A 57671-nucleotide genomic window follows, 5' to 3' on the forward strand; every position below is an offset into this window, starting at 1 on the left:
GATTAAATATAAGTTGGGTGTCTATTTAAAAATATCCAAACCTTATGGTAGTGAGGTGTTAAAGTGGGTGTCTAATTATAAAAAAGAAACCATTCTGATAGTAGCTAAGTTATGCAAGGCAGTAACGTAAATGTATTATCTATTGGTTTGATTACCAATTTTCCACACCAACAATTAAATGCATAGTTACACCCCAAAACAATGACAATAAAACATACGGGTGCAGAAGAAATATCAAAAAATGAAAATAAGGAAAAATTAATGCAAAAAGCCGCATTTGCGGTTGACATCAGTTTCCAAAACACTTAAAAATACTACTAACATTTTTTAAACAGCAGCCATCTAGTCGGCTGTGCATTTTTTAGAAGAAAATTAAAAAATAATGAATATTCGCCGTCACCTTTTAGTCGTCAACGTTCTCGTACTGGTCTTAGTTACAAGCCCAGCGGGAGGCTATTAAAAGGTGAAAGCACGCTTTTTAAAAAACCCCCGCCATATGCGGGGGTTTTTTTATGCATTTATGCTTGCACACACAGAGGAATGAGGATGAGTACAACTGAATATAATGGATCCGAACTAGTTGTTCGGGCACTTAAAGAATTGAATGTTAAGTATATTTTTGGCTACCCTGGCGGGTCTGTTCTTGATTTATATGACGCGTTATTTCAACAAGAAGATATTGAACATATCTTAGTACGTCACGAACAAGCCGCTACTCATATGGCTGATGGCTATGCCCGTGCTACCGGTGAAGTCGGTGTGGTGCTAGCAACGTCAGGCCCTGGGGCTACAAACTGTATTACTGGTATCGCGACTGCTTATATGGATTCTATCCCAATGGTGGTGTTATCTGGCCAAGTTCCTACTGGTTTAATTGGTGATGATGCATTCCAAGAAACTGATATTGTTGGTTGTTCTCGCCCTATCGTAAAGCACAGCTATAACTGTCGAAGCGCAAAAGATATTCCAACAATCTTAGCTAAAGCATTCTACTTAGCCAGCACAGGCCGCCCTGGTCCGGTTGTGGTTGAATTACCTAAAGATATGCTTAACCCTGAGTTAAAGTTCCCATTCGAATTTCCAAAAACAACTGAGCTTCGAACTTATAACCCGAACACTAAAGGCCACTCAAAACAAATTCGTAAAGCAGTGAACGCAATTTTAGAAGCTAAAAAACTGGTTATTTACTCAGGTGGCGGCATTATTCTATCAAATACCTCTGAGCAACTAACTCACTTGGTTGAATCATTAAACGCGCCAATCACTAACACCTTAATGGGTCTAGGTGGTATCAGCGGTACTCATCCTAACTTTATTGGTATGTTAGGTATGCATGGTAGCCTTGAGGCAAATAAAGCCATGGCAAATGCTGATGTTATTTTAGCTTTAGGCGCTCGATTCGATGATCGGGTAACAAATAACGTTAAAAAGTTCTGCCCTAATGCCACTATCGTTCATGTTGATGTTGACCCAACCTCAATTTCTAAAACAATTAAAGCGCACATCCCGGTTGTTGGCTGCTTGAAAACAGTGCTTGAGCAGTTACAAACGGCGATTGATAAGAGCCCTATTTCAATTGATCGTTCTGCACAAGAAGACTGGTGGCGTCAAATCATTAGCTGGCGTGAACAAAAATGCCTAAGCTACAGCACGGATGGCGATAAAATCAAACCACAAGCGGTTATCGAGGCAATTTACAAAGCAACCAATGGTGATGCTTACATTAGCTCTGATGTAGGTCAGCATCAAATGTTTGCAGCTCAGTATTATCCGTTTAAACACCCTCGCCAATGGATTAACTCTGGTGGCTTAGGCACCATGGGCTTTGGTTTACCTGCAGCAATGGGCGTTAAGCTTGCCTTCCCTGATAAAGAGTCTATCTGTGTGACGGGTGATGGTTCAATTCAGATGAACATTCAAGAGCTATCAACTTGCTTACAATACAATTTAGCTGTGAAAGTTGTGTCGTTGAATAACCGTTCACTGGGCATGGTACGTCAGTGGCAAGATATGATGTATTCAGGTCGTCACTCATCTTCTTACATGGAATCACTTCCCGATTTCGTGAAATTAGTAGAAAGCTATGGCCACGTAGGTATTCGCGTTGATCATATTGATGAGCTTCAGCCTGCTATTGAAAAAGCCATGTCTATTAACGACAGACTGGTATTTTTAGACATCTGTGTAGATGAAAAAGAACATGTTTACCCTATGCAAATCAAGCTAGGGGCAGTCGATGATATGTGGTTACGTAAAGGAGTAAAAGCATAATGCGCCGTATTTTATCAATCTTATTAGAAAACGAACCTGGCTCGTTATCGCGCATTGTAGGCTTATTTTCACAGCGCGCTTACAACATCGATAGCCTGACTGTTGGCACGACTGACGATCATTCTCTTTCGCGTATTACCATTACAACCATGGGTGATGATCGCATCGTTGAGCAAATCACTAAACAAGTGAACAAGCTTGTAGATGTTCTTAAAATTATTGACTTAACCGAAATGGCGCACATCGAGCGTGAGCTATTATTAGTGAAAGTTTTTGCCCAAGATGAAACCACTCGAGCAGCAGTAACGCGTGTTGCTGATGTATTCCAAGGTGCTATTTTAGATATGGGGCGCCACAGCTACACACTGCAGCTTGTCGCGAGCACAGAAAAAATTGAATCCTTCCTTGATACTTTGCGTCATGAATCAGACATTATTGAAGTTGTACGTTCAGGTGCGGTTGGTATTGGTCGTGGTGATAAAGCGTTAAAGGCATAAGCCTTTTTCGCTAGCGCGACAAAACTCCAGATACAAAAAAAGGGCTATAAGCCCTTTTTTCAATAATTAGTAAGTTACCCTATTAAGGATTAACTTGGTCTTTAAGACCTTTACCCGCTTTAAAGCTTGGGATAGTTGCTGCTGCGATTTGGATTTCTGCACCAGTTTGTGGGTTACGGCCAGTACGCGCTGCGCGCTCTTTTACTGAGAAAGTACCGAAACCAACTAATGCTACTGAGTTACCTTCTTTAAGAGAGTTAGTAACTGCGCCAGTGAATGCATCTAGTGCACGAGTTGCTGCCGCTTTTGAGATTTCTGCATCAGTAGCAATTTTTTCAACTAATTGAGCTTTATTCATTGTTAGATTCCTATTCGTTATTATTTTGCCTTCGCAAAACCTATCTTTATGCATTTTTGAGAAGTTAGCAACAGCAAATTGCTATTTTTACGTAATTTATTCAAAAATGACTACTATTTAACTATCAATCACAAGGTTAGTGACATCAGTATTAATAAAGACTTAATTTAACTACCATCACAAAAATTTATGATAGCCAAACCATCATTCAATTTTCTCGATAACCAAGGTAACTTCCCCGACCTCAAAGCCAAACTTATCAATAGCGGTACGGTTAATCAAGCGTGATTGTGTTACCAAGTACATCCAATCATCGAAATTTACCACTAAAGTACTATCATCGTACGGAAGCTCGACAGAATATGTCCAATGGAACACACTGCCATTGCTGTCACCTTTTGCTTCGCCAATCACATCTGATGCAGTCCCTGTGATACTGCCATCATCATTAATGGTGATATACCAAGTACGCGTTTGCTTTTCGCCGTCATCATAAACAAATTGCTCGTCAATCACTCCCTGATTGCCGTTCCAAGACGCTTGCATATCAACTACCAGCTTACGGGTTAATTCACCTTTGTGGTCTTGTACAACGCCGTAGGCTTTGAGCTCACCGCTAAAAAACTGCTTAAAGTCAAACTTCGGCTCTGTGCCCTGATAATAATCAACATCTGGTGCAGAGCAGCTGGTAATTAACAGTACCATAGCAAAAATAAAGAGTGCTTTGAGCTTAATCATGTTTCCCTCCAATAAGCTGTTTACGAAGTGATGGTTCAGACGTGTCGGCGCTTAACCAAATTGCTAAGAAGTTATCAGCGAATTTATTATCATCGATCTGACCTAGCTCTTTATCATTAAAGTAAAAAGTACCGACTCCTTGCTCGTTTGTTAGAAACGACAAAGAATCGTTTTTTTTGATATCAGGCCAAAGGGCTAATAATTGTTTATCGTAAGCACCTACCATGTCATTGAGCTTTAAATGTTGCCATTGCTCGTTGGTTGCTTTGACGATGTCTTTCGCATCGAAATCCCGCAAATAAGTGAGTGTAAGTTTGCTGGGGTGTTGGCCAAACTGATACGAACCCGATGGGGTCTCTAATTTAGCGTTATAAACATCCCAAAACAGATACTCCATTTTCGCTTGGCCCACCGTTTTAAAGCCATTTGCATACACGCCCGCAGAGAACAATAACGCAGCAAATAAACTTAAATTAAGTGACTGTTTCATCGAATAATCCTTAAAGTTGTGTTGTAAAACACTACGAAAAACCACCTAAAACTGATCATTTAGCCGCTAAAAATCGCTTATTAATAGCGATTATCGCCATAAACATACTTGCCCAACCCAAACCATAAACGAGCCAAAACTGCCAAAGAACGAGCTCAGTATTAAGCACTTCAAAGCGCATTCCAGCATAGTAACTAGCAGGAGCAAATAGCGCGCAAACACCCCAAGCGATATACCAAGGCAGCTTTTGTAGAAAGTGCATCGAAGTATTAATGGTTAAAAGTAGTGCAGCCCAAAGTACAGCAAGCCATAGAGGAAAAGGGCTTACTTTAAAGGCAAGTAAATTTAAGCTGCTGGCAAGCCATTCATATCCCAGTGCGAGAGGCAAACCACATAAGAGTAGCCAACTATCTTGCTGGCGTTGCTTTGATAGATAAATCATCAAAGCGACAACAGCTAAAGCGGGTATCAGAGAGTTGTGCTCAAGGAGTAAGGCCATAAACCAGACTCCTTGAAACAAAGCAAAATTAATAATCGAGCGCGATATCATCGCCAGAATGGCCAAAACGAGGTTTACGGGCAACTAAATGAACGGTACTGATAGCACGGGTTCTAAACGCACCTTCACAGTAAGCTAAATAAAATAACCATAAACGATAGAATCGCTGGTCAAATTTCACTTTGTCTATTTCAGGCCAGCTAGCCACAAAACGCTCACGCCAATCAGCCAAAGTTCTTGCATAGTGAACACCAATATCTTTTACACTATGCACAACCATGTCTGTTTGCTGCTTTATTTGCTTATTCATTTCATCTAAACAAGGCAAACACCCCCCCGGGAAGATGTACTGCTGGATGAAATCGGAATTTTTAAGGTAATGGCTGTAACGCTGATCAGCTATGGTGATTGCTTGAATAAGCATTGCACCACTGTCTTTTAATAAAGACTGACATTTTGCAAAAAAGCCAGGTAAATACTCATGACCGACAGCTTCAATCATTTCGATTGATACAAGCTTATCGTACTTGCCCTCTAAGAGGCGGTAATCCTGCTTTAATAACGTTATTTTATGCTCAAGGTTAAGCTCTTTGACCTTTTGTTCTACATAAGCATGTTGCTCATCAGAAATGGTGGTCGTTGTTACATGGCAATCAAAATGTGTTGCTGCATAAATCGCAAAGGCGCCCCACCCTGTGCCAATCTCAATCACCGAATCACCGGGTTGTAAATCAACCTGCTCACAAATCAATGCGAGTTTGTGCGCTTGGGCCTGTTCAAGGCTAGCTTGTTTTGACGGGTAAACAGCACATGAATACAACATTTCGTCACTTAAAAATGCACTGTATAAATCGTTGCCTAAATCATAGTGCGCCGCGATGTTCTTTTTCGAACCACTGGCAGAGTTTTTATTTTTAATGTGATTAACTCGGTGCGCAATGCCACTTAAGAAGGCGAATTTTTTCTCGAATGCATCTAGCTGATCTTGGTTAAGGGCAAATATTTCAATAAGTTTAGTGAGGTTGTCACAATCCCAATAGCCAAGAATATAAGCCTCTCCGGCACCCACACTGCCAGATAACGCAAATGACTTATACATAGCAGCATCATTTACCGTGACCGTTGCGTGTAAATCACTTGTAATGTCACCGAATTGCTCTTTTTGGTTACCCTCTTTTAGGGTAATGCAACCGACATTGATACTGTTGAATGCACCTATTACCAGTTTTTTATAAAGCTTTGTCATCCAGCCGGTCGTTTGGGCTTGTGTTAAATTTGATACTTTTTCCATCACATCACCTAGTTGAATTCTCTTGTTTGCCCGAGTGGCCAATAAATGGCACACGTTTGCAAAACAACTTCAAAGCATGAAGGTAAATACCTTTAAAAATACTTAACGTCATAGCCGGAAACTGTTTAAGCACGGCACTAACCTGCTCTTTCGTGAGAGGGTGCTTTTGCAAACGCAGGGTTGCATCAAACAAAAGAGTGTCGTCTTTTTTATTTTCAATATGAATCATGGTGTTATCAGAGTTCATTCTAATATGCCAATGATAGTTCATATCTAAGTTCATGAAAGGTGATACGGAGAAAACCTTTTTAAAGTTCACTTTTTTTTCAAGGGGTACGACATAATAATGACGCTCATTCCAAGGCGTATTGCTCACTTCAGCAAGCATGTGAGTGAACTCGCCATGACTAGTTTGGAAGAAGAAAAAGTTAACCGGGCTAAAATAAATTCCTAAACAGCGCACCTGTCCGAGCATAAAAACATGGGTAAATTCATCGTCAATGCCAAGCTCTTTAATTTTGTTAAGTGCACGCTGCTTGAGTGGCAACTGCATATCGGTTTGATAATTAAAATAGTCGCTCTGATTAAATTTAAGCGCCTTGAAACCACTTAAGCCAAGCCAAGGATGAACTCCATTAAGCTCATCAGGCTTAGCTAAATCGACCCACATCATATAAAGCGGGTATTTAAAGTGATGCTCTTTGACGGCAAAGCGCCTGTGGCGAACATCACCTACATAAATGGCGCTATTCAAACTCGACTCCGAGTTGCTTTGCCACATTTACAGCACTTCTTACACCATCTTCGTGGAAACCGTTGTACCAATAAGCACCGCAAAAATAGCTATTATTTTTACCGTCAATAAGAGACTTTTGCTGCTGAGCGGCAATCGACTGTTTATTAAATACCGGATGATGATAAGTAAACTCGCGTAAAATTTTATCTTTTTTAATGCCATCAAGATGGTTAAGCGTGACACAAAATTGCGTGTCGCTCTTAATCCCTTGCAAAATATTCATCTGATAAGTCACAACAGCAGCTTTGTCTGTGTTGTTATTTAACAGGTAATTCCAACTCGCCCATGCTGCTTTGCGTTTTGGTAGCAGTGTAGTATCAGTGTGTAGTACCACTGAATTAGCCGTATAAGGTATCGCTGAGAGAACACTTTTTTCGTCTTCGCTTGGGTCTAATAACAACTTTAAAGCTTGATCTGAATGACAAGCAAACACAACTTTATCGAATGATTCACTGTGGCCATCATCAAAATGAACATGCACATTGTCATCTTTTCGAGATACCGAGCTGATATTACTATTTAAACGAATTTTATCAGCAAAACCTTGGATCATAGGTTTAATGTATTCGCGAGAGCCTCCCGGAATAACATACCACTGCGGACGATTAGTGATGTCCAACAAACCATGGTTATAAAAGAACTTAACAAAAAACTCTACGCCAACTTGCGCCATCTCTTTAATGCTTGTTGACCAAATAGCAGCGCCCATCGGCAAGATATAATGAAAACGGAAAAACTCGTTAAAATCATGCTCGCCTAAAAACTCACCTAGAGTTTGATTTGCTTTGTAATTTTTTTCAGCATGTAATGATTTACACACATCATTAAAGCGAACAATGTCTTTTAAAAGTTTCCAGAATTTAGGGCGAAAGATATTGCGTTTTTGTGCGAACAAACTCCAAAAAGTATGACCGTTATATTCAAAGCCTGTTTGTTCGTTATGCACACTAAAGCTCATTTGGGTTTTCTGACGCTCAACGCCCAAGCGCTTAAGTAGTTTTTCAAAATATGGGTAAGTTCGGTCGTTAAAGACAATAAACCCTGTATCAACAGCGTACTCAACGCCATCAACTTTTACGTCTATGGTTGCAGTATGGCCACCTATGTAGTCGTTTTTCTCAAATACGGTTACATCGTAGTGTTTATGCAATAGGTGCGCACAGCTTAAACCCGCTATGCCAGATCCAATAACAGCCACTTTTTTCAACGTGATAATCCTTTTGCAAGCTTCAGCCAAAGTGGCGTAGGAAGCATTCTTAAAAATTTTAAAATGAAGGTAAAACGGTGCGGAAAGTGCACTTCTTTGCGCCTTTTCGCGACCCCTTTATAAATATAATTTGCCGCTTTTTCTGCACTCACCGCCATAGGCATAGGAAAGTCGTTTTTATCAGTCAGCGGCGTTTTAACAAAACCAGGGTGAACTAAAGTGACATCGATATCTTTTAAATCAACCGCTAAGCTATTAGCTAAATAACTTACACCGGCTTTAGACGCACCATATGCTTGGCTGCGCGGTAAGGGTAAATAAGTCACACTAGAGCTTACGAGCACCAGCTGACCACCGGGCTTTATTTTTGGTAATAGCGCCTCAAGGCAATAGCCCATACTGAGCAGATTGGTCGTGACTACCCGTTCAAACAAGCTACTGTCAAAATTGCGAGCATCATCAATGTACTCACAATTGCCAGCATTTAAAATAACCCGGTCAAATTGCGTATAAGCCACTGTGCTCGAACGAATATCTTGAAGGTCTGTTGCATCAAACTGGCAAGACTCAATATTTTGATGTTGGCTCAATTTAGCAAGCTTTTCTGAATTTCTACCGCATGCAATGACCTGTTCATTATTGTCTGCATAAAGCGTTGCTAATGACTCGCCAATACCTGAAGTTGCACCTGTAATTAATGTCGTCATTATGCACTCGCTCTTTTATCGATGTATTTCACAGCCGAGCCAAGCACGGGAATATGCCTGTAAAGCATAGCGCCTACGTCAAAATAGTCGCGATGATTAATTATTTTATCGCCAGCAAACTTTAAACGGCTATGGCCTGCAACCGAGATTGCTTGGCCTTTGTTAAGCTTTGGATGTCGATATTGCATAGTCCAATAGATAAACGCGATGTCGTCTTTGCCCTCGGTATTTTCAGTAACATAGCTGTCTTCAATAACAAATTCGCAAGAAAGTACATTGGCGTAAAGGTTTTTGAAGTATTCACGCAGTTCCCCAAGACCATTTACCGCATGCAAGGGATCTGCGAAATGAATATCTGTATGATAGATTTCATTCAGTAACTGTAAATTGTCTTTATTGAGTGTTTGATAAACATCAATAAACCTATCAAGGATCGCCTTGTCCATGTCACACCTTAAATGCGTTAAGCGCTCGCTCTCGTGCGGCTTTATGATCAACAATTGCTGGCCAATAACTGCTCGACTTACCCTGTTTCGCTAGATAATCATGCGGAAAATGGATTTGCTTAGCAGGTATTTTTTCCAGCTCTGGTAAATATTTACGGATAAATTCACCATCTGGATCAAACCGCTCGCTTTGGGTGATAGGGTTAAAAATTCGGAAATATGGCTGAGCATCACACCCTGTACTAGCAGCCCATTGCCAGCCACCGTTATTAGATGCAAGGTCGCCGTCTATTAGGTGGTGCATAAAAAAACGCTCGCCTTTACGCCAATCAATTAATAAATGCTTGGTTAAAAAGCTCGCAACCACCATGCGTAATCGGTTATGCATCCAGCCAGTTTGCAGAAGCTGCCTCATTGCAGCATCAACTAACGGGTAGCCTGTTTTACCTTCGCACCATGCTTTAAAGTCGCTGTCATCATCACGCCATTTCACAGCGTTGTATTTATCGTTAAAATTTTCGTACTTATTTAGGTTTGGATAAATCGCGATAAGGTGACGGTAAAACTCACGCCAAATCAATTCGTTAACCCAACAAAACAAGTTACTTTTACTGCTACGGAGTACATCAGGGTGACGCTGTTGGATCAGTGCCAATAATTGATGAACGCTGATAATGCCAAGGGCTAAATATGGGCTTAAACCCGAGGTGCCTTTAATGCTTGGGATATCTCGTTGGTCTTGATATGTTGCGAGTTTTTCTTCAATAAAGCGCGCGCAAACGTGGCTGAGTGTTTCATCATCAACAGGCCATTTTTCTGAGCTGCCGTCTGAGGCTAATAACTCACTTGGCTGCCACTCAATTGGCTCGAACATCTGTGGCGGCTCAGCAAAATAAAAGTGGGTGTCTTGATAAACTTTTAACCATGCATTTTTAAATGGCGTGAATACTTTAAACATTTCGCCGCTTTGATTTTTGATGCTTCCCGGTGGCGCAATCACATCGCCGTCGTATGCGTAAAAAGCAACCCCATAGCTGTCAGCGTGCTGTAAAAAGGCTTTATCTCGGTTTACCTCGTTAAGCTCATATTCGTTGTTAGCGTAGACATTTTTTACTTGATGCTGCTCGCAAAAGGACGCTAACTTTTCAACACAGCCTGCGTAATCAGCTGCATCAATAATATGTAATTCAATACCTTTGCTAGCTAAAAGCTCCCCTAAGAAGCTAAGCCTACGCTTTAATAAATCTAGCTGGATAGCAGCCACATCATGCTTTTGCCATTGCTTTTCAGTAATAAAAAATACCGCATTTCTGCAACCATTTTCGATTGCATGATACAAGGCGTCGTTATTAAAAAGGCGCAGATCGCGCCTAAACCAAAATAATGTATTCATTAAATTCCGTAGCGTAGTTTTAATTCGTTCGGATAGGGGTCAAGATACACTTGCTTAGCAAGATACTCGTTTGGATGCACTTTTAAATGATGCTTAATTAGCGTAAGTGGTACGTATAGTGGCACTAAGCCTTGGCGATATTCATCGATGGCATCACGTAGTTCTTGCTTTTCAATCTTAGAAAGCGATTTTTTAAAATAACCTTGCAAATGCATTAAGGTATTTGCGTTATTTTTACGTGAAGCTGGCTTTTTAAGGGCTGTCATTAACCCTAAAATATATTCATCAGCCAAAGTTTGGATATCTTCGCCATCAAAAGTGCCAAGCAAATTCCCCAGACTACGGTAAGCCTCGTAGTTGTGTGCCATCAATAAGTATTTATATTGGGCATGAAACTGAGTCAATCGATGAACTGTGAGGGGTTGCTCGCTTAATGTTTGCCAATGCTTGTAAGTATAAACACGCATTACAAAGTTTTCGCGAAGATGCATATCATTTAAACGACCGTTTTCTTCGCATGGCAACAATGGGTTATGTGCCATTATTTGCTCTGCAAAAAAGCCAACGCCTTCCGAGGTGTTACCTGTACCCGCTTCATTGTAGATTTTAATTCGTTCCATACCGCAACTAGGACTTTTCGCGCAAAATACAAAGCCACTTAATTCTGCCGTTTGTTCTGTGGCAACGCGTTTACCGTATTCTGTTAACTTAGGACCAACATCGCCAGTGCCATCTGGGCGGCACACTTTAATAGTATCGCCAACACGCACTTGGCGGATCGTTGGCCGAGGGATTGGCAACCCTACCGCTACTTCAGGACAAAACTTTTTATATTCAACATGGTTAGCCAACTCATCCATGCAAAAATTAGATTTTTTGTGCCCGCTGTCAAAGCGAACCTTGTCGCCTGCTAAGCAGGCGCTTAAACCAATTTTAATTGTCAATTGCTGCATATAAACTCTACTAATAGATAAGATTACCAATTGGGTTCAGTAATTTACTAATACCTTTATTGAAGTGTAGGGCACTACTTACAACTGTAAAGCACAAGCACCCTTCAATCGTTTTTGGTGTGTGATTGTGACGACCATCTAACATCATAAAGTCACCTGGTACATAGTGTCCGTCTTCATCACTAAACTCCCCATCTAATAATAAAGTGAGCTCAAAACCTGTATGTGTGTGCTCAGGAATTTCACCACCCGCATCAATATGAAGCAGACTTGCTCGTAACGCGCCATCATCTAAATCAATACGAGAACGGGCAAGTTTACCTATTTGCATAAACTTACTATGACCAATCCGGGTAAGCGCTCTAGGTAATGTGTAAGTTTTGTCTTTAACATCAACCGACACTTGTGCTTGCTCGTACACTTCATCAATAGTTTCATCAGCTGTGATCGCATCAAACATACTAGAATCAAACATGTCATCCATATCAATAGCGGATTCTGCAAATACAGTGTCTGCATTTTTGGCTTCAAGCGCAGCGAGCTCTTTTTGACACACAGGACACATTTCAACATGAATAGCGACTGCAACACTCAAAGTGGCAGGTAAATTACCTTCACTGAACTTGGCAAGTAATTCGTTGCTAGGATGGTGCTTAATCATGGTGATCTCCCATTTCATTGCGTAACTTCTGCAAGGCTAAGCGAAGACGTGACTTCACTGTGCCTACGGGAATATTTAAATGTTCAGCAAGCTGTTCTTGCGACATATCTTGGAAATATACACCGCGCACAACTTCACGTTGCGCAAGGGGTAACTTATCAAGGTATTGTTTGATCTGTTTATCTTCTAAATGGTCACTAAATTCATGCTGGCCTGGCTCGGCTTCATCAATCAATGGCCAGATATCTTCACTAATGCACTCTTCTTTACTGCTCTTCATTTTTCTAAGCATATCGAAAGAAGCATTACGCATCACGGTATACACCCAAGTTGTCGCAGCACCTTTCTCTTTGTGGTAAAGATGCGCTTTGCGCCATACAGAGGTAAGGGTTTCTTGAACTAATTCCATCGCTTGCGCTTCAGAGCCAAATTGTTTGATTCCAAAACGTTTTATTTTTGGCGAAAAATATTGGAACAGCACAGCAAACGCACGCTTATCACGGTGCGTTGCTACAGCAAATAAGGCATCAGCAAGCTCTTTGCTTGGTGTATCTGGCATGGCAGAAAATTGACCTGTGTTAGGTTTACAACCGGTTTGAAGTTGTTGACTTACCATCTTTGTGTCATCCAATTATTGTCGTAAAAACTTATACGCCAAAAAGTTGATGTGAGATCACATTAATCAGTAAATTCGTTGTTAATTAGAGTATGGAGGAAACTTAGCAAGTTTTCAAAATTAGATTTAAAGGCAAGTTGTTGTTTTTTAACTAATGAAATAGGCAAAATTTCGAGCCAGCGGGCAACAACCCAAGCAAGGTTATCAAATTGTGGGGTTTTATAAAGACCAGCTAAATCAGGCTGATTTGCAAACACAGCACGAAGCGTGTCGCTTAGTAAGGTGTTTTCGTCATTGATTGGTGTGTTTACATACCATGAAGGCGATGTAATTAGTTCGATGTCAGCATGGCGTAGTTGCTGCTTATCCTGATACGCGTTATGCATAGACACGGCATGTTCAGCATAAACATCAATTAGTAATTGGCCACTATCATCTTGATTGAAGTCGGTTATTTGCACTAAACAACCTATTTCGGGCAAGTTAAGATCTGTATCGTGTTGATAAGTGCACAGCACAAAGCCTGTATTATCTTGTACCGCTTCTTTGACCATCGTTAAGTAACGCTGCTCAAAAATTCTTAGCTTGGTGAACCCTTCAGGTAAAATAAAAACCGGTAAAGGAAAAATCGCACGCTTCATAAAGTCTACTATTCTAAAACCACATGCCTTTAATTACGTGCGTTTTTAATCCGCCGATCAATATTTCATGAAATCTTAATATCTACTTTGTACTCTAGAAGTTGAACCATTGCGCAACGTTACGAAATAATTCGATTGATGCATACGCACTGAGTAAACTCAAAACCGGTGCAACCATAAGTAAAAATAAGCTGATTTCACTACTCATTGTCTTGTTTCCTTACTGCTTGTTTGTTGCTTTAGGAGCTTGAGCAATTTTTAACTCTTCTTCTTTCGAAGCAATTGCATCTTCACTCATGTAAGTATCTAGTAACTTTTGAGCATCAAACTCAATGCTGTTCATTACGCTTTCTTTCAATTCAATGCTTGCTTGTTGAACATAGCTTTTAACAGATTGTGTAATGGTGTTGCTGATATCTAATTCAAAGTCAGTAGCGCTTGCTTGAGTTGACCCTAATACAAGTAACGCAGCAGTAGTTAATTTAAGTGAGTTATTCATAGTGGTATTCCTTGTCTCTTTAAGTAATTAGTCGTAATTACTTAATCAAAGGTTGTGCCACACTGAAAATATTTTTTAATTAATTGATTTCTAACGATTTAAATATAAGTTTGTTTTTTAACCTCATTCAGGACTGGTTAATATAACCAACGAATTTAAATTTTTTGACCAACATTTAGTGAAAAAATAAGCATTGCCAACTTCAGCGCACACTTGTACACTGAAACTGTTTTATTCACTCATTTTTAGTAGATAGATATGACAGAACAACTCCCTTATTCACACCAAGAAGAACAACTTAATGTGCTTACTCACGGCATGGGAGTCCTGTTTTCGGTATATGTACTGTGGGACTTAATTTCACAATCTAAAGTTGTGTCAGCTACGGTGAGCGCCATCGTGTATGGCTCAAGTCTACTGGTATTATTTTTAGCCTCGACCTTATATCACGCCAGTACCAGAGAGCGCATACGAGCCATTTATAAAAAATGTGACCACTGTGCGATTTACTTGCTTATTGCCGGTACCTACACGCCTTATTTAGTTATTTCGTTATCTGGGGCTTGGGCAATTGCCGCTTTGGTATTTATTTGGTCTTTAGCGCTGAGTGGGGTTGCGTATAAATTACTGGTCAAAAACACGAATAAAAAAGTCTCTCTCGCTACCTATTTATTGATGGGCTGGTTTGCATTAGCACTTGTTTACCCACTTTATTTGAACCTTGATTTAAGCGCTTTATGGTGGCTGCTAGCTGGCGGGATTGCGTACAGTTTAGGCACTGTGTTTTACAGCGCTAAAACCCGCCATTACAGCCATGCTATTTGGCATGTATTCGTGTTAGTTGGCTGTGTTTGTCATTACCTATCAATTAGCTTGTATGTTTATTAGTCCCACTGGTGCAGGCGCATATTAATTTTAGCTTTATTAAAAGTAACACCTTCACTTAGTAGTTTTTGTCGTTGCTCGAGGTGTTTATTGCTGCCTTCAGGAAACGATATTTTACCCTGACTATTAACCACCCGATGCCATGGAATGCTTGAGCCTTCGGGCATTACTTTTAATAACCGTCCCACTAACCTTGAGTTATTAGGGTATCCCGCAAGTTTTGCTACTTGCCCATAGCTGGCAACTTTCCCCTCAGGAATAGCACAAATAATGGTATAAATTAAATCTTCTTTAGTTGCCTGCTGCACGACTCGACTCCAAATACTGTTTACTGACTTCGCTAAAATCTTGCCAAATAGCTCTTGCAACAGGGCCATGATGAACCGAGTGCTGTCTAAATACACGAATTTCTGCACCAAACTGGTGTTCACGATCGATTATTTTAATTTGTTGTAATAAACCAGCGTCGATTTCTGCTTGGCAATGTTGCAAACTGATCATTGCCCAGCCCGCACCAGAGAGTAAAAACGACTTAACACTGGTTATATCGTCAATTTTCATTAATGCAGAGCCTAGCGTATAAGAAAGCCTATCGCTATCAAAGCTCAAGTCGCTTTCAAACATGGCTAAACACGGGTAATTTTGAATTTCTGAAAAGGTGATTGAACTTGGCACCACATCAGGCGCGCTGACAATACCTATATCAAATTTACCAATTGGCAAACTTTCGAGATCCCCTGTTGCATGAAACAAATCAAACCAAGGGCCAATTCCTAAATCAGCCTCATGGCTATTAACTTGCTCAAGAGATACAAAACGTTTACCTGAAGAAATACTAAACTCTGTACTGGCAAAACGTTTAAATGTACGACTGATCACTTGGTTATAGCTGTTTTGATGGCAAAGTTGCTCGTAGCATATTTTGTAATTGGCCTCATTACCTAATGCAAGCTCTTTAGCGAGTGAGCTTAACTCACTGTTTGCATTAAGCAATTGTCGGGCTTCTCGATAAAAAATTCGGCCTTTTTCAGTTAAGTGTAATCGATATTGACTACGGTCTAGCAGCTCAAAACCTAGCTCTGACTCCAGCTTCTTAATCGCTAGCGTGAGCGCAGGTTGAGTCTTATGCAATTTAAGTGCGGCTTGACTCAAACTAGAGCTTTGCACAATAGCATCTAGAATGATTAATTGATTTAAATTCATTAATGGCAAACTATATAAATAAAACTTATGCTGTTTCTAAAATTTAATAATTTTTATTTTATATCTTTGCAGCGTATCCTGCAGCAAATTTATGCTTTCTTATCTATGGAGAAGACAATGAGATTGGCACCCGCCGTGTTAATGAGCAGTATGTTTCTGTTACTTGCGGCATGTTCAGAGCAAGCACAACAAGGTGAAGCAGAGTCGGTAGTTCGCCCTGTAAAACTGTTTAATATTGGTAATAATTCGGAGCAGAGCATTCGCAGCTTTCCTGCTGAAGTGGTTGCTAACCAAGGATCTTACCTTGCCTTTCGAGTAAATGGTGAGTTACTTGAGTTCCCTGCTCTTGCGGGCCAACACGTTGAGAAAGACCAGCTTTTAGCCAAACTGGATCCTGAAGATTTTCAACTGCAATATGATGAGCGCAAAGCACGTTATGAACTTGCAGCGTCTCAACTTGAGCGTGTGCAAAAGCTATTTAACCGCTCAATTGCCAGCCAATCTGAGTTAGACCAAGCCCTTGCTAATAAACAAGTTGCTGAGTCTGCGCTTAAAATTGCCAAAACCAACCTAGATAATAGCGAATTACGCGCGCCGTTCGCGGGTACTGTGGCAAAGGTATTTGTGAAAAACTTTGAAAACATTCAAGCAAAACAAAACATCCTACGCCTTGAAACCCGCGACCTAATGGATGTGGTTATTCAAGTGCCTGAAAAACTCATTGCACGCATCGATAAAGACGTTCACTATCAACCTGATGTTGTATTTGATGGTTATCCAAACAAGTCATATCAATTAACCATTAAAGAGTTTGATACCCAAGCCGACCCAATTACTTTAACGTATAAAGTTGTGTTTTCATTACCTGTGCCAGAAGATTTTAATCTACTTGCCGGTATGACTGGCCGCGTTGATATAGACTTAAGCAAAATCACCAGTTCACAATCACCTTATACATTACTGCCTGTTGAGGCGGTATTCTCAGAGCCTACCAAGTCTGAAAACGACAACAGCTATGTGTGGCTTTACGACGAAAATACCGGTTTAGTGCACAAACAAGCTGTTGAAGTTGGCCAATTACATCGTGATGGCATTGAAGTACTATCAGGTATTAAAGAAGGCCAAATCGTTGTGGCTGCTGGTGTGCACTTTTTAGAAGAAGGCATGAAAGTGCGTCCATGGCAAAAAGAGCGAGGCTTATAATGAGCTTTGCTGCACTCGCTATTGAAAGAAAAGTCATTAGCTGGATGTTCGCGCTGTTTCTACTTATTGGTGGAACCGTCGCTTACTTTGGCTTAGGACAACTTGAAGACCCTGAATTCACCCTAAAAAAAGCCATGGTGATCACCCTTTATCCGGGCGCGTCACCACAGCAGGTTGAAGAAGAAGTCACCTTCCCTATTGAAAATGCAATTCAGCAGCTACCGTATGTTGATTACGTAACCAGTATTTCATCACCGGGTAAATCGCAAATTACCGTCGAGATGAAAAGCAATTATCGTAAACAAGACTTACGCCAAATATGGGACGAACTGCGTCGTAAAATCAATGATCAGGCATCGTCGATGCCCTCAGGTGTTTATCCAAGCAAGATTATGGATGACTTTGGTGATGTATACGGGGTGATGTATGCAGTCACTGGTGATGGTTATTCTTACGATGAGCTAAAAGATTACGTTGATTATTTAAAACGTGAGCTTGTTTTGGTTGATGGCGTTAGTAAAGTAACAGTGGGTGGTGAGCAACAAGCACAAGTTATGGTTGAGATTTCAACCCGTAAACTTGCCCAGTTAGGTATTTCGCCTAATCGTATTTATCAACTTTTACAAACTCAAAATAGCGTGTCGAACGCTGGTAAAGTGCGTGTTGGCGATGAATCAATTCGCTTACACCCAACCGGTGAATTTAAAGACGTAAAAGAGCTCGAAAACCTACTGATTTCTAAGCCTGGTGAAAATGAGCTTATTTACTTAGGTGACGTTGCCACCGTTTTTCGTGAGTATGCCGAAGTCCCTAACAATATTATTCGCTATAACCAGCAGCAAGCACTACTGGTAGGTGTGTCGTTTAGCACTGGCGTTAACGTTGTTGATGTAGGTGCAAATATTGATGCCCATTTAGCGTCACTAGAGTATCAACGACCACATGGTATGGAAATTAACAGCGTTTATAACCAACCAGAAGAGGTTGAGAAGTCAGTTAGTGGCTTTATTATCAGCCTACTTGAAGCTGTTGCCATCGTTATTATTGTACTTTTATTATTTATGGGCTTTAAAAGTGGCGTACTGATTGGTGTAATACTGCTACTGACCGTATTAGGTACCTTCATTTTCATGAAGTTGTTTGCCATTGATTTACAGCGGATTTCGCTTGGCGCCTTGATTATAGCTTTAGGGATGCTGGTAGATAATGCCATTGTAGTAACCGAAGGCATATTGATTAACCTAAAACGCGGACAAACAAAACTGCAAGCGGCGACTAACATTGTTAATCAAACCAAGTGGCCATTACTGGGGGCTACGGTTATTGCAATTACTGCCTTTGCGCCGATTGGCTTGAGTTCAGATGCCAGTGGTGAGTTTGCTGGCAGCTTGTTCTGGGTGTTGTTTATTTCCTTGTTACTAAGCTGGATCACAGCTATTACCTTAACGCCTTTTTTCGCTGATTTAATGTTTAAACAAGCCACTGAAAAACAGCCGCATCACGATGAAGACCCTTATCAAGGTGTTATTTTTAATGTTTATAAAGGCGTGTTGCATACAGCAATGCGGTACCGTAAAACCACGCTACTGCTGATGGTGATCATGCTTGTTAGCTCAGTTTATGGCTTTAAATTTATCAAGCAGTCGTTCTTCCCAGCATCGAATACTCCTATGTTCTATGTCGATTATTGGCATACGCAAGGCGCTGATATTCATACCACTATGGATGGTGTTGCAAAGCTCGAAAAATTCTTACAAGACGACCCACTGGTTGAAGAAATTACCACAACAGTTGGACAAGGTGCACCGCGTTTCATGCTGACTTACGCACCTGAAAAATCATACCCAGCTTATGGGCAATTGATTATTCGAGTAAAAGACCGCGAAGCTGTTACAACCACGATCAAAAAAGTACGCGATTACCAACACGAGCATGTACTTGATGCTCAGCTCAAAGTAAAACGTATGGAAATTGGCCCATCAACAGATGCAAAAATTGAAGCGCGTTTTTCTGGTGCTGATCCTGTGGTACTTCGCCAATTAGCAAAAGAGGCGAAAGACATTCTGCATCAAGATGCGGGGGCATTTAATATTCGTGACGATTGGCGTGCTCGCTCGAAGTTAATTCGTCCACAATTTAACGAGCAAAAAGCCCGTCGTTTAGGGATTGCCAAATCTGATCTTGATCAGCTGCTGTTAACTAGCTTATCGGGTAAACAAGTGGGCGTATATAAAGACGGCACGCAAATGCTGCCTATTATTGCTCGCTCACCTGCTGAAGAGCGCTTAAACGTTGAAAGCTTGCGCGACTTACAAATTTACAGCCCAGTGTTAGGAGTGTTTGTTCCGGTGACACAAGTGGTTGATGATTTTGTTGTTGAGTGGGAAGACAGCTTGATCATGCGACGTGACCGTAAGCGTACCATCACTGTAATGGCTGACCACGATGTTATTGGCGATGAAACTCCAGCGAAGCTCTTTGCACGTGTTCGCAAAGACATTGAAGCTATTGAGCTACCTCGTGGCTATGAGTTGCAATGGGGCGGCGAATATGAGTCATCAACAGATGCGCAAAAAGCGATTTTCGGCTCATTACCTCTTGGTTACTTAGCTATGTTCGCTATAACTGTATTACTATTCAATTCAGTTAAAAAACCTTTAGTGATTTGGGCAACAGTGCCACTAGCCATTGTGGGTGTATCAGCTGGTTTATTACTCATGAATGCAGCATTTAGCTTCATGGCCCTGCTTGGCTTACTGAGCTTAAGCGGTATGCTCATCAAAAACGGCATTGTATTAGTTGATCAAATTAACCTTGAACTTGATAGCGGCAAAGAGCCTTATAAAGCGGTATTTGACTCAGGTGTAAGCCGTGTTCGCCCTGTAGCGATGGCAGCAATTACCACCATTTTAGGCATGATCCCACTGCTATTTGACGTGTTCTTCCAGTCAATGGCGGTAACCATTATGTTTGGTCTTGGTTTTGCTACAGTGCTGACACTAATTGTTGTGCCTGTGCTTTATATCATGCTGTTTAAGATCAAAGTACCAAAGCAGCGTCACGCTAATTAATACAGATTGACTCTCAACCAAAAGCCCTTTCAGCAAACTGTTAGGGCTTTTTCTTTGTTACCTATTATTTTAAAAGGTAATAAAATCCGCCACAGCCAGCAAATAAAAATAAGCAACACCAAAAATAAAAGCGCACTGGTTCTTGGTGCTTATAAATTGTGGTGATGCTCCCTGTATAGCTTCGGCTACCTATACGAATGTTATTCGTAAGTAACCCCAACACCCCATATCTAACAAGCAATAGGGATGCAATAAAGCTAAATGCATTCTGAAAAGTAGCCATTGATAACTCAGTTTATTAGTCATGCAAAATTGGTCAGCTATCAATAATTAACTTATTTATTATTCTCGGTAAAGTCGGATGCCGAGAGCTCGCCAGTGTCTAGTTAAGGTGGGTGTCTAGTTAAGGTGGGTGTCTAGTTAACTGCGTCTAGTTAACGGCCTTTAAAGTGAGTTTAAAGTGAGTGTCCTTTTTTGATGATCTTGTTATGGTTTTTAATAAAGTGGGTGTCTGTTTAATGCTTAACCTATCAGCTTGTGTGCTAACCTATTTCTGCTGATTTAGTACTTGAAGAATTAAGATGTTTAGAAGTGGTTTTTACTTACTGATTGCAATACTCAGTGGAACTTTAAGTGCCAATGAAAAAGCATACTATCAGCATGAGTCTAATGTGGCTTTTCACGTTGCCGTTGAAAGTTTATCCGATGCTGTTTTAGCAATTGAAGGACAAAATGGATTGATATTTAACTCAAGATGGATTTTTGGGGAAATAGGCACACCAGTCGCAGATATTTGTGAAGGGCAACAATCAGCCGATTTTGAGTTCGGGTGTGATTCTGTTTCAAACCGCGCTGTTGAATCTCATTACGACTTTCCACAATACAGTCAGATTGCTCTGTATTTTAGACCTAACTTGATTGTGAATGGACTCAAATTGATTGAAGCAAGTGTCAAAAACAATGAAATAGCGCTATTAGTATTTGAAGATGACAATACAAAAGAGCTATTCTTTGTAAGAAAACATCAACTTATCGATATTATCTCGAAAAAACTCACTAAAAAAGAATTTAAACAGAAAAGAGACCGTCTTGAAGATGATGCTATTTACCCTAATAAAGGCTAAGGTTGAAATCAGTATCATTTAGAACCCTGAGGGAACCAGTAAAGACTAGTCAGGGCTCTAATGCGCTGAAGCTTACTTTTTCAGGCTTAATGTACCTGTACGTTTAGTACTGCTACGCTTCGTTTGATTTGGTTTTGATGAGTGTGGATTGCCAGCTTTTGATCTTGATTGACCTTGCTTGGCATCATTGCGTGCTTTTTTCACGTATTTAGAAAAGTCGCGCTTTTTTTCTTCTTCATTGCGTGGCTTTTGCTTCGCACGAGCTTGCGTTGGCTGTTTGTTTTCATCAATTGAACGCTCTTCCGTTTTACCTGAGTCGGCAATTGAGTTATTGATCTCAGCCATTTCTTGTTCGGTTAAGTGACGCCACTGCCCTACTTTTAAACCCTTTAGGGTCACGTTCATAATTCGTGTGCGCTTTAAAGTCACCACTTCATAGCCTAAATATTCACACATACGGCGTATTTGGCGGTTTAAGCCTTGTGTTAGCACAATGGTAAATTGCTGCGGGCCGGTTTGTTTAACCTTACACTTTTTAGTAACGGTATCGAGGATAGGAATACCATTTGCCATCTTATTAACGAACTGGCGATTAAGTGGTTTATCAACCGTTACTACGTATTCTTTTTCATGATTATTACCAGCGCGAAGAATTTTATTAACGATGTCGCCTTCGTTAGTTAAGAAAATTAAGCCTTCTGAAGGTCTATCTAAGCGTCCAATTGGGAAAATACGTTCTGGGTAATTAACTGCTTTAACAATATTGCTTTGGATTTTTCGCTCAGTCGTACAAGTAATACCAACAGGTTTGTTATAGGCAATATAAACCAGCTTAGGCTTTGCTTTTAAAGGCTTGCCATCAATGAGTACATCATCGGCGTCACTGACTTTTACGCCCATTTCAGGCAAGTTGCCGTTAACAGTAACACGACCTTCTTCAATATATTTATCTGCCTCACGGCGTGAACAAAAACCTGTTTCACTGATAAATTTATTTAATCGCTTTAACTCTGTCATGGCACACTTCTGTCTGGATTTTAAAGCCGCTAGTTTATACCAGAAGCCTTTACCAAGCTAGGTAGAATCTAGGCTCTTTGACTACACTTTTAGTATTGCGCTGCGTTTTTGGGCTTTTCGCTCAATAAACTATGTAGCGTATCAAAATCGAAGGCGTACTCAGTGCTTTTACTGTTTTGCAGTAAGAAGGCTTCAAAAGGGATAACCGACCAATCTTTGATGTTTCTTAGCCAGCGGTAACTTTGAATATTGTGCTTTGTGATCACACCAAGCTTAAACTTAATCGCATCGTGATTCTGCCAATAAGGGTTGCCATTATGATGATCGACCACGCTAATTAGTGCCCACGCTCCCATCATAAAATGCCCGCCAACACTGGCCGTGAGTTTTTGTTGTTCAATTAAGTCTAAATTATCATCAAGCCAGTCTATGCCACCTATGAAATAGGCTTTATCTGTTTTACCTTTCACAGCTTCTAGGGCGCCTTGCGCCATTAAATCAGACGCACACCAAATCACATTGCTATCAGGGTGTCGTTGCAATAATCGGCTTACTTTATTCGCAGCCTCCTGCTTACTCCAATTTGCATAGACAACTTGCTCAAGCTCAACATCTTGTTTACGTAAATAATGAACGAGGCCATCACTGCGGGTGTCAGATTCAGTACCATAATGGCCATTAATAGCAACAAAATGAGGCGTTTGCTTTGTATTTATTGCCTCATCAAGTAAGGCTTTGCCAAGTTGCTCACCGGCTTTGAAGTTATCGTGAAATACTTCACCTAACCAATACTTAAAGCGCTGACGGGGTTTACCGACTTCGTCTCGCTCTACGCCAACAATCGTTTCTTCAAGGGTGATAAATTTAATTTTGTGCTGCTCAAGCAAGGTCATTGACTGCTCTGCACCACCTGGGTAATTAATTAAAATTGCGTAGTCGGGTTTAGCGTTATATTGAAGGTATTGTTTCAGCTCAGCTAATTGAATGTGACGATTTCCACCGCCATAAATTGTTGTAAGGGCGACATTATTTTGCTTGGCAGCAACCTGCATCACATTAGTCACTCTTTGCCAAAATAAATCACTTTTAACTGAGGGGTTAACTAACAGCACAGAGAATTGCTCGCCAGCATATAGCGGTGAATAGCTAAGCAAGGTTAGAACAAACAAGCAAATCCGCATTACCGCCTCACTCTATTATAATTATTGTATACGAGGAATTAATTAGATAATTTTCGCCAAATTAACTCGCACGGACCGTGTTTAAAATACATACTATACACTTTACAAAAAAACAATTGAAAAACAAGCATAACAGCAATAACTAACCAATAATCTATTCTATCAAAGCTAAGCGCAGCAGTAGGAAATACAACTTTAAAAAACAATATAAATATGACTGTTTGCATCAAATATAACGTCAATGACATACGCCCTGCTTGCTGTAGCAGCAACCAGTTATTAGGGATATTCTTAACTACTTTCACAATAATGTGGCAATAAAAAATAGCCATGGATAAAGCAGCCAACCAATTAATTGGTTCTACAATCGCGTACATAAAGACACTCTGGTTTGGATCGATTATTAATCTCAGGGCCGTTAAACTTATCGCAGCTGGAACAATCAACTTGAACTGGGAGTTTGTTAAACCATGAATGAATACGCCTTTCTTATATAAATAGACACCCATCAGCATTAACCCTGCGGCCATCCACACAGTGATAAGGGGTACAGCAATAAGCATTATGATAAATATCAAAAAGTTACTGACGAATCCTGCGAAGTAAGAAGAATACGCTGCATCATACGCCATTAAAAAGCTCTCAGAGCTTCTCGTTACAGGGTTAAAATCTGGCTCTACAAAGGTAAGTAAGAATGAAATAAAGGCGCCGAGAAGTAAAAACAACAGACCCATACGCAAGTTTTTTTCTTCATCTTGCTGACTAAATTTAAGCGTTAACCAGCCTGCACAAGCATAAATAAACAAAATATCACCAGCCCATAATAAAAAACCATGGGCAAGGCCTATAAATGCCAAAACTTTTAGCCGTTTATGTTGTTTTTCAACATTTTGCCAAAGCTGCCATTGAATAACTAAAGATGCTCCGAATAACAAGCAAAAAAGGCTTCTAAAACGCCCATCAATAAACACGGTATTAATAGTGAAAATTAGCGAGTCTGAAAAGGGTGGCGTAGCACTTGGGGTATAGTCATACTCAAACACAGCAAAGGTGTAGATGTTCATAAACATCAAGCCGAGTACCGCAATACCCCGTAACACATCCATATTTATATTGCGCATAAATCCCTTATAGGTTTTGCCTGCAGCTATCACTCCAATTTACTGCATTTTCGTATATCTTGGGAAGATCTGCGCTTTCAATACTTAGATAGGCAACAGCCTGTTCAAGCGCCCACCAGCTACCAGTTTCGTACGCTTTAACCGTTTCAAGTATGTAATAGAGGATATTTTTTTCTTGCATGAGAGCAGCATGAATTTCGTCAGGAAACGGCAATCTATCCAATAACTTTTCCATAGGTTGATCTAATATGGCATCAAGTAATGAAAATAGCCCTGTTAAAAATGCTTCACCAGTTTGCTGTTTAGCAACACGCTGAGCGATTAATTCACAAAAACGGGCTCTTACAACACAAAGCCGAGTCAACTCGGCTGGTTTTGACTGGGCACTGTGGGCAGTAATAATTAGGCTAACAAACTTTTTAAGTCGTTCATGACCTAGATAAACAAGCGCTTGTTTTAATGAGCCAATTTTACTCTTTATAGGAAAAACACCGCTATTTATTAAACGTAACAGTTTATAAGCAAGTGCAGTATCTAAAGAAAACAAACCAGCGATTTCACTGATATCTGGATCTGGGCGCATGACTTGTGCATAAATCGATAATACCAGCGCATAATTGTAATCAATATCACGATGCTGAATCATCTTCGGTTTAGCAAAAAAATAACCCTGAAAAAAATCAAAGCCCATTTTATGCGCTTTTTCGTAATCATCAGCTGTTTCGAGTTTTTCAGCTAATAGCTTTATCTTTTGATACTTTTTTAGTTTATGAACAATCGGGGCCAATTCTTCAAAAGGGGTTTGCTGAACATCAAACTTTATTAAACGAATAAGTTTTAAAAAACGGTCCCATTCGGGTTGGTAAACAAAATCATCCAACGCTAATTTATAGTTGTTATGAAATAACTCACGGCAATATTCGTAATTTTCGTCCGTTGGCTCAATGGTTTCAAGTAACTCAATCACGACATCATTTGTTGGCAAAAATGCGCAAAGGTCCAGCTTCAAAGACTCTGGACCAATATTAATCAATGCTTTTTTACCCGACGTTATATGACGAGTACCTAAATTGAGCTGGTTTTCCATAATTAGGCGAGCCGTTGCCGTGCTCTCTGACACATCAGGAAAACTATTTTGTAAACTATCTCTAAATAGTAGCTCATAGGCGACAACTTGTTGACGACGATTAAAGACCGCTTGCCTAGCAACAAATACAGCCACTTTACCTACTTTTCTTATTTTATATCACACTAAGTAATTAATAGCTGAAATTGGTAAAAAAGTCACCTAATTACCATGAATCACTTACTTTTTATTGATATAAGCCAGATAAATAGCCTTCTGCAACGGATTGCCACGTAAAACGGGCATTTCGAGCCTGTTCACATATTGAGCACCATTTTTCTGGTTGCGATTTTTTAAGCTCAAGCGCATCACTAAAACTAGTAACAAGTTCGTAGCTTTGTGATGCCAAACTCTCGCCTTGGAAACTAAAACCACTCACATGATGTTCTACTGTATCACGTAAACCACCTACACCATGTACTAAGCACGGCTGTCCTGCTCGCATTGCTAACATCTGGCTAATACCGCACGGCTCAAATGAACTTGGCATTAAAAATAAATCGCCTAAGTGGTACATGTATTCACCAACATAATGCGCATAACCTTTTAAAAATAGCAGGTTATCTTGACGTGCCATAACTGATGTCATGATGTGCTCAAGTTCAGTATCCCCTGAGCCTAAAATAACCATGTAGCCGTTATGTTGTTTTAAACGCTGACATAACTCATCTAACACAAGCCCTTTATCATAAGGCTGACGAAGTAACAGTGCTTTTTGGTCCGTTAAACGACCCACACTGGTTACTAATGGCCCTGAAAACGGCCGTGTTTTAAATTGAAGTAATCGTTGATGCGCTATGTAATAGCTTGAATCTAATACTGGGCTTTTTGCCATCCATTGAAATAACGCATTTTCGGCATGTTGATAAAGACTCGCTAAGCTGATGTTTTCAAGCTTCATTCCTGGGTACTCGCAACCATTAAGAATGCCCACTACACGCCCTTGTTCATAGGCAGCCTGCAAGTCAGCTTCAAGTCCCTCACCACCAAAAAAGCCTTTTTCAGCATCACTTGGACGCAGTACTTCTTGGCAATAAGTTGGCGAAACAAGGTGTACTTTATCAACCAGGTTAATAGCAGTACGCATTGGGTTAAAGCAATCAAAATAGCGCGGATCGCATAACCTTTCGCCGTTATAACCTAAACTTGGGAACCAGGCTTCTAGGCTTGAGCTATCACCTTTGAAAGGACGTATACCTTGCAATGCAAGGTTATGTACTGTGTAAGCTAAAAATAAGTGCGCTAGTTTTCTATAGCGGCTATCTGATTTAAGTAATAGAGCAACACAAGCACTGTGCCAATCATGTAAGTGAACAACATCCGGCGTGCGAATAAGCCCTTGTAATAAGGCTTCGCAAACAGCAGCGTTAAAAAGAGCAAACTTACTTGCATCGGTTGCAAACGGACGGCCCGGTTCATCATTACAATAAACAGCGCCGTTATGGCGGCTAAATTCCCAATGAGAAATAAGCAGTTGCGTTATACCTTCTTCACTTTTAGCAAGCTTCCACACATCCAGTTTTTGCATTTGACCTGCAAAAGGCACGTGCACTACACCTATGTGATGCCGCTCTAAATACTCAAAGCCATAATCTGGGATCACCACATCAACACTAAGGCCTTTTTCTACTAACGCTTTAGGGCAATCTCTAACAACATCCGCTACACCACCGACTTTTGCATTCGGTAATGCATCATTCTCTGCAGCTACCATCAATACATGCATGCTTTGCAGTACTCCATAAAACTTTTATACCAATTGGCAATAATACTTAATTAAGCAAACTGGTATTATTCAAATATAAATAAAGGAGGGACATGCCCTCCCTTTTTGTCTTAGCGCGATTGCTTAAGCAAGGCGTTTATTATCTTGCTCTTGTTGCTCTAACTTCTTTGCAAGCTCATTCAACATATCACGAGTGACCAGCACAATCCCTTTTTTCGAGACTCTAAAGCCATTTTCTTTGTCGACTTTGTTATCGTAACCGATTTCAAGTCCTTCGGGGATCTCACAATTACGGTCAATAATAGCACGCCTAATCTTACAATTTCGGTTGATCTTAACACCTGGTAATATTACGGATTCTTCGATTTCACAGAATGAATGAACATATACATTTGAGAAAAGTAGTGACTTCTTAACTTTAGAACCAGAAATAATACAGCCACCTGATACTGTTGAATCAACAGCCATACCACGTCTGTCATCATCATCAAAAATGAATTTAGCAGGTGGTAACTGCTCTTGGTAAGTCCAAATTGGCCATTTTGGATCATAAAGGTCAAGCTGTGGCTGTGGCATTACCAGCTCCATGTTGGCTTCCCAGAATGAGTCAAGTGTACCCACATCGCGCCAGTATGGCTGACCATCATGTACATCTCTAAACGGGTATGCAAATACGTTATGCTCTTCGATGATAGCAGGGATAATATCGTGACCGAAATCTCGGCCAGAACCTTCAGTTTCTGCGTCTTTTTTCAATTGTTCAAATAAGAACTCAGTATTGAAAATATAGTTACCCATTGATGCTAAACAGGTCCCTGGCTTACCAGGCACAGAAGTAGGCTCAGCAGGTTTTTCATCAAAACGACGAACACGATTGCTTTCATCAACTGTCATTACACCAAATGTATCTGCCGCTTCTTCGCAAGGTACCTCAATACAACATACCGTCATATCAGCACCTGTCTCAACGTGTTTAGCCAACAAACCACCGTAGTCCATACAATAAACGTGGTCACCCGAGAGGATCATCACATACTTAGGCAGCTCATGGCGGATAATATCCATATTTTGGAATACCGCATCAGCTGTACCACAATACCAGTCATCTCCATTTCGCTGAGAGGCAGGAAGTATTTCAACTGATTCTCCCAATTCTTTTTTGAAATGGCCCCATGCACGATTTACGTGACGAATTAACGAGTGCGACTTATATTGAGTAGCAATACCAACTCGACGAATACCTGAATTTATACAGTTCGACAGTGGAAAGTCGATGATTCGGTGTTTACCACCAAAATAGACTGCTGGTTTAGCACGCCAGTCTGTTAATTCATGTAAACGTGAACCTCGCCCTCCTGCTAGGATGAGGGCATACGTTTCTCTTGTTAAACTACTTATATATCGGTTTGCATAACTTGGCATAACTCTCTCCGTCTTAAGCTAGCTGCTTTTCTTCTGTGTGTTTTGCTGTGCACTAGTATCCATTAATGGCTCCAAATGCCAGATGTCGTCACTGTATTGACTAATGGTCCTATCGCTCGAAAACATGCCACTGGCTGCAGTATTCAAAATACTCATTTTTGTCCAGTGAGCAGTATCTAAGTAGGCTTGTTCAACTTGCTCTTGCGCTTCTACAAAGCTGGCAAAATCATGAGCGACTAACCATGGATCGTGCGGGCTCTTAATCGCCGCAATAATGTCGTCAAATAAATTAGGCTCAAACAGGTTAAAATGACCGCTCTCAAGTAATTGCATTACTTTATAGAGGCTGTCAGTTTGGTGAATAATCTGCTCAGGATTATAGTGTGCTTTGATATCGTCAATTTGCTCTGCACGTGCACCAAATAAGAAGAAGTTATCAGCACCCACTGCATCACGAATTTCAATGTTAGCGCCATCTAACGTACCTATAGTCAAAGCACCGTTCATCATGAACTTCATGTTACCTGTGCCAGATGCTTCTTTACCTGCTGTAGAAATTTGCTCAGATAAATCAGTTGCTGGGCAAATAGTTTCCATGGCTGTTACGTTGTAGTTTGGTAAAAAAGCAACTCTTAAATACGGTTTAGCAAGCGGATCTTTATTGATCACTTCTGCTACGTTATTAATTAATTTAATAATTTTCTTCGCCATGTAGTAACCTGGTGCAGCTTTACCGCCCAGTAGCACGCAACGAGGAACAATGTTTGCTGTATCGCCTTGGCGAATACGATCGTAAAGGTGAATAACGTGCAGTACGTTTAATAGCTGACGCTTATATTCGTGAATACGTTTAACTTGCACGTCAAACATCATTTCTGCGTCAAACTGTACACCACAGCGGTTTTTTACTAATTCAACAAGGCGTTGCTTATTAGTGTGCTTTACAGCTTGCCATTGTTTATGGAATTTAGGGTCGTCATATAGACGGCGTAACTGGCTAATTTTGCTAAAGTCAGCAACCCATTCATCACCAATGTGTTGATTAAGCAGTTTTGCTAATTCAGGGTTACAATGTGCTAACCAACGACGCGGTGTTACACCATTGGTTTTATTATTGAATTTATCTGGCCATAGCTGATAAAACTCGTTAAATAAGCCGGCTTTAAGCAGCTCAGTGTGAAGTGCAGCCACACCATTAACCGAATAACTACCCACAATCGCTAAATATGCCATGCGAATTTGCGGCTCAGGGCCTTCTTCGATCAGTGACAGTGCACGCTGTTTTTCAACATCACCAGGCCAAGCTAACGCAACTTCGGCTAAGAAACGCGCATTGATTTCATAAATAATTTCTAAGATACGCGGTAGTAATCGGGCAAATAAAGATACTGACCACTTCTCTAATGCTTCAGGAAGTAAAGTGTGGTTTGTATAAGCCATGGTCTTAGTCGTGATAGACCACGCTTCTTGCCAATCTAGCTCATACTCATCAACCAAAATACGCATAAGCTCAGCAACAGCAATACTTGGGTGCGTATCGTTTAATTGAAAAACATGGTAATCAGCAAAGTCAGAGAAGTCTTCGCCATGTTTGCTAACCCAGGTATCAATGATGTCTTGTAAACTCGCCGATGATAAGAAGTATTGCTGACGTAAACGTAGCTCTTTACCGTTCTCGCTACTATCATTTGGGTAAAGTACCATTGTGATTTGTTCAGCTAAGTTTTTACGCGCTACAGCTTCTGAGTAACTACCCGCATTGAACTCGCTTAAATCAAATTCGTCAGTGGCTTCTGATTTCCATAAACGTAGGGTGTTTACAATATCGTTCTTGTAACCCGGAATCGGCACATCATAAGGGACAGCTAAGACATCATGAGAATCTAGCCATTGACGGTGTTCACGACCCTGTTTATCAGTATAGCTTTCAACATGACCGAAGAATTTTACGCGTTTTGATTGCTCAGGCGCACTCAGCTCCCACGGGTGCCCTTCACGTAACCAATTATCTGGTTGTTCAATTTGATGACCATTTTCAATAGCTTGATTAAACATGCCATATTCATAACGAATACCATAGCCAACCACTGGTAATGCAAGACTTGCACAGCTATCTAAAAAACATGCAGCTAAGCGCCCTAAGCCACCATTACCTAGACCTGCATCATGCTCAGCCTCCGCAACTTGCTCAAGTTCGGTGCAGTATTCTTGCAACGCCTTAGCTACTTGCTCATCTAAATCTAAGTTTAAAATCGCATTACCAAGGGCGCGGCCCATTAAAAATTCAAGTGACAAGTAAGCTGTTTTACGGCGTTTTTGTTCATGAATTTGCTGTTTTGTTACTCGGCAACGAGCAACTAATCGGTCACGAATAGTTAATGCTAATGCATGGTATAAATACAGTTGTGATTTACCTACTTTGTCACGTCCAAGGGTGTAATAAAAATGGCGTGATAAATCATCGTCTAAGGTACTTTCATCAACTGTAGGCGCATCCTGCCAGCCCTTAACAACACATACTTGATCGGCATTTTTAGCCATGATTAAGATCCTCTGAATTGGCGGTAAAAACCCAGCTGCTCATTGCAGCAATCTCGTGTTCCTTGTCAACAAACTGAGTTGACATTGGATGAATGCTGGTCAGCGCTAACTGCCATTTTCCTTTATCTAAGTTAGGAAGTTGGCAAGTTACAGGCTCTGATCCTGCATTTAATATGATCAATAAAGCTTGATTTGTGTGCTTGTCAGTCAGGCTGTATATCAGCACCTGGCGATCGCCTTGATGCCAATCGTCTTGTTGCATATTGGTGCCTGATTCAGTGAACCACGCGACGTCATAACGCGGGTCATTGTCGTGAACAAAAAAGCGGTGTTTAAAAATGCTGAACTGCTTACGAATGCGCAAAACATCGTCAATAAAACGTGTAAGAGGATGACTAAATTGTGAGTCTTTCCATGCAAGCCAACTTGTGCGATTGTTTTGACAATAGGCGTTATTGTTACCACCTTGTGAGTGTGCCATTTCGCTTCCTAATGAAAGCATAGGCACGCCTTTAGAAAGCAACAAAGTTAACAGCATATTTTTTTGTTGCTGTAAGCGTAATTTGCTCACTTGTGGGTCATTGGTAAACCCTTCAACGCCACAATTGAATGAGTGATTGTCACTGTGTCCATCACGATTTTGCTCGCCATTGGCTTCGTTATGTTTATTCTCGTAACTAACTAAATCAGCAAGCGTAAAGCCATCATGACTAGTGATAAAATTGATACTGTTAAGTGGCCCACGTAGGTTATGCTCAAACAAGTCAAACGAACCATGTAAACGTTTTGCAAGCTCACCAATTACGCCCTGTTCTTGTTTCCAAAAGCGTCTTATCGTATCGCGATATTTATCATTCCATTCACGCCACGGTGCCGGAAAAGCCCCTAATTGGTAACCTCCTGGGCCTATATCCCAAGGCTCTGCAATGAGTTTAACTTGGCTTAATACTGGGTCTTGATTAATCGCTTGGAAAAACGCATGCGCCTGATTAAAACCATTCGGGTTACGCGCTAAAATGGTTGCTAAGTCAAAACGAAAACCATCGACCCCCATCACTTCAACCCAATAACGCAAGCTATCAAGTACCAGCTGTAAAGAACGAGGCGAATCAATATTTACCGTGTTACCACAGCCGGTATCATTAATATAATGCTGCGGTTTATCAGCAACAGTGCGGTAATAACCTAAATTGTCTAAGCCACGTAGTGATAAAATAGGCCCATCTGTGCCCGCCTCAGCTGTGTGGTTATAAACCACGTCGAGTATTACTTCTATGTCCGCTTTGTGAAGCGCTGCCACCATTTCTTGAAACTCACTAATATCATCATTAACGAGATACTCTTTATGCGGCGTAAAGAAGTTAAGCGTGTTGTAGCCCCAGTAATTTTGTAAACCTTTAGCGGTTAGAAACTGCTCGCTGATAAATGCATGAATAGGTAATAATTCTAGGCAAGTCACCCCAATAGTGCGTAAATGCTCAATAAAGCTAGGATGGCTTAAACCTAAAAACTTACCTTGTAACGATTTTGGGATCTCAGGATGACGACAGGTTGCACCAACTACATGACATTCGTAAATAACCGTTTTACCCCAGCTGTGATTCGGCTTTTTACCTGTGTAAGGTGCCAACTCACGAACTCGAGATTTTGGCATATCAATAGCATTGTTAACCTGGCTTAACTTTCCTACAGGCATTTGCCCATAGTGACGTTCACTCCACGTAAACTCGCCATATAAATCACGCGCATAAGGGTCTAACAGCAATTTGTGATTATTAAAAAATAGTCCTTTTTCGGGTGCGTACTCACCATCAGCGCGAAAGCCATACAAGGCGCCACTTTTCAGAGGGCTCACTTTTAGTGTCCAGATACCGCCTTCGTTCATATGCATCGCTAGGGTGAGAATTTCTGAATGACCACTGCTATCAAATAAGCACAGAGACATATGTTGTGCTTGTGGTGCGTACACAGCAAAGTTTACGCCCTCACCAACAACAGATGCCCCTAAAGGCGAGCTCACCCCAACTTCGAGTTCAACACTATGACTCATCGCTCACCTTCTTAAGGTAAATTGTCGCAAGACCAGGCAAAGACACACTGATGCTTTGATTAAAGCCATGGCTTTCAATCGCTTGGCTTACGATGATTTGCTCTGCGTGACTAGTTGCATCAACGCCAGAACCAAAATAGTCTGCTTTATCTGTGTTCAAAATAACTTGATAAGTACCAGCTTTTGGCACACCTATCACGTAGTCGTGATACACCTGTGGCGTTAAATTACATATCACAACCACAAAATCTTCTGCTTTCTTTGCATAGCGAATAAAGCTAAACATACTTTGCTCAGCATTGTTGCTGTCGAGCCAAGCAAAACCTGCTGGGCTGGTATCTTGCTCGTATAAAGCTGGCGTACTAGTGTAAACAGCATTTAAATCTTTAATCGTTTGCTGCATGCCACTGTGGCTAATATGCTCAAGTAAATGCCAATCAAGCGATTGGTCATGATTCCACTCTTTACGCTGGGCGATTTCAGCACCCATAAACAATAATTTTTTACCTGGATGCGCCCACATAAAGGCATAATATGCACGTAAGTTTGCAAACTTTTGCCAGTCGTCCCCTGGCATTTTTTCAATTAATGAGCCTTTACCATGCACCACTTCATCATGGCTAAGCGGTAAAATATAGTTCTCGCTGTAGGCGTAAACCATCGAAAAGGTCATTTCGTGGTGGTGATGTGAACGGTAAAGGGAATCGCGCTGCATATAATGCAAACTGTCATTCATCCACCCCATATTCCACTTATAACCAAAACCTAAACCATCATGGTCAACTTGGCGCGTAACACCCGGCCACGCAGTTGACTCTTCAGCCACCATCATAATGCCCAGATTTTTTGCATAGCAGCGCATATTGACTTGTTTTAAGCACTCAATAGCGCCTAAGTTTTCTCTGCCGCCGTATTGATTTGCAACCCATTGCCCTTCTTCACGGCTGTAGTCTAAATAAAGCATTGAGGCAACCGCATCCACACGTAAGCCATCAATACCAAATTCATGTAGCCAGTACATTGCATTCGCAATCAGAAAGCTACGAACCTCTGCGCGGTCATAATTGTAGATATAGGTATTCCAATCAGGGTGAAAACCTTGTCTCACATCAGCGTGTTCGTATAGATGGGTGCCATCAAAACGATGTAAACCATGAGGATCACTTGGGAAATGACCAGGTACCCAGTCAAGAATAAGGCCAATATCGGCTTCGTGACATTGCTCGACGAAGTAAACAAAATCTTCAAAGCTGCCATAGCGACTGGTCGGGGCAAATAATCCAACGGGTTGATAACCCCAAGAACCATCAAATGGGTACTCGCTGATTGGCATTAATTGTAGATGCGTAAAGCCAAGCTCTTTAGTGTAAGGAATAAGATTATCAGCAAGTTCACGCCATGTGAGATAGCGCTTGCCGTCATCTCGTCTTTGCCAAGAACCCGCATGCACTTCATAAATACTAACAGGCGCATCAACACTGTTTCGTTTTGCACGATTTGCTAACGCCCTTTCAGAAAGCTGAATACCTGTTTTTAGCTTTTGTAGCACTGACGCTGTACCCGGTGCTTGTTGCATCTTAAACGCAAATGGATCAGCTTTATCAAGCACTTCTCCTGTTAGAGTGGTAATAGCAAATTTATAGCATTGATGCTCTTTAAGCCCAGGAATAAATAACTCCCATACCCCACTGGCAGGATGAAAACGCATAAAATGACGATTACGCTGCCAATAGTTAAATTCACCAATAACCGATACACTACTGGCATTCGGCGCCCACACTGTAAAGCGAACACCATCAACCCCTTGTTGAGTCACAAAATGTGCACCAAAATGTTGATACGCATGCTCTAAACTGCCTTCATTAAACAGATACATTGCCTGTTCATCTAAGCTGCTTTCAAAGCTGTACTCATCATATTGTTGATGAGTAAATTCATTGCTATAGCTAACATCCAGCTGGTAGTCAGGTTTCGTTTTTGATTTGATATTTGCGACAAATAAATGACTATCACCTTGTTGCTGCGCAACGATTTTTTCTGTGCCAAGCAGAATCGAAACTTTGCTTGCGCCAGGCAAAAAGCAACGAATTTCATAGCTTGTAGGGCCACTTTTATGCGCCCCAAGAAAGCTGAAAGGATCTCTAAAACAACCACTGGCTAATGCATCGATTTGTTTTTGATAAATAACAGATTGTGCACTTTGCTCTTGACGAACACGACTTCGCATTATTGATTCCTTATCGAAATTAAATTGGCTAAGAATGACTGTTGCGCTTCGATAATCTGCGCAGCTGGACGCGACAATAAACGCCGCCAATTTGGGTACTCTTTATCAGTACCGGGGATATTTACAGGCAGTATTTGCTGATCTAAGTCATCTATTTGAATAGTAAATAGCTTTGCTGGTGCTGCCGCTAATGAGGATGCCAACGCTTCATAAACCGTAAAGGCATCTGTTTCTAACGATAAATGCTGGTGTGACTCTCGTGCGATAAAATTAAGCATACGATGCTTTTCAATGTTTCTCGCATCGAATTGAGCCCGAGTTTGCTCATCATCAAGCAAACCATATTGTTGTTTAATCGTAATATCGTGGCCAATCCACCAGCCTTTGAATGGTGGTACATCATGGTTGGCTATCATTAAAAGGCTATGAGGCGCAAAATGCTCAGCCGCTAAAAACTCGCCTTGACAATCTTTTTCAAAGTAGAACAACCCATTTGAATAGATTGCACTTGCTTTTAATGCTTCACGCACTTCATTAGGTACCACACCTAAATCTTCACCAATTACGACGCATTGATTAAGATGAGATTCAATTTTAAGCACTGCTAATAACTGTTCAAACGGATAATAAACATAACAACCATCTTGCTGGGAATTATTCTCAAAACACCACCAAAGACGGCGAATTGCCATTACATGGTCAATTCTAAGACCACCCACATCTTCCATATTGGCGCGGATAAGTGAGCGATAAAAAGCAAAGTTGTCTTTACTTAACTTTTGTGGATTCAGTGCCGGCAAACCCCAATTCTGACCATGTTCAGCCCAAGGATCTGGCGGAGCTCCAACATGAGCATTTTCGGCAAATAGCTCATTTTGGCTCTTGAACTCACTGCCATCACCTGCACAGCCAACGGCTAAGTCATTAATAAGGCCAATTGCCATACCGCTATCACGGGCAGCTTGCTGGCAGATATTTAATTGAAGGTGAGCTTGCCATTGTAAATAGCTAGCATAATCACGGTCGCCAACCAACATGGTCGACAGGCTGTGTTTATGGGTTTCACAAAAACGAGCCAACTGCTGTTTTCGCTCTTCTGAAGCAAACTCACAAAATTGTTGATATAAACAGCTAAACACTTGATATTTAAAATCACTAACCGATGTATAATCAATGTAAGTCGCATCGGTTTGCGGTTTATTTGCCAATAATTTATCAAGTGCATTATTATTTTTGGCGTCTTCGCATAATGACACAGCAATATACAGCGGGTTCAATAACGCTCGGCTATTTGGACTATAAGGACTCGCCCTCTCAGGACTGTGTTCAAACAGTAAATGCAGCGGATTAAGCAACACATAATCCATATTGTTAGTCGCGGCTGCTTTAATAAGTTTTGTTAAATCAGCGAAATCACCAATTCCTAACCCCTCTTCATTGCATAAGCTATAAAGCTGAATGGATAAGCCCAAACGCTTTTTATCATCAATAGAAAAGCTTTCTTTAGGTGTAATCCATAGCTGACTGTGAGCTTGCTGATCTGCCACTGTAATGAGTGCATCATGGTAACCGATTGGCATTTCAGGAACTGGCAATGCAAGCTCAAGATAACGAATGCCGTTTAGGCCGTAATCACCCAATACAGCTAAACCTTGCAAGTTTTCACAAGTAAAATGAATATCAAGCGAAGGCACGCTTAGAGTACATGAGCGTGTTAATAAACGCTCATCAATGCGTACTTTCAAAATTGGATGGTGTGCCTCAATAATGCTTGTATGAGGCAACAAGTTCAGCCAAGTACCTGCATCTAATGCAAAATTAAGTTGGTTAATTGCATCAGTATCCTGAGTATCTACACCACAACAACTAAGTGCCTGCATGCGTGTACTTTCATCGAAAATAACATGCTCACCAGTGTATTTAGTATATTCATAGCCTATGCCATGCAGGTAATATAACTGAGATAGTGAGTGCATCAAAACACCTAAGCGCGCTGGGTATTAACAATGCTGTTATCAGTACCAAAACCGTTAGGAATATAACCATCAGCTTGGTGGTCGTTGTCCCATGTCTCGCCATTGATTAGATAACGGAAGTGAAACTCTTGATCAAGTGGTAAACGCTGCTTGCATTTGAAAACTTGCTCTTTTTTATTGAACTTCATTGGCACAGGCTGCCAATCTGTAAACTCCGCAACTAATTGCACATCTTCAGCATCAGGATGCTTAAATTCAAAAGTAACTTCGGTTTCGTCTTTAGTTTTAAAAAAACGTTTGCTTAGCATAGTGGGCTCCAATTCAACCAATTGGTAAATTAATCCTTGCCACAGTACCGCATTCAACGACTCTATAAGCGGAGGCTGTGCGTTCCAGGTTTCATAAACTTGATTACCAAATCATCAAGTTCATTAAGTAAATCAAACCTATATTTACGCATTATGACAGTGCAACTGTTTGTTTTTCGCACCAAGATAGTGCGTAAATTAAACAAAAATTACAACAATCATATTGCTGTATTATTACGAGCAATAACTGAACCAAGTTGATGATAAAATACACTTTAATTTCAGTATGTTTTATCTACTCTCGTAATGACTTATAAAAAGTAGATAACAAATTGGGTTGGGTAAAGTGAATTAAATTGAAGTGAACAATTAGAGCAAAAACACTAAAAAGACACTATTTCATTTCGTAAAAATATAAGCATATAATTTACAAAAATAAATTACATTGTTTCTGTAAGGTAAATTATATAAATCTATATGAGACATATATAAATCGTTATTCCTTCCAGAAAAAACCTACAAAACAAAGCAAAACCAACCGTTAATTTTTACTACCCAATTAACTTATTTAAAAACTACCCAAGCAGAAAGACAAAAACAATAAGTACAAAATCGTAAATTTAAAATTTAAAACTAGTTATCAAACCAACATCAGACCCAGCTTTAAAATAAAAATAAAAACCTTTTAAAAATTTAAAACCGGACGTTTTTCCAGTGAAGTAAATTTATTTTACATCGTAAACGCTAAGCGAATATTATTAGCTCACTACCACCCCACAAATAGAGCTTATACTCTAAACGATGTGAATTTTCACATTTTGTACCAATCTAAACACCATTATCAATAAAACGCTTTTGCTAACTTATCTGTAACAATATAATTACTGACATTATAAAGGTGAGCACAATTTATAAAAATGCACCAAAATGGTACTCTAGATGACAAATGCAATACGAACTTCATTCACGATTATTATTACTATAATTGCTTTCGCTTATGGGATGAGTATCTTATTAACAAAAAAAATTAATGATTTAAATTATATTGATAGCGGAATAGAGCTGTACTATTTAACTGGTGTAGAATCGCAGATAACAAAAACGGCTTGGTATAATATTTTATTAAGTGGGCAAAACATAATAAGAAAAGAGAATGAAACCTATATAGTAATAAACTCTGAGCAAGGGCTGACTGTCGCGGCACTTTCTTCAGATATAATATTATCTACACTGTTAGCTCCAATAAATATAATTATACTATTATTATTGATAATGGCTGTAAGCTGGATAGTAAATATAAAAGTACAAACTCGAAATGAGAGTTACACTCTAAAATTGCTTAATACTCAAGCATCTGATTTACTTAAAAGTCTCAACTTAGCTACCAGCTCTACAGCTAAACAACCGCATATTGAGCAACTCCGCGTCAACTATGACGCTCTTAGCAAGCATATCACTAACTACACTAAAGAGTCTGAAATAAGTATATTTCAAGATAAGCTCACTCACCTGCTTGACCGCCACGCATACATAGAGCATTTAGCCAAACAACTTAGAATCGCAGAGCGACAAAAATATCGTTGCGCATTACTTTTTATCGACTTAGATGGCTTTAAACAAGTAAATGATTCTTTTGGTCATAGTTTTGGAGATGAAATTCTAATGCAAGTCGCATCACGCTTAAGTAGCATAATGCGACACCATAAGTTATCTAACTTATCTCCGACGAGCCAACTAGATCAAAACTTAGCCCGACTAGGTGGTGATGAATTTTCGATATTTATTGACCTTAAAGAATGTAAAAATAGAGCCTTAGATGTAGCGCAAAATGTTTTACACGAAATAGAACGTGACTTCGTTTTAGGTAATAAACTAATAAAAATTAGTGCAAGTATAGGCATTGCGGTTTACCCAGATAGTGCAGCCACACCACAATCACTGTTACAGATGGCTGATGTTGCTATGTATAGAGCAAAAACCGATGGTCGAGGCATTTTTAAAGTCTATTCACCTGATATGGGCAAGAAAATTAGGCGATATCATTATTTACTTGACGAAATGCGTCTTGCAATTGCAAGCGAAAATTTTCATTTATCGTTTCAACCTATTGTTGATGTTGATGACTGCGCCATTGATTATTTTGAAGCGCTTGTTAGGTGGGAGCACCCAAAAGAAGGACTTATTTCTCCCGAGGAGTTTATTCCGATCGCAGAAGAGTCGAATATTATTCTAGAACTTGGAGACTGGATAATGCTCGAATCATGTAGGCAAATGTCGGCATGGTACAACGCAGGTATGAGAAAAGTTAAAATATCTGTAAATATCTCAGGAGTACAGTTAAAGCATTGCAATATCTATGATTGGGTTATGGATAAACTATCAAAAACAGGCCTCCCTGCCCACGCATTAATGCTTGAAATCACTGAATCTACTTTTATTGAAGCAAGCAATAAGATTATTCAAACACTCGAACAATTGCGTGCAGAAGGTATTACTATCGCAATTGATGACTTTGGGACTGGCTTTAGCTCGTTAAGTACGCTTGCAGATCTTCCAATTGATGTTATTAAATTAGATCGTCTATTCGTATCGCAAGCTAAAGATAACGCTAAATACCATAAAATAATGCACTCTGTGAGCGAGCTAGGTGCTAAGCTCGGTTTAAAAGTCGTGGCTGAAGGTGTTGAAGATGTAAAACAATTTGAATTGGTAAAATCTATGGGTATCAACAGTATTCAAGGTTATTTGATAAGTCACCCAGAGTCATCTTTAAATGTGGGGCACAAAGTTTTGCAAGATAACTTAAACTTTATATCAGCCACCGGCCGTGGTGTTTGGAATATACAAAAATAGCATAAACCGCTATAATCCCAGCTATTAATCTGTACTTTTACCCAGTTGATGTTAAAAAAAAGCCTATTAACCATTTTTTTAGTTTCCTTCGCGATCACTAGCCTACTCATTGGTTCATCTATTTACACTCTCTATAGTAAGAAAAGATTGTCTGTAGACCCCAAAGTCAAAGAAATCTCAGGGATTGAATTTGATAAATTTAATCGACTTTGGGCCATAAACGACAGTGGCGATCAACCCAAGTTGTACCGCCTTAATCAAGATGGGTCTATTGCAAAAGAAATCTTGGTAACCAATGCTAAAAACATTGATTGGGAAGATATGACGCAAAATAAATTTGGTCATTTCTTTTTGGGTGATTTTGGCAATAACAAAAACGACCGAAAATGGTTAACCATTTATAAAATCGAAAATCCAATCGATATTAAAGGCGAAACCACTGAAGCAGAGATTATCAAGTTTACATACCCCGAAATGGATGGTCGCCCCATCCAACCTGATCAGCGAAATTTTGATTTAGAAGCCTTTGTAGCCTTAGGGCGACATTTGTATCTATTTACCAAAAATCGAACTGAGCCATTTGATGGCATTACTAAAGTTTACAAAGTTGGCGATCATGCAGCTAATTTTGATGCTGAATTAATTGATTCGTTCAAAACTTGCACCACCATGGAAAAGCTTTGTTGGATCACTTCCGCGGCGCTTAGCCCAGATAGAACTAAGTTGGTTCTACTTGATTCCACCAGTATTTGGTTATTTGAGAACTTTCGGGGTGATAAGTTTTTTTCTGGTGATGTATCACGTATTGACTTAGGCATTGTTACGCAAAAAGAAGCCATCACTTTTTACGATGACAACACGATTGTTTTTACAGACGAAGAGTTTAAAGGCATTGGTGGTAATGCCTATGTTATAAAGCTTGATGAAGTCGAAAAGAAGGTCATCCGCAAAGCGCCTCAAGCTGATACAAATTAAGTTCTATAGGCAAAAACTAAATCAAAGGTTAAGGTTAACGCTTAAACTTCGTTTCTAAAATCACCGACGACGTTGTTCGCTCAACACCATCTAAGTTACCAATGTCATCTAACAAGTGGCTTAACTTTTCAAGGTTTTGAGCTTGCACAACGGCGATCAAATCAAATTCACCGCTAATTGCATAGAGCTGTGAAATAGCATCAATCTGCTTTAGTTCAAGGTTCGTTTTGGTGGTCAGTTTTTGTTTCACTTTAATCGAAACGTGGGCTGATACCATTTGGCTCAAATAAGCATCTCCATAGTCTACGCTGTAGCCTTTGATCACCCCTGTTTCTTCTAATTTTAACATTCGGCTTTGAACTGTTGAGCGCGATAAGTTAAGCGCCCTCGCTAGGTCTGAAATACTCGCACGCGCGTTGGTTCTTAAGATAGCTAATAGTTTCTCATCTTGTGAAGTTATCACTTTGACTACTCTTTTCGTTAATTTGCTTTTTATTTTAGTCATTTTTCACAAAATAGCACTGCAAATTTAAGTCCCTAACCCAGATAATAAGAAAAATAGATAAGAAAAATAATCTCATCGTGCTTAATTAGGCAGGAACGGCTTAACTGACCTATTTTTTGCAATTTAACTTTTTTCATACTAAGCCAGATTTAGGTGTAATAAATGCAAGTAACAAGAGAACTTTTTAACGACGTAATGGTACCAAACTACAACCCATCAGAGGTTATTCCTGTTCGCGGTGAAGGCTCACGTGTTTGGGATCAAAACGGTAAAGAATTTATCGATTTTGCAGGTGGTATTGCCGTTAATTGTTTAGGCCATTGTCACCCAGCGCTTGTCAATGCCCTAAAAGAGCAAGGCGAAAAAATTTGGCACTTATCAAACGTAATGACAAACGAACCTGCACTTCGCTTAGCTAAAAAGTTAACTGACGCTACATTTGCAGATAAAGTATATTTTGCAAACTCAGGTGCAGAAGCGAACGAAGCGGCATTAAAATTAGCGCGTCGTTGGGCATTAGATGTACAAGGCGAGCAAAAGAACCAAATCATCGCGTTTAACAAAGGTTTCCACGGTCGTACATTCTTCACTGTTACCGTAGGTGGTCAAGCGGCTTATTCAGACGGTTTTGGTCCTAAGCCTGCTGCTGTTGATCACTGTGATTATAACGATTTAGCTGCGTTTGAAGCACTTATCAGTGACAACACCTGTGCCGTAATGATGGAACCACTACAAGGTGAAGGCGGTATCATTTCGCCAACGAGCGATTTTATCAAAGGTGTTCGCGCATTATGTGATAAACACAATGCTTTACTTATTTTTGATGAAGTACAAACAGGTGTTGGCCGAACAGGTGATTTATACGCATACCAAGGCTTAGATGTAACACCAGATATCCTAACAACAGCAAAAGCGTTAGGCGGTGGTTTCCCAATTGGTGCGATGATCACAACAGCTAGCATTGCAGAGCATTTAAAAGTAGGCACACATGGCTCTACTTACGGCGGTAACCCACTTGCATGTGCGGTAGCTGAAGCTGCTTTTGATACTGTTAATACAGCAGAAGTACTAGCCGGTGTTAAAGAGCGCGAACAGCTGTTACGCGATGGCTTTGCTGCAATCAACGAAAAATACGACGTATTTAGTGAAGTACGTGGTAAAGGTCTATTATTAGGTGCAGTACTTAACAGCAAATTTGAAGGCCGTGCACGTGATTTCCTAGTAGCAAGCACTAAGCACGGTTTAATGAGCCTTGTTGCTGGTACAAACGTTGTGCGCTTTACACCATCTTTAGTTATTCCTCTAGAGGATATCAAAGAAGGGTTAGCTCGCTTTGAAAAAGCGGTTGCAGACGTTGTAAACGGTTAATCCTAGTTGGCGCATGCTTAAAGCATGCGCCATTGGAGTGCACTTAATGCAAGTATTACGTCCTATAACAGCAAATGATTTTGCTGCGTTAAAACAAATTGCTGTTGAATCTGGTCATGGTTTTACCTCGTTACCAGTTGACGACAATTTACTACAAGAAAAAATTGAACGCGCAGAACGCAGTTTTGCAAAAGACATTAATAAACCACAAGACGAAACCTATTTATTTGTTTTAGAAGACAGTAAAACGGGTGATGTTATCGGCACAACGGCTATCGAAGCTGCTGTAGGAATGTCGGTTCCTTTATATCATTACCACCAAGGTAAAACTGTTCACCATTCACCTACTCTCAATGTATATAACACGGTTGATATTCTGAGTATGTGTAATGACTACACTGGTTGCTCTGAAATTTGTACCTTGTTCTTACGTGAGCAAAACCGCAAAGGTTTAACAGGTCGCTTTTTATCGCGTTCTCGCTTTTTATTTATGGCCCAGCATAGCGAGCGTTTTGCTGACACCATCATCGCAGAAATGCGTGGTGTAAGTGATGAAGATGGCCATTCACCTTTTTGGCAGTGGTTACAAGAACACTTTTTTAGCATTGAGTTCCCACAGGCTGACCATTTAGTCGGTTTAGGCGATAAAGTCTTCATCAGCGAGTTAATGCCGAAGTACCCTATTTATGCCAACTTACTGAGCAAAAAAGCACAAGCTGTGATTGGTAAGGTTCATGAAAAAACCAAGCCTGCGCTTAAACTTTTGGAAAAAGAAGGGTTTGAGCACCGTGGTTATGTCGACCTATTCGATGCAGGGCCAACGGTAGAAGCAAAGCTTGGCAATATTCGCAGTGTCCGTGAGTCACAAGTGTGCCCTATCAGCATTGGTGAGCTTGCGCATATCAATGAGCAAAGCTCAGATACATTAGCTATTTGCAACCAAGGCGTGAATGACTTTAGAGCCACATTTACCAAACATGCTCATTATAATCACGCCAAGCACACCTTAATCATCAGCCAAGAAGTGGCAGATGCACTTAAATTAAAACAAGGGGATGCAGCACGGTTCTTCCGTTTGTAACCACTTAAGGAGTTTAAAATGAGTGTCACAACTCAACTTATCGATAACCAATGGCAAGCTGGCCTTGGTCATGATTTTAGTTCAATCAACCCAAGTAATGGCGAGGTTGTTTGGCAAGGTAAAACAGCCACGGCTGAACAAGTCGCCGATGCAATTAAAGCAGCTCGTAGTGCGCAGCTAGGCTGGGCTGATATGACTCTTGAAGAGCGTATCGTTATTCTTGAAAACTTTGCTGCAGAGCTTAAAGAGCACAGCGAAGAGTTTGCAACGATCATCGCCCGTGAAACAGGTAAACCGCTTTGGGAAACACGTACCGAAGTAGGTGCAATGACGGGTAAAATCGCCATTTCAATCAGAGCCCATAACGAACGTACGGGTACCACAGAAAACCCAATGCCTGGCGCTAAAGCATTTATTCGTCATAAGCCACATGGTGTTGTTGCAGTGTTTGGCCCTTATAACTTCCCGGGTCACTTACCAAATGGCCATATTGTGCCAGCTATTTTAGCTGGTAATACCGTTGTATTTAAGCCATCAGAACTAACACCACATGTTGCTGAATTCACCTTAAAACTTTGGCTTAAAGCAGGCTTACCAGCCGGTGTCATCAACCTTGTGCAAGGTGAAGTAGACACAGGTATTGCACTTGCCTCTCATCAAGATATTGATGGCTTATTCTTTACGGGTAGCTCAAATACAGGTCACCTATTACATAAGCAATTTGCAGGTCACCCAGGTAAAATTTTAGCGCTGGAAATGGGGGGTAATAACCCACTGATCGTAAAAGATGTCGCAGATGTAAGTGCGGCTGTTCACGACATTATTCAGTCTGGTTTCATCACCTCTGGCCAACGTTGTACCTGTTCTCGTCGTTTATTCATTGAAAACTCGGCAAATGGTGATGCAATTTTAGAAAAATTAATTGCTGCAACAAAGCAAATTAAAGTCGCCGACAGCTTTAGCGAAGATCAACCATTTATGGGTGCAATGATCAGCGAAAAAGCTGCTCTAGGTATGGTTGCAGCTCAGCAGCAGTTACTTGATATGGGAGCAACCTCTCTTGTCGAACTTAAGCATCTTGAACCGGGGACTGGTTTTGTAAGCCCTGGTATTATTGATGTAACGGCTGTTAAAGATATGCCTGATGAAGAGCACTTTGGTCCTCTTATCAAGGTTTATCGCTACACAGATTTCGATAGCGCGATTAATGAAGCAAATAACACCTCATTTGGTTTATCTGCTGGTTTATTAAGTGATGATAGCGATGACTACCAGCATTTCTTAAAACGTATTCGTGCCGGTATTGTTAACTGGAACCGACCAATTACAGGCGCATCTAGCGCTGCACCATTTGGTGGTATTGGTGCCAGTGGTAACCACAGAGCGAGCGCTTATTACGCTGCTGACTACTGTGCATACCCTGTTGCTTCTGTTGAAGCCGAAAAAGTTAACTTACCACAGACCCTTGCGCCGGGCTTAATTATTGAATAATTGTTTGGCGGCCTCGCCGCCTTAATTGAAGGAATTAAACATGCACACAGATGTAAACGCCCTATTTGAAAACCTATGGGACAACTATTTATCAGTTACGCCATCGGCGGTAAAAGTACATGAGTTACTTGGCTCAACACAAAAAGATGACGTGATTAACGATCACATTGCTTTACGTACTTTTAACCATGAAAAAATCGGTTTAGAAAAACTAGCAGCGCACTTTTTAGCAGTTGGCTACAAAGAATGCGGCGAGTACCACTTCGAAGCGAAAAAACTATACGCAAAGCACTTCGAACACTCAGATCCTAAGCAACCTAAAGTTTTCATTTCTGAATTACTTGTTGAGCAATGTTCAGAAGAGCTGCAAACAATTGTCAACGACATGGTTGCACAGATTGACGAAAACGCTGTTACAGCCGATAATTTCCTGTATTCTGGTACGCACTGGCAAGTAAGTTCAGACACTTACAAAAAACTGCTCGCAGAAAGTGAATATGCAGCATGGATGTCAGCATGGGGTTACCGTGCTAATCACTTTACGGTGAGCATCAATGAGTTGGCTAAATTCGATGATATCGAAAGTGTAAACCAAGCACTTAAAGATGCGGGTTTTGCGCTAAATACATCTGGCGGCGAAATCAAAGGTTCACCAGAGGTATTACTCGAGCAATCTTCAACCCTTGCTGATGACAGCGAAGTTGAATTTAGCGATGGTGTTGTTGCCGTACCAAGTTGTTTTTATGAGTTTGCTTTGCGCTACGAAAAACCAGATGGTGAGCTATACACTGGCTTTGTTGCAGCATCAGCTGACAAAATATTTGAGAGCACCAATGCTCGATAACTAAAAAGAGTTTATGTATGAGGCTAATTGGGTTTATCGTAATTTTATTTACTCTAAACACTGCTACGGCAACAGAAAAGCCTAAGCTAACAATTCTGTCTCATGCATATTTTGCTAATGAATTTGACAAAAATAGTGTCAACCGTCACCTAAATGCTGTAATCAAACCAGCCCTTGCAGATGAATTCGATATAGATGTCGAAATAACAAATCATGCTCGGTTATTAAAACGCTTATCTGGTAACGAAGCTAGTTGCACTTACAATGCCATCAAAACCCAAAATCGATCGAAAGCTATGATATTTTCGACGATACCCACGTACATGCATGTACAGCGTCGTTTATACGCCCTTAAAAGTACCTTAAAGTCAGGTTCGGAGCCTGTTTCTGTTACAGAGCTACTAAAAAGCAAAGCTAGCTTTGGGATTGTTGGCTCAACTAGTTACCGCGAACTTGATAGCATTTTCGCTGATAAAAAATTCAATGTCGCAACGATTTACGGTGAAAATGCTTTTTTGCAATTAAGCCGCCTACTTTTCAGCAAACGTATTGATTACATCGTTGCATACAAACAAACACTTGATGTACACATTCCAGCTCATGAATTAAACCAACTCACATCAAGACGTATTGCTGAATACCCAGAATTTATAAATGGCTTTTTTACATGTAGTAAAAACACAGAAGGTTATCGAGCTATGTCGCTTATAAATGATTATATGCAAAAGGTAGAAATGGCTGCTTATATCAAAGAACTCCACCAGCAAATGAACAATCCTAGCGACGCAGAAGCAATGCTTAAAATTTACACAAACGAATATGGAATACTCTTTCAAAACGACTAAGCAGCCTCTAACTTTTGCATAAAAATAACTCAAAATATTATCAAAAAACACTTGCGCAAATAAAAACGCAGATCTATTATCTCGCCGCTTCTTGATGATAGCCAATCCGAGTACATTACAAACCCTGTTTGTAGCAAGGCGATAGAGCAACTATCCAAGAGTGTATTTGATTGCACAGATCAAACTGTGCGCTTAATAACACTCAACTGACTCGGACTTCCATTTTTTTCCGAGCAGTTGCTTAATTGCCGGAGAGTAAAATGGCTATTTCAACACTTACACAAGACTTAACAATCAAAGTACCTGCAGCATCGGTTGCTGCAAACGAACCTGTAGCACAACCTTCAAACCAATTTATTGAGCAACTCGTTGAGCAACATGGCGCGCCATTAATGGTGCTTGATTGTGAATCTGTTCGTCATCAATACCGTGCATTAAGCCGTGCTTTGCCTGGCGTTGTTTTACACTTTGCATTAAAGCCACTTCCTCATCCTGCGGTTGTTCGTACGCTTTTAGAAGAAGGCGCCAGCTTTGATTTAGCAACCAGCGGTGAAGTTGACTTAGTCGCCAGCCAAGGCGTACCAAGTGATCGCACGATTCACACGCACCCAATCAAACGTGATCGTGATATTCGTGATGCACTTGATTACGGTTGTAATGTGTTTGTGGTTGATAACATCAACGAATTAGAAAAGTTCATTGCATACAAAGACCAGGTTGAGTTACTTGTTCGCTTAAGTTTTCGCAATGCGGAAGCATTCGCTGATTTATCGAAAAAATTTGGTTGTAGCCCAGCAATGGCTATTGAAATCATTAGCTACGCGCAACAATTAGGTATTCGTATTAAAGGGTTGTCGTTCCATGTTGGCTCGCAAACAGCAAGCCCAGCTAAATATGTCACTGCCATTGCTGCATGTAATCAAGTGATTAACGACGTAGCCGCATTAGGATTACCTGCGCTTAGTACGCTTGATATTGGCGGTGGCTTCCCTGTGCCTTACCACAAAGACGTGCTGCCAATTGAGGAATTTTGTGCGCCAATCAATGATGCCTTAGCACAGTTACCAGAGACAGTTCGCGTAATTGCCGAACCAGGTCGCTTTATTGTAGCCAGTGCGGTTACCAGTGTTGCATCGGTCATGGGTCAAGCAGTGCGTGATGGTAAGCCTTGGTACTATTTAGATGATGGTATTTACGGATCATTCAGTGGTTTATTGTTTGATGAAGCCTCGTACCCTATCGACTCGTTCAAACAATCAAACGAACGTGTTGAGTCAGTGTTAGCAGGCCCGACTTGCGATAGCATCGACGTAGTAAGTGAATCAATCAAGCTACCAAAATTAAACAATGGTGATTTAATCATCAGCCGTATGATGGGTGCTTACACATTAGCAACCGCAACAGATTTTAACTTCTTCAAACGTGCAGAAGTTATCGTACTGAATGATGTAGTGCAGGTTGACGCACTCACCGGTTAATCGTTTCCTCGACTAAAAGCATGTAAGGCAACATGCTTTAACTCTTAAAATGCAGCTGCTCATTCCAGCTGCATTTTTTTATTTCTTTGTTTAAAGAAACAGTGGTTTGTAATCGTTTTCTAATTGCTCAAACGACAAGTTACCAATAAAACGGCCAAAGCTTAGCCAGGTTGCTAGGCCTCGTAAGTCTTTAAAGTGTGGTGGAATAAATTTAGGGTCTTCAATCACACCTAAATCATGTAATTGCGATATCAGTCTAAAATCATCAATTGAGATTTTACCGACCAATAACAAGTGCAATTGATCAATTCGACCTAACTGAATGGCAACTCGTATAAGATTATACACCAACACGAAACCTTTGATATAAGCGATGTCTTTGGTAAAAGGTAAGCCTGTTGCTGTACTGCCTCTAAACACCCGTTGAGTAAGTGTATAGCTTTCGTCTTTACTCAACCCTTGCGCTATATAGTCACGATAAATATCAACGAACTCCGCTCCATCAATAACCTTAGTAATACCTTGAATACGGTTCACTAATTTTGCTAAACGTCGCGGCGTTGACTTTAAGGTAATAATTTCGGTCAAGACAGCAAGACCTTCTTGGGTGACCGTAGAGCTCGGAGTGCCTTTACTTAAGCAAGTTAAATATGGCTGTGCAAGACCATTTTGCGTGGTCCCAACATGGATCCAACCTTCATGCACCTCAAGAATATCTAGCTCTCTTTGAGAGAATTTAACATCTTGATTAAGTTTAATATTATTTGCACCTGCCGCAGCATCACTCACAATACCGTCGCTCAGAATAACCTCAACATCAATGCCTGGCATCGTTTGAGCTACTTGTGATGCTAAAATTTTTACTGCATCTTCTGCATCAATGTTTTTTGGATCATCTGGCAAGATATCAGCATCAAGCATGCTTTTTAGCGGCTGCTCAAGCATGGTTGCAAGTTCAGAAAGTGAAGGCTCTCCAGCATGGAATAAATCTTTTGGATGACCAAACAACTCAACAGACAAATCATGAAATTCAGGAGTACCACGATATTCAATCATACTGAGTACGGTTTTATATTCAGTACACATCTTGCTCATATATTGCGCAATTGGGTTTAATTGCCCTAGCTGGCTGATGATATCGCGATTTAAATCCGAAAACGCACGACGTAACTCACTTGGTACAAAACCAAGGTCACGCTGTTGGTAATAGGCTTGATCAACCGTTGGGTTCTTTTGGCACTTATGCTTAAAAAACTCTTCTTTGATTTGTTTATCCCAGTTGATCGCATCAAGAATACGAATGGGTGTTTGCAGTGCGATTAATCGGTCAGATAACTCGCGTGTTTTTGCTAATAATGCCTTATCTATCATGCTCTAGGCTCACTGTGTAATGAGCCTAGAGCATAGGCTAAATTTGCATAATTACAAAGCAAAATTAAGCGTTTTTTAGCTAAAATTTAGCTTTTTTAGAGACTAATTTTCCGTCGTTGTAGAGAAGTAAACTGGGTACCGAATTAATGCCATTTTCGATAAATAAATCATTACCATAATCGATTGAAACTGGCATGGTTACAGCGAATTTATCAACATATTCTTGTACTGCGCTTTGGTCAGTCCATAACTGACTCACTTTAACCTCGACATCAACTCCTTGCTCTGCCAGTTTATTAGCATGTTGCTGCGCTAATACACATTGCTTAGCCATTGCAGGGCGCGTGTCGGCTAAGTACCAGTCGCACCATGTTGCGGTAAATAATACGGCTTTTTTTCCTTTGTTCGGAATAACCAAAGGAGTGGCTTGGCCTTGCTTTTCGTTTAATAAGCGCGCTTCATCAACTTTGCCATTGTGTGATAACAAACGTAATGTGTTATCAAGCGGTTTATCAGCTTCGTGGCCTTGAAAAATCACCTTTTTATCACTATCAATCAATACATGAAAAGGGGTGCCCATAAATTCATAATGTTTAGCAACTTGCCCTGTGTGATCAGTAAAAATTGGCATAGTAAGTGAAAAACGCTCTTTAACCTTAGCAACAGCGTCTGCATCATCATTGAGATCAATATTAATAGCCACAAATTGAATTTTATCGCCATATTGCTCATATGCATGCTGAAAATGTGGCATTTGCTCCATACATGGCTTGCACCAAGTCGCCCAAAACTTTAAGTAAACGGGCTTCTTGCCTAAGTAACTGTCAAGTTTAACTATTTTCCCCGCTTCATTTTCTAACATCAGGGGAGCTGTATTTGCTGATATGCTTTTGCTTACAAGCAACAAGCCTGTTAGTAGTATCAGGGGTATAAACTTATATTTCATTGTGCGTCCCTTAAATAAAATCTATCTTAAGTTTAAGGTAAGAGAAAATATTGTAAATTTTCGACATCTTCTTACTCAATATGATTTTACTGATTTATCACAAAGTAGGGTTTTAAAAATACAACAACACAATTAATGCCTACATAAAATAACACTAAACTTTTTATAGGTTTGAAACGTATTACACAAAAAAAGGAGTCATTATGAAAAATGAGCTAGACGGTAAATTGATCCTCTCAGTGTATGAAAAAATCATTCAACACGGTGAAGATCATGAAGATGGAAAGCTTTATGAGGGTATTTGCGCTTTTTCGGATATCGATGGTTATACGGTCTATCTAAAAGGCAGTGGCGTGTTACTGCGCTTTGGTTTTCACAATACTTATCACCTTGACTATCAACATGAAAAGAACAAAGAGGACTTTTTAAGAAAGTGCTTTATATCGCTGATAAGGAACTGTAAAGAAGTAATGAAACGACGGGTAAAAGCTGAGTCAAAGCAACAGCAGGCGTTTATTAACCAAGTTATTAATGAGCTAAAATCTAACCCAGATAAGTTAGATATCATTCGCGAAAATCTTAGTTACTATCGTGAACAACAGTTCCTCAAGCGTGGCTTTTTGCTTGCTATTGAGCGTTTTGATTGGGTATTTGAAGCAAGTAACGATGTAGAGCAAATCTGTGCGCAAATTCTAGCCGATGATTACATTGGCAAACGTTTGCGCCGCTATCCCTTGCTGTACAAGGGCATTTTGGAACGTACCTATTAGTTCTCCCACCGCTAAAACATGATCTGTCCGGTAAAAAATGCTAGGTTAGCGCCATTTTGAAATAACGAGAACTGGACATGTCAAAAACTATAAACTCTCACAACACCCATGAAGGTGGCAATAATGGGTTGTTTAACCGATTTTTAGCAACCGTTGAATTTTTGGGTAATATGCTCCCCCACCCTATCACTTTATTTGCAATGTTCTGCGTTGCTATTATCGTTTTTAGCGGCATTGCCGATTGGTATGGTTTAAGCGCTATCGACCCACGCCCTGAAGGCGCTGCTGGTCGAGACCCTGATGGTGTTATTGAAGTTGTCAGCCTACTTAGTGCCGAAGGCCTGCAGCGTATCGTTACTGGCCTTGTTACGAACTTCACCAGCTTTGCACCACTTGGTACGGTATTAGTCGCTTTATTAGGTGTAAGTGTTGCAGAACACTCAGGTTTACTCTCTGCTGCTATGCGCGGCATGGTAATGGGCGCATCTAAGCGTTTAGTTACTTTTATGGTGGTGTTTGCTGCGATTTTATCAAATACGGCGTCTGAGCTTGGTTACGTCGTACTTATTCCATTAGCAGCCATGATATTCCACAGCCTTGGTCGTCACCCTCTTGCCGGTCTTGCTGCGGCATTTGCCGGTGTTTCTGGTGGTTACAGTGCCAATTTATTACTCGGTACCATTGACCCGCTACTTGCTGGTATCACCACGCCAGCAGCACAAATGATTGATCCAAATTATCAAGTTGGCGCTGAAGCAAACTGGTATTTCATGATGATTTCGGTATTTTTAATTGCCATTTTAGGTACGTTTGTTACCGAGAAAATCGTTGAGCCGCGCCTTGGTAAGTACAACCCTGATGAAGCAAGCAACGATTTGCCTAAAAATGATATTGCCGGTTTAACCGATAAAGAAAAGTCAGGACTAAAATGGGCGGGTGTGTCACTGTTAGTGGTGTCACTATTACTTGCTTGGACAATTGTTCCTGAAGACGGCATTTTACGTAATCCAGAAACAGGCCTTGTGGCACATTCACCATTTTTAAAAGGCATTGTGGTATTTATCTTTGTGACTTTTGGTATTCCGGGTTTTGTTTACGGCCGCGCTGTTGGCACCATGAAAAACGATAAAGATGTCATCGATGCCATGAGTAAAAGTATGAGCTCGATGGGTATGTACATTGTGCTGGTTTTCTTTGCAGCACAGTTTGTTGCCTTCTTTAAATGGACCAACCTAGGCACAATTTTAGCCATTAACGGTGCTGCTCTTTTACAAGCATTAAACCTAACTGGCCCTGAAGTATTCGTGCTATTCATTTTAATGTGTGCATTAGTAAACTTAAGCTTAGGTTCTTCATCTGCACAATGGGCTGTAACGGCCCCCATCTTCGTACCAATGTTAATGCTAATCGGCTATGCGCCAGAGACTATTCAAGCGGCGTACCGAATTGGTGACTCGGTTACTAACCTTATCACCCCGATGATGAGTTACTTTGGTTTGATACTGGCTGTTGCGACTAAGTATAAGAAAGACATGGGGATTGGTACATTGGTTGCGACCATGCTTCCTTACAGCATGATCTTCTTTGTTGGTTGGGTCGCGTTATTCTACTTATGGGTATTTGTTCTGGGTTTCCCAGTTGGCCCTGAATCACCGATTTACTATCAGCCTTAAAGCGCTTCTTAAAGGTGTAAAAAAGCCAAGCTTTGAAGCTTGGCTTTTTAATGTTTATCGATATGTTCGATAATAACTGCGTCTTATCATTGTCAATGCGAATAATAACAAGATTAAGCTCATTGGCAGCGTACCACCGCCACTGGTTTTATGTTCTACACTCACCTGCTTATACGCTTTAACAACCACATTAAATTGTCCTTGTGTTGTTCCGCCATCACCATCTGAGATAACAAAGGTGACTGTGTCAGTACCTTCAAAACCTGCATTTGGAGTATAGGTAATCGTCCCATCATCGTTAATGACCACACTGCCATTCTCTGCTGTGGCTGAAATTATAGTGAAGTCATTATTATCTTCATCTGTCACATTTGCCAAAATATCAATCGTGACTGGACTTTGATCATCGGTGCTAACATCAATGATGGCATCTATCATCGGCGCTTCATTGGCTACGACGTCAACTATCACTGTCGCAAAATCAGCCCCTCCCTGACTATCTGAAATGCTATAACTAATCGTTGCAATTCCTAGGTGCTCTGCTTGCGGGACAAAATAAAGTAAATTATTAACAATACTTACTTCACCAATGTCTACTGCTGCGGATGTCAGAATTAACGAATCATCATTCGCATCTGTGTCATTCGAGAGTACATCAAGATATGTACTAATGTTGCGTTTAACCCTAACCATATCATCTTCAGCAACCGGTTGAGTATTTGTACTCATTGTACTGGCAATACCACTTGGATCTTCGATGATACGATTTACTTTTCCGTCGGCGTCATTTGGGCCACCGTCTTCAATAGTAAGTTGAACACACCAATGTCCTTCAGTTAATCCTTGGGTATACTGAGCATCATGTGGTGGTGGACAGAAGCCTTCTGCACCAGGTGCTGATGCAATACTATTGCGACTATCTACGACAAACTCAGTCCATCCGGTATGCATTAGCTTACGATATACAGCATTGCTCGGAATAGGTGCAAACTGAGCTATAACAATGCCGACTGACTGACCCGCTACGGGGATTTGGCTAACGTTAAAGTCAAAGACTCCGCTAGCATAATCAAATCCAGCATCTGCTGTGGCACCTGAACCATAATTTCCGTAATGCAATACTTCTTGCACTGACACTCCGGTATTGGTGCCATGTGCTACAAACGCTACATGACCTAGGCTAAGTTGCAAACCTGGCTCGGTTTCCATTAAGAATAATTCACTTTCGTTCAGTTTTTCTTGTACAACGTTGAGCGCTAACGAATCAGCATCTAAATAATCAGGTATGCCATCATTATCAGCATCCCCGTAACCTTCTTCATTATCAGGAATACCATCAAAGTCAGTATCTTCAGAAGATAATTGAGGCATTGAATCAACAATAGTCAGTTCTAATAGTGAAGAACCCGCTTGTTGTCCGTCAAACACGCCGACTTCAAATTGATACGTCCCTAGCTCAAGAAGTTGTGGATCAAAAGTAAAACTCTCTTCAACACTGTCAGTATCGACAATGGCACTATCAGACGTTAACCAACCATATATGTGTGTATCGGTTAGGTTTGCATCCGTTACTAGTGTCGTTAACGTTACATCACCACCTTGTCTATTTATGATTCGCGTCACTATCCCTTGCTGATTTGCAAAGACCTCAATGCTTGGCGCAACATTCCCCTCTTCGATGGTAAGAGTATGCTCACCTAATGGACCGACAACAGCATTCTCAGGCGTTGAAAACTGAAGAACCAGTGTTTCAGACCTCTCATCAATGTCATCAGATGACACGTTAACAATCAGACTCGCTTCACGTTGCCCTTTTTCAAATCTAAATTCACCTTCAACTAGGTCATGGTCTGCACCCTCTAGCGCATCTCCAGATACTGTATATGGCACAACCACTGGGTAGTTAACGGCATCACCATTGAGAATTGCTTTAATAGAAACGGCCGTCCCCTCAGTTGCAGTTTGATTTTTACTAAAGTTAACCTGAGGAATAACATTGATTAACTGCGTTGCAGAAACTTGATCATCGCCTTCCCCGGCGCTCCAAATCACAGTGTGAGTCCCCGGTGCAAAGAAACCTTTTGAGCTTGCGGTGACACGAACTGGGTTACCCAGTGCATCCTTCGCAATAGCAGTGCCCATATTCACTTTGGTGAAAAGACCTTTAGATGCAATTGTTTTGTCTTCTGGTGCTGTAATCGTAATTTCAGCTGCCGTAGACACAACAGATACCACCAATGTGACTTCAACCACTTCACCATTTGAATCTTTAATTTGATAAGTAATTACAACATCAGCATTCAAGCCAACTGGGGCTAAGTACTCTAGTTTGTTATCGACAATGCAGATCGTGCCAGCACTCACGGTTGCCTTAACAAGAGTAAGTTCATCACCGTCAACATCAATATCGTTTGCGAGCACATCAAGCACCACATACTCATTTAAATCCGCATTGACGGTAAAGTTATCTGGCATAGACACTGGCGCATCATTGATTGCGTTAACGACAATAGTCACTGTCGCAATATTAGAGTCCAGCATGCCATCCGATACGGTGTAACTGAAACTATCAGTACCATTGAAGTCAGCGTTTGGTTGATACACCAGATGGTTTGCATCCATTATCAATGTACCATTACTCACAGGTGTCACAAGATTAAGCGTAAGCTCATCACCGTTTTCGTCAAAATAGTTTAGCGAAAAGGTAATGCTTTCATCTTCATCCATGCTGAACTGTTCGTCATGGGTAACCGGTGCAACATTCGCGATAATGACAACACTGGTTGCATCTGAGGTAAAGGTTTCTGTATTACCATGGCCATCAACATAGGTTACGACAACTGTGATTGTCGCGCCAATATCAGCTTCGGTTAGCATGTACTCTGCAAGCGTTGCACCAGTAATGATTTCGCCGTTACGCATCCATTGGTAGGTAAACTCACCTACGCCATCTGGGTCTTCGATTGTCGACTCAACAGCTAAGGTTTCACCTTCTTTTGCTTCACCAGTAATACTGATCCCGCCCGTGGCTTCATCGTTAACATCGGCCACTGTGATAGCAAAGGTTTGAGTATCGGTTAATCCTCCTGCATCAGTGGCAACTAAGTTGATAGTATGAGTACCTACATCATCATTACTCGGCGTACCGCTTAGCTCGCCTGTTGTAGGATCAAAATCAAGCCAACTTGGCAGCTCTAGCGCACTTAATTTATAGCTATCTGCACTGT

At 40.6% G+C, this 57671-nt stretch carries 48 protein-coding genes and 1 pseudogene (1 of these 49 running past the window's edge); 17 read left to right on the forward strand and 32 right to left on the reverse strand.

What is annotated here, in order from left to right; all coding sequences use genetic code 11:
• Positions 1–546 precede the first annotated feature (546 nt).
• The gene (locus CWB80_RS10115) at positions 547–2271 is read left to right on the forward strand and encodes an acetolactate synthase 3 large subunit (RefSeq protein ID WP_138599485.1); all 1725 of its coding nucleotides are present in this window, start codon (positions 547–549) and stop codon (positions 2269–2271) included.
• Entirely contained in the window at positions 2271–2768 is a 498-nt protein-coding gene (gene ilvN / locus CWB80_RS10120; protein ID WP_054551998.1) for an acetolactate synthase small subunit, read from the forward strand. Before CWB80_RS10115 ends, ilvN begins: the two co-directional genes overlap by 1 nt.
• Before the next feature lie 82 nt (positions 2769–2850).
• Here ilvN and CWB80_RS10125 read toward each other — a convergent pair whose 3' ends face one another.
• From CWB80_RS10125 to CWB80_RS10195, 15 genes are all read right to left on the reverse strand, one after another.
• The gene (locus tag CWB80_RS10125; RefSeq protein WP_036972004.1) at positions 2851–3126 is read right to left on the reverse strand and encodes an HU family DNA-binding protein; all 276 of its coding nucleotides are present in this window, start codon (positions 3124–3126) and stop codon (positions 2851–2853) included.
• 204 nt (positions 3127–3330) lie between these two features.
• Complete coding sequence (locus CWB80_RS10130; protein ID WP_138599484.1) at positions 3331–3864, reverse strand: DUF3833 domain-containing protein; 534 nt, start codon at positions 3862–3864, stop codon at positions 3331–3333.
• A complete protein-coding gene (locus CWB80_RS10135) occupies positions 3857–4354 on the reverse strand; it encodes a chalcone isomerase family protein (RefSeq protein WP_138599483.1) in 498 nt (165 codons plus the stop codon). Before CWB80_RS10135 ends, CWB80_RS10130 begins: the two co-directional genes overlap by 8 nt.
• Before the next feature lie 55 nt (positions 4355–4409).
• Positions 4410–4904, reverse strand: a complete 495-nt coding sequence (locus tag CWB80_RS10140) for a DUF2878 family protein (RefSeq protein WP_138599482.1) — start codon at positions 4902–4904, stop codon at positions 4410–4412.
• The gene (locus CWB80_RS10145; protein WP_138599481.1) at positions 4882–6144 is read right to left on the reverse strand and encodes an SAM-dependent methyltransferase; all 1263 of its coding nucleotides are present in this window, start codon (positions 6142–6144) and stop codon (positions 4882–4884) included. The genes CWB80_RS10140 and CWB80_RS10145 overlap by 23 nt, the downstream gene beginning before the upstream one ends.
• Positions 6145–6148: 4 nt before the next feature.
• Complete coding sequence (locus tag CWB80_RS10150) at positions 6149–6898, reverse strand: DUF1365 domain-containing protein (protein ID WP_105181835.1); 750 nt, start codon at positions 6896–6898, stop codon at positions 6149–6151.
• A complete protein-coding gene (locus CWB80_RS10155) occupies positions 6891–8147 on the reverse strand; it encodes an NAD(P)/FAD-dependent oxidoreductase (RefSeq protein ID WP_138599480.1) in 1257 nt (418 codons plus the stop codon). The genes CWB80_RS10150 and CWB80_RS10155 overlap by 8 nt, the downstream gene beginning before the upstream one ends.
• Entirely contained in the window at positions 8144–8854 is a 711-nt protein-coding gene (locus CWB80_RS10160) for an SDR family NAD(P)-dependent oxidoreductase (RefSeq protein ID WP_054551991.1), read from the reverse strand. Before CWB80_RS10160 ends, CWB80_RS10155 begins: the two co-directional genes overlap by 4 nt.
• Positions 8854–9300 (reverse strand): nuclear transport factor 2 family protein, encoded by a 447-nt coding sequence (locus tag CWB80_RS10165; protein ID WP_054551990.1) that lies wholly within the window; start codon positions 9298–9300, stop codon positions 8854–8856. Before CWB80_RS10165 ends, CWB80_RS10160 begins: the two co-directional genes overlap by 1 nt.
• A 1-nt stretch (position 9301) precedes the next feature.
• Positions 9302–10693: a deoxyribodipyrimidine photo-lyase gene (phrB, locus tag CWB80_RS10170; protein ID WP_054551989.1), complete on the reverse strand. Its 1392-nt coding sequence runs from the start codon at positions 10691–10693 to the stop codon at positions 9302–9304.
• The gene (locus CWB80_RS10175) at positions 10693–11646 is read right to left on the reverse strand and encodes a YbgA family protein (protein WP_138599479.1); all 954 of its coding nucleotides are present in this window, start codon (positions 11644–11646) and stop codon (positions 10693–10695) included. Before CWB80_RS10175 ends, phrB begins: the two co-directional genes overlap by 1 nt.
• A 10-nt stretch (positions 11647–11656) precedes the next feature.
• On the reverse strand, positions 11657–12307 hold the full coding sequence (locus tag CWB80_RS10180; protein WP_138599478.1) for a ChrR family anti-sigma-E factor: 651 nt from the start codon (positions 12305–12307) through the stop codon (positions 11657–11659).
• On the reverse strand, positions 12300–12923 hold the full coding sequence (locus tag CWB80_RS10185; RefSeq protein WP_138599477.1) for a sigma-70 family RNA polymerase sigma factor: 624 nt from the start codon (positions 12921–12923) through the stop codon (positions 12300–12302). Before CWB80_RS10185 ends, CWB80_RS10180 begins: the two co-directional genes overlap by 8 nt.
• A gap of 62 nt (positions 12924–12985) precedes the next feature.
• Positions 12986–13564, reverse strand: coding sequence for an LON peptidase substrate-binding domain-containing protein (locus CWB80_RS10190; protein WP_138599476.1), 579 nt, complete (start codon positions 13562–13564; stop codon positions 12986–12988).
• A gap of 220 nt (positions 13565–13784) precedes the next feature.
• Positions 13785–14063 (reverse strand): hypothetical protein, encoded by a 279-nt coding sequence (locus CWB80_RS10195; protein ID WP_054551984.1) that lies wholly within the window; start codon positions 14061–14063, stop codon positions 13785–13787.
• 258 nt (positions 14064–14321) lie between these two features.
• On the opposite strand from CWB80_RS10195, the gene trhA reads away from it, so the two are divergent.
• Positions 14322–14951, forward strand: coding sequence for a PAQR family membrane homeostasis protein TrhA (gene trhA, locus CWB80_RS10200; RefSeq protein ID WP_054551983.1), 630 nt, complete (start codon positions 14322–14324; stop codon positions 14949–14951).
• Here trhA and CWB80_RS10205 read toward each other — a convergent pair.
• Entirely contained in the window at positions 14948–15256 is a 309-nt protein-coding gene (locus CWB80_RS10205; protein WP_054562368.1) for an MGMT family protein, read from the reverse strand. The genes trhA and CWB80_RS10205 overlap by 4 nt on opposite strands.
• Positions 15240–16151: a LysR family transcriptional regulator gene (locus tag CWB80_RS10210; protein WP_138599474.1), complete on the reverse strand. Its 912-nt coding sequence runs from the start codon at positions 16149–16151 to the stop codon at positions 15240–15242. Before CWB80_RS10210 ends, CWB80_RS10205 begins: the two co-directional genes overlap by 17 nt.
• 117 nt (positions 16152–16268) lie before the next feature.
• Here CWB80_RS10210 and CWB80_RS10215 point away from each other — a divergent pair, with 117 nt between their 5' ends.
• The 3 genes from CWB80_RS10215 (at position 16269) to CWB80_RS10225 (ending at position 21549) form a co-directional block, all read left to right on the forward strand.
• Positions 16269–17354 carry an efflux RND transporter periplasmic adaptor subunit gene (locus CWB80_RS10215; RefSeq protein WP_138599473.1) on the forward strand — a complete coding sequence of 362 codons (1086 nt, stop codon included), beginning with the start codon at positions 16269–16271 and terminating at the stop codon, positions 17352–17354.
• Positions 17354–20425 carry an efflux RND transporter permease subunit gene (locus tag CWB80_RS10220; protein WP_138599472.1) on the forward strand — a complete coding sequence of 1024 codons (3072 nt, stop codon included), beginning with the start codon at positions 17354–17356 and terminating at the stop codon, positions 20423–20425. The genes CWB80_RS10215 and CWB80_RS10220 overlap by 1 nt, the downstream gene beginning before the upstream one ends.
• A 581-nt stretch (positions 20426–21006) precedes the next feature.
• A complete protein-coding gene (locus CWB80_RS10225; protein ID WP_138599471.1) occupies positions 21007–21549 on the forward strand; it encodes a hypothetical protein in 543 nt (180 codons plus the stop codon).
• 72 nt (positions 21550–21621) lie between these two features.
• Here the strand turns inward: CWB80_RS10225 and rluF are convergent, their stop codons facing one another.
• The 11 genes from rluF to CWB80_RS10280 form a co-directional block, all read right to left on the reverse strand.
• A complete protein-coding gene (rluF, locus tag CWB80_RS10230) occupies positions 21622–22566 on the reverse strand; it encodes a 23S rRNA pseudouridine(2604) synthase RluF (RefSeq protein ID WP_054551977.1) in 945 nt (314 codons plus the stop codon).
• Positions 22567–22655: 89 nt separating this feature from the next.
• Positions 22656–23735: an ABC transporter substrate-binding protein gene (locus tag CWB80_RS10235; RefSeq protein ID WP_249362563.1), complete on the reverse strand. Its 1080-nt coding sequence runs from the start codon at positions 23733–23735 to the stop codon at positions 22656–22658.
• 50 nt (positions 23736–23785) lie between these two features.
• Positions 23786–24868, reverse strand: coding sequence for a DUF418 domain-containing protein (locus tag CWB80_RS10240; RefSeq protein ID WP_138599469.1), 1083 nt, complete (start codon positions 24866–24868; stop codon positions 23786–23788).
• A 7-nt stretch (positions 24869–24875) separates the two neighbouring features.
• A complete protein-coding gene (locus tag CWB80_RS10245) occupies positions 24876–26090 on the reverse strand; it encodes an EAL and HDOD domain-containing protein (RefSeq protein WP_054551975.1) in 1215 nt (404 codons plus the stop codon).
• 91 nt (positions 26091–26181) lie between these two features.
• Entirely contained in the window at positions 26182–27720 is a 1539-nt protein-coding gene (locus tag CWB80_RS10250; protein ID WP_138599468.1) for a glycogen synthase, read from the reverse strand.
• A 123-nt stretch (positions 27721–27843) separates the two neighbouring features.
• Positions 27844–29142, reverse strand: a complete 1299-nt coding sequence (glgC, locus tag CWB80_RS10255) for a glucose-1-phosphate adenylyltransferase (protein ID WP_054551973.1) — start codon at positions 29140–29142, stop codon at positions 27844–27846.
• 18 nt (positions 29143–29160) lie between these two features.
• Positions 29161–31683, reverse strand: a complete 2523-nt coding sequence (locus CWB80_RS10260; protein WP_054551972.1) for a glycogen/starch/alpha-glucan phosphorylase — start codon at positions 31681–31683, stop codon at positions 29161–29163.
• A complete protein-coding gene (gene glgX, locus CWB80_RS10265) occupies positions 31676–33733 on the reverse strand; it encodes a glycogen debranching protein GlgX (protein WP_138599467.1) in 2058 nt (685 codons plus the stop codon). The genes CWB80_RS10260 and glgX overlap by 8 nt, the downstream gene beginning before the upstream one ends.
• A complete protein-coding gene (gene glgB / locus CWB80_RS10270; protein ID WP_138599466.1) occupies positions 33723–35960 on the reverse strand; it encodes a 1,4-alpha-glucan branching protein GlgB in 2238 nt (745 codons plus the stop codon). The genes glgX and glgB overlap by 11 nt, the downstream gene beginning before the upstream one ends.
• Positions 35960–37936, reverse strand: a complete 1977-nt coding sequence (gene malQ, locus CWB80_RS10275; RefSeq protein WP_138599465.1) for a 4-alpha-glucanotransferase — start codon at positions 37934–37936, stop codon at positions 35960–35962. The genes glgB and malQ overlap by 1 nt, the downstream gene beginning before the upstream one ends.
• Positions 37937–37944: 8 nt before the next feature.
• Positions 37945–38244 (reverse strand): isoamylase early set domain-containing protein, encoded by a 300-nt coding sequence (locus CWB80_RS10280; RefSeq protein ID WP_054551968.1) that lies wholly within the window; start codon positions 38242–38244, stop codon positions 37945–37947.
• Positions 38245–39183: 939 nt separating this feature from the next.
• On the opposite strand from CWB80_RS10280, the gene CWB80_RS10285 reads away from it, so the two are divergent.
• Positions 39184–41097 carry a putative bifunctional diguanylate cyclase/phosphodiesterase gene (locus tag CWB80_RS10285; protein ID WP_138599464.1) on the forward strand — a complete coding sequence of 638 codons (1914 nt, stop codon included), beginning with the start codon at positions 39184–39186 and terminating at the stop codon, positions 41095–41097.
• Between the two features lie 48 nt (positions 41098–41145).
• Positions 41146–42072, forward strand: a complete 927-nt coding sequence (locus CWB80_RS10290) for a hypothetical protein (RefSeq protein WP_054554519.1) — start codon at positions 41146–41148, stop codon at positions 42070–42072.
• 34 nt (positions 42073–42106) lie between these two features.
• Here the strand turns inward: CWB80_RS10290 and CWB80_RS10295 are convergent, their stop codons facing one another.
• Entirely contained in the window at positions 42107–42535 is a 429-nt protein-coding gene (locus CWB80_RS10295; RefSeq protein WP_054554593.1) for an Lrp/AsnC family transcriptional regulator, read from the reverse strand.
• A gap of 204 nt (positions 42536–42739) precedes the next feature.
• On the opposite strand from CWB80_RS10295, the gene CWB80_RS10300 reads away from it, so the two are divergent.
• The 6 genes from CWB80_RS10300 (at position 42740) to CWB80_RS10325 (ending at position 49684) form a co-directional block, all read left to right on the forward strand.
• The gene (locus CWB80_RS10300; RefSeq protein ID WP_138599463.1) at positions 42740–43945 is read left to right on the forward strand and encodes an aspartate aminotransferase family protein; all 1206 of its coding nucleotides are present in this window, start codon (positions 42740–42742) and stop codon (positions 43943–43945) included.
• Positions 43946–43991: 46 nt separating this feature from the next.
• The gene (gene astA / locus CWB80_RS10305) at positions 43992–45026 is read left to right on the forward strand and encodes an arginine N-succinyltransferase (RefSeq protein ID WP_138599462.1); all 1035 of its coding nucleotides are present in this window, start codon (positions 43992–43994) and stop codon (positions 45024–45026) included.
• A gap of 18 nt (positions 45027–45044) precedes the next feature.
• Positions 45045–46517: a succinylglutamate-semialdehyde dehydrogenase gene (astD, locus tag CWB80_RS10310; RefSeq protein ID WP_138599461.1), complete on the forward strand. Its 1473-nt coding sequence runs from the start codon at positions 45045–45047 to the stop codon at positions 46515–46517.
• 40 nt (positions 46518–46557) lie between these two features.
• On the forward strand, positions 46558–47361 hold the full coding sequence (locus CWB80_RS10315) for a DUF1338 domain-containing protein (RefSeq protein ID WP_138599460.1): 804 nt from the start codon (positions 46558–46560) through the stop codon (positions 47359–47361).
• Between the two features lie 17 nt (positions 47362–47378).
• Positions 47379–48206, forward strand: coding sequence for a hypothetical protein (locus CWB80_RS10320; RefSeq protein WP_138599459.1), 828 nt, complete (start codon positions 47379–47381; stop codon positions 48204–48206).
• Positions 48207–48466: 260 nt separating this feature from the next.
• On the forward strand, positions 48467–49684 hold the full coding sequence (locus CWB80_RS10325) for a type III PLP-dependent enzyme (RefSeq protein WP_138599458.1): 1218 nt from the start codon (positions 48467–48469) through the stop codon (positions 49682–49684).
• Positions 49685–49774: 90 nt separating this feature from the next.
• Here CWB80_RS10325 and CWB80_RS10330 read toward each other — a convergent pair whose 3' ends face one another.
• Both CWB80_RS10330 and CWB80_RS10335 read right to left on the reverse strand, forming a co-directional pair.
• On the reverse strand, positions 49775–51055 hold the full coding sequence (locus CWB80_RS10330) for a flavohemoglobin expression-modulating QEGLA motif protein (protein WP_138599457.1): 1281 nt from the start codon (positions 51053–51055) through the stop codon (positions 49775–49777).
• A gap of 79 nt (positions 51056–51134) precedes the next feature.
• Positions 51135–52001 (reverse strand): TlpA family protein disulfide reductase, encoded by an 867-nt coding sequence (locus CWB80_RS10335; RefSeq protein ID WP_138599456.1) that lies wholly within the window; start codon positions 51999–52001, stop codon positions 51135–51137.
• A 203-nt stretch (positions 52002–52204) separates the two neighbouring features.
• Here CWB80_RS10335 and CWB80_RS10340 point away from each other — a divergent pair.
• The 3 genes and pseudogenes from CWB80_RS10340 to CWB80_RS10350 all read left to right on the forward strand — a co-directional run.
• Positions 52205–52441, forward strand: a pseudogene (locus CWB80_RS10340) (DUF3081 domain-containing protein); the annotation flags it as partial.
• Between the two features lie 30 nt (positions 52442–52471).
• Positions 52472–52771: a hypothetical protein gene (locus tag CWB80_RS10345; protein ID WP_054554529.1), complete on the forward strand. Its 300-nt coding sequence runs from the start codon at positions 52472–52474 to the stop codon at positions 52769–52771.
• 77 nt (positions 52772–52848) lie between these two features.
• The gene (locus CWB80_RS10350) at positions 52849–54444 is read left to right on the forward strand and encodes an AbgT family transporter (RefSeq protein ID WP_138599455.1); all 1596 of its coding nucleotides are present in this window, start codon (positions 52849–52851) and stop codon (positions 54442–54444) included.
• A gap of 54 nt (positions 54445–54498) precedes the next feature.
• On the opposite strand, the gene CWB80_RS10355 is transcribed toward CWB80_RS10350, so the two are convergent.
• Positions 54499–57671, reverse strand: the end of a protein-coding gene (locus CWB80_RS10355) for an Ig-like domain-containing protein (protein ID WP_138599454.1). Its footprint extends 6139 nt past the window's final position; only the last 3173 of its 9312 coding nucleotides appear in the window; the start codon falls outside the window, past its right edge; it ends in the stop codon at positions 54499–54501.

Source organism: Pseudoalteromonas sp. S1650, from assembly GCF_005887195.1.
Taxonomy (GTDB): domain Bacteria; phylum Pseudomonadota; class Gammaproteobacteria; order Enterobacterales; family Alteromonadaceae; genus Pseudoalteromonas; species Pseudoalteromonas simplex.

Coding starts and splice junctions, on each gene's coding strand:
- CWB80_RS10300 (WP_138599463.1), top strand. CDS start 42,740: ATGCAAGTAACAAGAGAACTTTTTAACGACGTAATGGTACCAAACTAC.
- CWB80_RS10260 (WP_054551972.1), bottom strand. CDS start 31,683: ATGGCTAAAAATGCCGATCAAGTATGTGTTGTTAAGGGCTGGCAGGAT.
- CWB80_RS10175 (WP_138599479.1), bottom strand. CDS start 11,646: ATGCAGCAATTGACAATTAAAATTGGTTTAAGCGCCTGCTTAGCAGGC.
- CWB80_RS10195 (WP_054551984.1), bottom strand. CDS start 14,063: ATGAATAACTCACTTAAATTAACTACTGCTGCGTTACTTGTATTAGGG.
- glgC (WP_054551973.1), bottom strand. CDS start 29,142: ATGCCAAGTTATGCAAACCGATATATAAGTAGTTTAACAAGAGAAACG.
- CWB80_RS10320 (WP_138599459.1), top strand. CDS start 47,379: ATGAGGCTAATTGGGTTTATCGTAATTTTATTTACTCTAAACACTGCT.
- CWB80_RS10190 (WP_138599476.1), bottom strand. CDS start 13,564: ATGAAGCGTGCGATTTTTCCTTTACCGGTTTTTATTTTACCTGAAGGG.
- phrB (WP_054551989.1), bottom strand. CDS start 10,693: ATGAATACATTATTTTGGTTTAGGCGCGATCTGCGCCTTTTTAATAAC.
- astA (WP_138599462.1), top strand. CDS start 43,992: ATGCAAGTATTACGTCCTATAACAGCAAATGATTTTGCTGCGTTAAAA.
- CWB80_RS10215 (WP_138599473.1), top strand. CDS start 16,269: ATGAGATTGGCACCCGCCGTGTTAATGAGCAGTATGTTTCTGTTACTT.
- CWB80_RS10180 (WP_138599478.1), bottom strand. CDS start 12,307: ATGATTAAGCACCATCCTAGCAACGAATTACTTGCCAAGTTCAGTGAA.
- CWB80_RS10130 (WP_138599484.1), bottom strand. CDS start 3,864: ATGATTAAGCTCAAAGCACTCTTTATTTTTGCTATGGTACTGTTAATT.
- CWB80_RS10285 (WP_138599464.1), top strand. CDS start 39,184: ATGACAAATGCAATACGAACTTCATTCACGATTATTATTACTATAATT.
- CWB80_RS10325 (WP_138599458.1), top strand. CDS start 48,467: ATGGCTATTTCAACACTTACACAAGACTTAACAATCAAAGTACCTGCA.
- CWB80_RS10135 (WP_138599483.1), bottom strand. CDS start 4,354: ATGAAACAGTCACTTAATTTAAGTTTATTTGCTGCGTTATTGTTCTCT.
- CWB80_RS10240 (WP_138599469.1), bottom strand. CDS start 24,868: ATGCGCAATATAAATATGGATGTGTTACGGGGTATTGCGGTACTCGGC.
- CWB80_RS10330 (WP_138599457.1), bottom strand. CDS start 51,055: ATGATAGATAAGGCATTATTAGCAAAAACACGCGAGTTATCTGACCGA.
- CWB80_RS10220 (WP_138599472.1), top strand. CDS start 17,354: ATGAGCTTTGCTGCACTCGCTATTGAAAGAAAAGTCATTAGCTGGATG.
- CWB80_RS10165 (WP_054551990.1), bottom strand. CDS start 9,300: ATGGACAAGGCGATCCTTGATAGGTTTATTGATGTTTATCAAACACTC.
- CWB80_RS10315 (WP_138599460.1), top strand. CDS start 46,558: ATGCACACAGATGTAAACGCCCTATTTGAAAACCTATGGGACAACTAT.
- CWB80_RS10210 (WP_138599474.1), bottom strand. CDS start 16,151: ATGAATTTAAATCAATTAATCATTCTAGATGCTATTGTGCAAAGCTCT.
- glgX (WP_138599467.1), bottom strand. CDS start 33,733: ATGAGTCATAGTGTTGAACTCGAAGTTGGGGTGAGCTCGCCTTTAGGG.
- CWB80_RS10140 (WP_138599482.1), bottom strand. CDS start 4,904: ATGATATCGCGCTCGATTATTAATTTTGCTTTGTTTCAAGGAGTCTGG.
- CWB80_RS10290 (WP_054554519.1), top strand. CDS start 41,146: ATGTTAAAAAAAAGCCTATTAACCATTTTTTTAGTTTCCTTCGCGATC.
- CWB80_RS10225 (WP_138599471.1), top strand. CDS start 21,007: ATGTTTAGAAGTGGTTTTTACTTACTGATTGCAATACTCAGTGGAACT.
- trhA (WP_054551983.1), top strand. CDS start 14,322: ATGACAGAACAACTCCCTTATTCACACCAAGAAGAACAACTTAATGTG.
- glgB (WP_138599466.1), bottom strand. CDS start 35,960: ATGCGAAGTCGTGTTCGTCAAGAGCAAAGTGCACAATCTGTTATTTAT.
- CWB80_RS10115 (WP_138599485.1), top strand. CDS start 547: ATGAGTACAACTGAATATAATGGATCCGAACTAGTTGTTCGGGCACTT.
- astD (WP_138599461.1), top strand. CDS start 45,045: ATGAGTGTCACAACTCAACTTATCGATAACCAATGGCAAGCTGGCCTT.
- CWB80_RS10280 (WP_054551968.1), bottom strand. CDS start 38,244: ATGCTAAGCAAACGTTTTTTTAAAACTAAAGACGAAACCGAAGTTACT.
- CWB80_RS10125 (WP_036972004.1), bottom strand. CDS start 3,126: ATGAATAAAGCTCAATTAGTTGAAAAAATTGCTACTGATGCAGAAATC.
- CWB80_RS10185 (WP_138599477.1), bottom strand. CDS start 12,923: ATGGTAAGTCAACAACTTCAAACCGGTTGTAAACCTAACACAGGTCAA.
- CWB80_RS10145 (WP_138599481.1), bottom strand. CDS start 6,144: ATGGAAAAAGTATCAAATTTAACACAAGCCCAAACGACCGGCTGGATG.
- rluF (WP_054551977.1), bottom strand. CDS start 22,566: ATGACAGAGTTAAAGCGATTAAATAAATTTATCAGTGAAACAGGTTTT.
- CWB80_RS10250 (WP_138599468.1), bottom strand. CDS start 27,720: ATGCATGTATTGATGGTAGCTGCAGAGAATGATGCATTACCGAATGCA.
- CWB80_RS10350 (WP_138599455.1), top strand. CDS start 52,849: ATGTCAAAAACTATAAACTCTCACAACACCCATGAAGGTGGCAATAAT.
- CWB80_RS10335 (WP_138599456.1), bottom strand. CDS start 52,001: ATGAAATATAAGTTTATACCCCTGATACTACTAACAGGCTTGTTGCTT.
- ilvN (WP_054551998.1), top strand. CDS start 2,271: ATGCGCCGTATTTTATCAATCTTATTAGAAAACGAACCTGGCTCGTTA.
- CWB80_RS10160 (WP_054551991.1), bottom strand. CDS start 8,854: ATGACGACATTAATTACAGGTGCAACTTCAGGTATTGGCGAGTCATTA.
- malQ (WP_138599465.1), bottom strand. CDS start 37,936: ATGCACTCACTATCTCAGTTATATTACCTGCATGGCATAGGCTATGAA.
- CWB80_RS10345 (WP_054554529.1), top strand. CDS start 52,472: ATGAAACGACGGGTAAAAGCTGAGTCAAAGCAACAGCAGGCGTTTATT.